Genomic DNA, 57671 nt, shown 5'->3' with positions numbered 1-57671 from the left:
ATGCTTTGCCAACCACTCGTTAACCACACTTTGGCAAATGACATCATGGGCTGATTACCGTTGTCATTCGTTTTAAGCCATGGTTTTGATGCTAATATTTCGAGAATAACGAGTTTTATCCTCGTCGATTCGGCGGCAAAAAAGAGTTTGTCCGGCGCGTGTGCGTGAAGCAATCCCGCTTGCCTTCCCTGTAAGTAGCTCAACAGCGAGGGTTGCCTACTCAGTCCCTTGTTGAAAACACTTTTCTTCGACATCAAATAGCGCAGGCTCTGCAAGTCATCTTGCCACACCCAGCGTTTTTCAAAGCTAACTAACTGACGGTGTAAAGCCTGTAGTTCAGGGCAATCCAACGCTTGTAAAAACAAGGTTACCGTCTGTTTTAGCATGCGGATACCAGAGGCCACTTCACCAAGCATCTTCACCGATTTTGTTTCGAGGAATAGATGTTCATGGTGTTGCCAATGACTTAGCGCACACTGCATGGCCTGTACGAAAGTATGTTGTGTTGTGCTATCTGCTTGCACCGGAAGGAGCTCAGGTAATGGCGAGACTTTACGCGCGGAACCATGAAGTAGCTGATAGCCTCTAGCGGCCTTAGACACATCGCTGAGGCGCATTGGAATATGACCTAGCATCAACGTCGCTAGCACAAACAACGCGTGCACTTCACCTTCTAAAAGTTCAAGTTCAATTTCTTGTATGGGGCTTGACGCTTTGTCAGTAATCGCGTCACCAACGTCGAACACGAGTTCAATTTTTGCATCATTGATTTCTACGATATAGGCAGTACGAGTGAAGTGAGTAGAAAACTGTCTGGCTAATTGACCGTTAATTTCATCGATGTTCCAACCTTCCGGCCATACTGCTTTGTCGAATAGGGCTAAATCAGGTTCATTTTGAACAAGCGGGATATTGTATTCAGCGCGTTCATGTAGCCCACCGGTCACTTTGCCATTCGTTTTAACGGTTTGTTCGTATTGGCCATTCACACCTCTCACCCTAAAGCCAATCTTATGCTTTTCAAACAAGTGTTCAGGTGTGTCGTAGTAATCGTTTTGTAAACGTTTTTCTACTGCTTCAGAGACGAGAGCGCCTTGGGCAGTCAATGCGGGCAAAATTTGACGATTGAACGCGGATACCGCGTCCGCTTTTGTAGCGAATTTGATTTCGATTTCCGACATGGGCTTCAAGGTAATTATAGGTTCCGCACAACCTTACCGTTGTCACTGTAAATTGGCAATGTATTCAATAACAACTGAGTGATTTTACAACATGTTCTAGCAATGAATAACTTTTATCCTGCTGGCATACTTTGTATTTCAACTCGTCGCCTTGCCTTTATGTGCTCGACCCCATACCATGAATCGCAGAATCGTTTTATGGAAAAACCAATTATGTTGAAACAATGGTGTTTTGCTCTGTTGGCAGGAGCAGCGCTCACACTTGGCACACAGAGTCAGGCCTTTGCTCAAGAAGAATCGAACAAGGCGTACGTAAGTGACGATCTCATCATTTATGTTCACACGGGGCCAGGTAGGCAATACCGGATTATCGGCTCTATCGAGGCTGGTTCGCCTATTACCGTGGTATCAAAAGATGACGATGCCGGGTTTACACAGATTATTGACGAAACCGAACGAGAGGGATGGATAGAATCATCCTGGGTATCACAAACCGTATCACGTAAAGTTGCATTACCAGATGCGCTGAGCAAACTCGAAATGGCAGAACGCCAACTCGCCAACATAGACACAGATAATCAAGCTCTGGCTTCAAGGCTAGCTGATTTGGAACAAACGAATAAGGCGCTGAATCAACAACTGGAAGAGCAAACCCAAACGATAGACACCATTCAGGCCAAACTGGAAAAGCAAAGCGAGGACGAAGAGCGCGCTTGGTTTACACGAGGTGGGATAGTCGTGGCAGCCAGTATTTTCCTTGGGATGCTATTGACATACTTGCCCAAAAAGCGCCGCCGTAATGATGGTTGGATGTAGCCTGATTGAGTACCCATTAAGTCATTACCAAAAGCGCCTGAGTGGCGCTTTTTTATTGTTCGAAAACAGGCTAACCACACATACAGCAACACAAAGGTAATTGACAGCAATTGATAGGCTCTCACCCACCACAGTTGGTACGATATAAAAATGCGCTTCTTGCCGGATATCAAAGCCCAACCGCAAGCAGTCTATTAGGTGTGGTATTTCTCAATTTGCCCGATGATAGACTGACGCTGTTCCCGGGAGAACGCGTAATAACTGAATTCAATATCTTCACCGTCTTTGATACTGATAATCAGTCGTTTAGGAAAGAATCGCGAAATTCGATAACCTGCAACACGGCTCCAATCGACGCTCAGAAGCTTTTCGTACTTGAAGAATTTAAAGCCCTTTTCGGTGAAATGAAGTTTCAAATACGGTCGAGGAACAAAACAGTAAAATAGGAAGCTAACAATAATACAATAGCCAACGAGGAAGACTCCCAACATTGCAATAATGTTTACTCTGAATACGCTAACCAGAGCAAAATGTACCGTTTCTGCAGCCAAAACCATTAAAAAGCTGGCCAAAACAAAACTCACCCTAGATAACACGTTTTGAGTCATCGATTGAGAAACTTCCATATCTCTACTCACTAGATTTCCTTTGAAAAAACGCTATTTCAGCCTGCAATATGACTTAACGTTTGCGCGCTTGCAACGTTTCAACTGAGTATCCATCTTTCGGCCCTGGCCAATGACTACGCGATTTACCCCATTATTGCAGGCGATGCACGTAACGTAATTCGTCGATAAAAACAGGTTAGTTCAGCGCTTTTGTTGTGCTTAGCACCATTTGTTCAACCATTATCCCTTGGATATGAGTGATTTTTGCTTCTCAAGACACTTATTTAGATACGCCAACTTTTTTGTGCAGGTTTTGCCCAATTCAATACTGAACGTATTGGCAGAGAATAAGTGTGGCCGCAGCAGATTACGTTAGCTATCAGGATACAAGATGAGTTATGTCTCGAGTACTTTTGGTTTTGAACAACCGATGTTTGCCGCTTTAAAAGCGGTAGATGCACAAGCTCGTGACATCATCGCCGACGCCCAACATTACCAACCAGAACACGCGTTTTTAATCACTCGATCTGCCAACGCCTATTTGACCTTATCCAAACGCTATCAATGTGTACTTAGGTTGGAACTAGCAAACTATCAAGACTACCTCGAAGACACCGCCATAAAATCTCAGTTTTATAGTGAAATGCAGCTACTTATTCGCGAGTACGCGACCCTTTATCGCGATGACCAAGATTTAGGCAGAGGGGTGTTAGCCCAGCTCAATAATGCCTTCTTGAACTTAGCGTTAAGTGTGTCAGAACTGGGGAGATATAAAAATGAAGGTAATAGTCTGAGTGTCGTGCCGCAGGCACCTATCGAAGATTTTGACGCTGACCGCTATGCAAATTGGCTAGCTAGCATTCCATTCTACGAAGAATTTAATGCACTCGACATCTATCTCGAGGCTGATAGCCGTCTTGAAGAAGAGTTTCTCTATGTTAGTGCAAGGCCCGCGAAGCCGAAAATAAAATTGGGATTCAAGAACCGAAAGCCATATCCACGGCCCGATCCTATGCAAATTTTCAGTCGGAAAGGTGCGTTGCTTGAACGCCAAATCGCATTCTTGGGAAACCGAACACAATTACTACTGCAAGAGACTATGCCGTTGCATCGTTATACATCGGTCAACATTAAAAATGTGGTCGCCCCCAACTTAAGTTATGAGGTAAAAAAGTAAGCGCGCTGACGCTGCCAAGACATAAAAAAGCCGGGCAGAGCCCGGCTTTTTACTGCTTTAGCTTAGGGAATTAGAACTGCGCTCTGAAAGATACGCCGTAGTAACGGTCAGCTTCACGAGGGATTTGGTAACGGAAGTTGTCACCAGAGTAAGTTGTCGCAAAGCTCTCATCAGTAAGGTTTTTACCAATCAATGTTACGCGGAAAGCGTCATCATTAAATGAGAACCCAACACTTGCATTTAATACCGCATAATCAGGTAGTAAAGAAGCAGGGTTAAAATCACCTACGTTATTTGGCAAGTCAGAGTATTGCTCGTCGGTATAGACATAAGAACCGTTGAAGTAAACGTCAAAACCACTACCCGTTTCTAACACGTATTCTGCTGCAACCGAGTACTTAAGATCTGGCGAGAAAGGTACATCTAAGCCAGAACGGTCAGTACATGAGCCCGCCGCTACTTCAGGTGGGCAATTAAATCTGTCGATTTCAGCAGTAACAGAAGCAAAACCACCCGTTAGCGTTAGGTTTTCAGTTGCCATCCACATGAAGTCAACTTCAATACCTTGAGTAGACACATCACCAGCGTTAGTCAATCTAGTGATACAAGCACCGTCTGAACAGTCGAAGTTGTTTGCTTGGAAGCCTTCAATGTCTGTGCTGAACAAAGCGACGTTCAACAATAGGTCGTTGCTCGCATACTTATAGCCAATTTCATAAGCGTCAGACTCTTCTGGGCCAATTGGGCGGTTGTGGATCGCTGGGTTGAAGTTATAGAAAACGTTGAAACCAGGCCCTTTGTAGCCTTGTGAGTATGTCGCGTAAACCATTTGTCCGTCTGCAACATCGTATTGCACACCTAAACGGCCAGATAGATTCGTCTCGTCAGTCGAGCCCTCTTCGTCCGTATTTTCTGTTGCTGGACGAACACCAACACCACGACGACCAAACTCATCGTTACTTACACGGCGGTGCGTGAAAGACACTTCATCGTCGGTATAACGCAAACCAAATAGAAGGCGAAGATCTTCAGATATATCATAAGTTGCATCACCGAACAGTGCCCAGTTGTTAAACTCTGTGCTCATGTAGGCTGTTGCAGAGACGATGTCATTGGCATTACAGGTCACGCCCAAGCTGTTAGCAAACGCATCAAGGTCTGCTAATGCAGTTGTCAGTTCATCACCGCTTAGATTCTCGTTCGCGTACCACTCTAGCGCTTGGTTTAACTGACCATTGTTATTTTGACAGCTCGCTTCACGAGTAAAGCTACGCTCTGAGTCAATATTCCAATAGAACAAACCTGCAACAAAGTTAAATGGACCGTCTAAGTATGATGTTACACGGAACTCTTGCGAGAACTGATCCCACTCTTGTGGGCCAACATCGTGCAACTGGAATGGCACACCAAATACTGGCTCATTGCTGTCACCCGCGATTGAGGTGAAATCACCTTCACGGAACTCCGTGTTATCCCAAGAACGCTGGGCAGTAATCGACGTTAGTGTGTAATCACCTAGGTCTTTGTCCAACTGGATAGAGAATGCACTGTGGTCGTCTTGTGTGCGAGACTCAAAATCGTGATCAACACGGCGTTGATCAAGGTCTAAATCTGCAACGCCGTTGACGATGCCGTTGCTGTTTGGTGCTGCTTCCGACGCTGGGTTACGGCCACTTGGTAACAATTCTAAATCGGCACAACAGTCATCATCGGCTTTGTAATACTCGGCAATGAACTTAACGCTCAAGTCGTCAGTTGGGTCGTAATGCACAACGGCACGAGCACCTTCTCTGTCATAACCGTTGATTTTGGTGTTGTTAAATACGTTGTCAATGTAACCGTCAAACTTACCTTGGAAAACGGTCAAACTCGCAGCAAGCTCGTCTGTCAAACCGCCACTAATGGTGCCCTTCATACGGTACTCATTATCTTGGAAGAATGACGTTTCAAAATTACCTGATACATCTTGTGTTGGCGCTTTGGTCGTCATATTGACCACACCAGCAGAGGCATTTTTACCAAAAAGCGTACCTTGAGGGCCACGCAATACTTCGATGCGTTCTAAGTCGTACAAATCGGCAAACGCCTGGCCCGAACGACCAAGTACGACACCATCGACTACTGTTGCGACACTTGGCTCAGCGGCAATACTGAATGAGATGGTACCAATACCACGTACCGTCAACGCAGAGTTACGAGTCGTTGTACCTTTGCGGAAGCTCACTGAAGGAACCAAAGCCTGCAAGCTCTCAATATTGTTGGCAAATGCCGAATCGATTTGATCCGATCTCAATACCGATACCGCTACCGGTACTTCACTTAGTTTCTGTGTACGCTTTTGAGAAGTAACGACGATCTGCTCAAAAGAAGTATCTTCTTCTGTTGCAGTCGCATCCGCTTCTTGTTGAGCAAAAGCGTGGCTACTTAGTGCCATACCCGCAGTCAACCCGAGGGCAACTGAGCGGCTTAGCAAGGTCTTTTTGGCTTTCATGAGGTTCTCCAGATTGTGCTATTTGCTTTTGTTATCCGATTACCTGTATACGCGGTAGGGTACAAAGGTCATCGTTGCTGATGCCCGTCCACCGTCCAGAGAGTGCTAGGGCATCGAGACTACAAATCACTCTTACCTCTTAGATAAGTAGTCTTATATAAGATACACAAAGTTAAACAATTGTTAAAACAAATGCAAACGTTATGTTAATTATTTTTAGAATTTTTCTTGGTGATAAACGTCGGACGAAACCGGTTGCCTAAATTAGGCAACCCCAATTTGCTGTAGGCCCTGTTCGTAGCGACTTTCCCACCACTTCAGACTAGCCCAACACAAGACAAAATTAGCGCCCCAAAGTATTGCGAGGCTCGGTATAAACCACGGACTAAAGCCGCCCACTATACCGATAGGAGAAAACAGAATATAAAGAGAAATTATCATACTAAACAGGGTGATAGCGCACGGGAGAGCGTATCGCCATGGTTTGAGTTCGACTTCAGGCTTGCGAGTAAAGCGCCATTCCGTCTCACGCGGCCACATATAACCAATTGCTAACATAATAGCGAGTTCAACAAAGAACAGAATGGCATAGATATGAATGAAGTTAATGTCGACTTCCCACACGAACTTCAGTAATGCGTAGGCAATAACGTGGAAGACAATAGCCACTTTCGCACCAAGTGCTGGGACACGTCGGGTAAACAAGCCGACCAACACTATGGTAATCACTGGGATGTTATAGAAACCGGTAAAAATCCGAATAATTTGCCACAACCCTTCAGGTGCAAACATCAGCAAAGGGGCAGTAATGAAGGAAAACAGTGCAATGACGATACTGGTTATTTTTGCCACACGAATCAGCTTTTCATCAGACACTTTGTCTTTTTTCATTGGTGCGTAAACATCCAAGCAAAACAGTGTGGCAGCACTGTTAAGCAAGGAATTAAACGAGCTAAACACCGCACCTAACAGCACCGCCAAAAAGAAGCCGGAAAGGTACAGTGGCAATACATTTTTCACGAGGTGGGGATAAGCTAAATCAATCGTTTGTAGGTTTTCATCTTGATACAAATGAAAGGCGATAACACCGGGAATCATCATCATGAAAGGCACAAGTACCTTAAAGTATCCCGAGAACAGCACGCCTTTTTGCCCTTCCGCAAGGTTTTTGGCTCCCAGTGTTCTTTGGATAACGTACTGATTCGTCCCCCAGTAAAACAGGTTGGCGAGAATCATCCCCGTAAATAGCGTTCCAAAGGGTACAGGGTCGGTTTCGCTGCCAATTGCATCGAGTTTTTCTGTGTGCTCTGTGCCAAGAATTTCTAGACCCGCGACAAAGCTACCGTCCCCTAAGGCGATGAGGCCAAGCACAGGTACCAATAGCCCTACGATCAAAAGACCAATACCATTGATGGTATCTGACACCGCAACGGCCCTCAAACCACCAAAAATAGCGTAGATAGCCCCTATCGTCCCCACCATAACTATGGTAACGATCAAGGCCGCTTCATAGCTCAAATTAAGCAGTGCAGGCACATCAAACAAACGCAGCACTGCAATAGAACCAGAATACAAGATTGAGGGGATGGTAATTAAACTGTAGCCCACCATAAAGAGGACGACTGTCATGCGCCTGACGTCGTCATCAAACCTGTCTTTCAGAAATTCCGGCAAGGTAGAAAAAGCGCCTGCCAAATAGCGCGGCAGGAATATTAACGCCATGATGATTGTAGATACACCAGCGGTGACCTCCCACGCCATAGCACTCAAGTTATAACCAAATGCACTGCCGTTAAGGCCAATCAATTGTTCCGCGGATAGGTTGGTTAGCAACATGGACCCGGCAATGAAGGTCCCTGTAAGGCCACGACCAGCGAGAAAATACCCGTCTTTGGTATTCACTTCTCCTTTGGTTTTTAAATAGGAGATATAACCCACAAGCGCCATGAAAAATACACATGACAGCAAGGTCACGCCGACGTTAAAACCATCCATACTGATGCCCTATTATTGTGCTTGCCACATAGTGACAGTTTGTTTTTCACATTCAGTGTGTTCAATATCACTACCAAGAGGAATAGATTCCCCTTCTCTGACAAACACCGCCATCTCTGACAACGCCAGTGTCTCACGGTGATATCCCCCAGTATAAGCTTTGTTATCTGGGAATCGACGCCAATTGCCTTGGGGCAAGTAAAACTTCACCTCACCACTAGGTACAACACAAGGTGCAACTAACAAGTTGTCACCAAACATAAACTGTTGTTCAAATGCGTGTGACAAAGGGTCGTCAGGAAACGCAATGGCCATGGCGCGTTGTAGCGGCAAACCCGTTTGATTTGCCTGTTCCATTGCCGTTTCGATGTAAGGCAACAATTGATAGCGCAAACGCAAAGCAACAAATACCGCGTCTGACGCTTCTTGCCCGTATGACCACGGTTCTCTTGCCCCTATGCCATGAAGGCGCATGTGAGCAGAAAATACCGAGGCTTGCGACCAACGCACATACAGGTCTGCGTCGCGAGTATCTTTGTAGAAACCGCCAATATCGGTAGCAAAATAAGGTCCACCAGACATTCCCCACGACAATGCACCGCGAATACTTGCCGCTAAACCTTGCCAATCTGCTTGAGGATCGCCACCCCATTGTGCCGGGTAACACTGGCTACCTGTCCAAGCCGAGCGGCTAAATAAAAACGGGCCTGTTTTGCAATATTTCGCTGCTGCCTCATACACGCAACGGTTGTAAAGCATGCTGTATACGTTGTGCAATCGCATACCCGAATCGCCGCTGTGAGAGAGCATATTGTCATCTTCAATTTGCTCGCCAAAGTCGGCCTTGATCATATCTACGCCAATATCAAACAGTGGTTTGTGAGACTCTAACCAGAAGTCATAAGCATCTGGATGGGTAAAATCTAAGATCCCTGATTTAGGCAGTGGTGTGAGTACTTCGCCAAATGGACTTAAATCCCATTCGTACTCATAGGCCTCGCCGGTGCGTTTGTCTCTTATCAGCCATCCGTTCTCAGCTGCGCGCTTAAACAATGGGTTCTTTACTGATATGAGAGGATATTCCCAAACACAAATCTTAAAATTCAGCGCCTTCAATTCATCAATAACAGGCTGTGGATCAGCATAACGGGACGGGTCCCATTCGAACGCAAAACGAGTGTCGGTGTCTTGCCAGGCGCGCCCATCTAAAGTAATGACATCACAAGGCATTTGTTTTTCACGCACTTCTCTTGCAACAGCCAGTAACTCTTCGGCATCTTTATAATAAGCTTTAGACAGAATCACCCCCGCACTCCATTTCGGTGGAATCGGCGCAAATCCGGTGAGCTGAGCATAGCGCTCGATACTCTGAGCGGGACTATCGGTATGATATAAAAATACGTCTAAACTGTTGTCTTCAACCAAACAAACATAAGAACGCTGTGACCAAGGCGCATAGCCAACTCCATGAGTGACAGGCGCTGGAGTGTGGACAAACAGGTTCCAGCCCTCAGGGCTCCATGCGTAAGGTGTATTCTTGTATGACTTCTCAGCGTTCACACCGAGCGCATCGTGATTAAACGACCTGACTAGTTGACCACGTTTATTGAGCTTGCCCCACTTCTCACCCAAACCATAAACGGCATCGTCATGTTCCAATTCTAAATTGAGCAGCCATCCCTGCTCTGTTTTTGCCAGTGGCGGTAACCGATGTTGGCGCACGAAATGGCCATCTGTCGCAGACTGTTGAACAATCTTGCCATTGCGTTTAAGCACAAAATGAAGAGGATGGTGATGCAAGGTTAACTCGTACTCGCCCGCAACGACTGAACTCACTTGATCTTGTGTAGTGATACTAAGTGCAGTGTTTTCAGGCGTTTGCTTCAACATACCAAAGTTATCATTGCTTAAAGGCAAGCTTTGCAGACGCATACCGAATTGGCTAAACGATATCGCTAGGTCGCCATACTGCGTTACCAGTGTAAGGGTGTTGTCGCTTCCCAGTTGTGGCTCAGCTTTTAGCTCAGCAGCTTCAATCGCATTCCAATCTGGTTCGTTAAGTTGGTACGGATTCACCGACATTAGATTTTATCACCATCAAGTCTTGTATAAGATAGAAGTTAATAAAATGTAACATCAGTGTCAATGGTTAAAACGGGAATATTCATAGATTACTGAGATTCGTCAGGAGGATTGATACCCCAGACAAACACAGTAATCCGGCGGCCAATGGCCGAATAAAAGCAGGATTAACCCAATTGGCAATTTTTTGACCTACAGTCGTCATCATGACGACCAAAGGTACCGAAAATAGTATCATTATCCAGAATTCACGAGCAGGCCAAGTCCCGAAAAACGCGAGGGTAATTCGAAATAAAGCGGTAACGGAAAACACCGCCAATAACGTGCTGCGTATGGTCTGAATCGACCATGGTTGACGATAGCAATTAAAAACGACAGGGGGACCGAACGTAGAGAATAGGCCACCTAGCAGGCCGCCTAGTCCACCGGCGATAAGAAAAGAAAACGGTCTACTCGCTTGGGTCTTCTGTGTTTTGGTAAACCACATCATCAAGCAACATAAAATAATACAAATACCCAGCGTAATGTTAAGTATCGTCACTAGCCCTTGAGACATATACTCGAGTAAAGCAAAGCCAATTACCATGAAGGGAAAGCCAGTCATGAGCATGAGTTTCACGCTTGGCCAATTGACCGTCGTTAAATTGCGAGACACTATGCCTACCGAATTGACGAAGCCCAAAACACTGACAAACAGTGTGGTCATCGTCAATGGCATGAGGTCGAACAAGGTAAAACTCGCAACCACGATCAAACCGAAGCCAAATCCACTAAGCGATTGCATGACCACGGCAACGCACACGCACGCAAAAATACTCAACACACTTTCAGGTGTAATGACGACCAATCGACTCTCCACATTTTATCTTTCTTAGTCTTATACATGACTGAGCACATTTTAACCAACACTAAATATGTTATCAGATGAGATAGCCTGTTGGCTGGTCGATTTATTGACGTTGTTAGCGCTGGATCAAAGAAATACGCAGGTTTCACTCTTTGTATACTGTCAATGTGGGCCGTTTTTTGTTAAATAGATGTATAAAGTAAACGCCAACCAATCTTTGGTGACGCGTCATATAAAAGATAACGATTAGGTAGCAACGGCAAAATAATAATATGGAAGACTCTAAATTCGAAAATAAGCTAAGCGGCCCCAGCCTTGCTTTCCAACCGCTTTATAAACAAGTCGCCGAATATATTAAACAACTTATCGTCGAACGGCGCTGGACACCCGGCGAAATGCTACCTAATGAATTTCGCTTAGCCGAAGAATTCAATGTTAGTCAAGGCACCGTTCGCAAAGCGCTGACCATGCTAACCGATGCGAAAATTGTCACGCGCCGGCAAGGCGTTGGTACCTTTGTCTCCGAACATACTGGGCAACATGCATTGTTTCGCTTTTTCCCACTGCAAGCCGATGGCAAAGGCGCTGAACTTCCAAAAGCCGAGTTACTTAGCCATTCAACCGCAAATGCCCCTGCTGAAGTCGCAGTGGCACTTGAGCTCTCACCAAAAGATAAAGTACATGTGATCGAACGCCGCCGTATTTTAGACAATGAGTTTTGCTTGGTTGAGACTATCTTCTTACCTCAGCATTTCTTTCCTGGTTTTGGCGACAGCGGTGAGATACCTCACACCCTTTATCATTTTTATCAAACCAATTTTAACCAGACTGTTCACAAAACCCAGGACAGTATCAAAGCCATTCTCGCCACCGATAGCGATGCTAAATTATTGGCAGTAAAACCGGGTTCACCACTATTAGAGGTGACACGTATCACTGAATCTATTGAAGGCAAAAAGATAGAGTATCGTTCCAGCCGTTGTCGCAGCGATCACTATCATTATCAAGTCGAATTAGACTAGCGAATTTCTCCACGCCCTGTTCTTCCAAACAGGGCGTTTTTGTTTTACTTTTTCTCAGTTCTGCCCTTTTTCCATCCTTCGCATCAACCCACCCCATTGGCTAAATTAATGCACCCTCATCGACTATTCGTCGACTGATAGCCCATTGCATACCTTCTAACCCCCAACATTTGTTAACAGATTGTTGACACTGAAATTATAGTAGTTTAACTTATGTCTTATACAAGACTATAGTTAACTTACTTTCCGACAGGATATTCAACATGACGTCATTAAACTCAATTCCACCGGTAGGCTTCGGTTTATGGAAAGTGTCTCAAGACACCTGTGCAGACACCGTTTATGAAGCAATCAAAGCAGGTTATCGACACCTTGATAGCGCATGCGATTATGGAAATGAGAAACAGGTAGGTGAAGGTATTGCCCGTGCAATCAGCGATGGTTTGTGTACGCGTGACGACCTGTGGATTACGTCTAAACTTTGGAACACCTATCATGCTAAAGAGCACGTAGGTGCAGCATTGCAGCGTACACTAGACGACTTACAACTCGAATACCTCGACTTGTACCTAATCCACTTTCCCATTGCTCAAAAGTTTGTGCCGTTCGAAGAACGTTATCCTCCAGAGTGGTTTGCCGATCCTGATGCCGAAGAACCAAAAATGGAGCTCGCGAAAGTCCCGCTTCACGAAACGTGGGCGGCACTAGAAGCCCAAGTTGACGCTGGTAAAACCAAACGCATTGGTGTGTGTAACTTCACTTCGGGTTTAATGCATGATCTGCTGACCTATGCCCGAATCAAACCCGCTATGTTACAAATCGAATCACATCCTTACCTCACGCAGGAACGCCTAGTGCGTATGTGTGCTGAACAATCCATAGCGGTAACGGCTTTTTCTCCGTTAGGCGCACTGTCCTATCTTGAACTTGATATGGCATCGCAACAAGAATCTGTGCTGGAGCAAAGTGTTGTTACTGCTGCGGCAGAGCGATTAGGTAAGACACCAGCGCAAATCGTACTTCGCTGGGGTGTGCAACGCGGTACAGCAATTATTCCGAAAACAACGAAACCCGAAAGAATGCGCGAAAACCTCGCCATTTTCGATTTCGAACTTTCAGACGACGAAATGGCAGGCATCTCAGCGCTAAACATCAATCGCCGTTTCAATGATCCGGGCCACTTCTGTGAAGCTGCCTTCAACACTTTCTATCCGATTTACGACTAGGGGAAAATTATGCAGAATTCGACACTCAACTTTCAGTCTGCACCGGGCCAATTGGCTTTCGGTGACAGTGTTTTCCCAGCCATTGTCGCAAACGATGGTTCCGTTAAAACGGTGGAACAAGCGATACAATTTGTGCAAGACAATCTAACGGCATTAGAAGAAAAGCTCGCTGACAGTGGAGCCTTGCTATTTCGCGGTTTCCCTATCGAAGCCGCTGAGACGTTTGATGCATTTTCAGCGGGTTTTGGCTATCCAAACTTCACGTATCAAGAGTCGCTATCGAATGCCGTCAGGATCAATTTCACTGAGCGAGTATTTACTGCCAACGAAGCACCAAAGGACGTAGAAATTTATCTGCATCACGAGATGGCACAAACTCCTATTTCACCGAGCAAACTGTTTTTCTTCTGTGTTTCTGCTGCCGACGAAGGCGGAGCTACACCACTTTGTCGTTCAGATAAATTGTTTGAAAAGCTGAGAGAAGTTAACCCAACTTTAGCTGACGATTTCGCTGAAAAAGGATTGAAGTACACCACTTATATGCCGGCCGACAATGATGCGACGTCAGGTCAAGGCAGAAGCTGGAAAAGTACATTGAGTGTTGAGACGCTGGAAGAAGCCGAAGCTAAACTAGCAGACTTGGGCTATTCATGGGAATGGTTGGAAGATGGTTCACTCAAGGCCATTACTCCCGTACTTCCAGCAGTGTTGTCATTAGACAACGGCGTTGAGGTTTTTTACAACCAACTGATTGCCGCTTACATGGGCTGGAAAGGGGTTAGAGAAAATCCATCTCGTGCTATTACTTTCGGTGATGGCTCTGCGATTCCTGCTGAAGGCCTTGAGCAAGTCGTGGCACTTGCCGATGAATTTACCTTTGATCTGGCTTGGCAAGATGGCGACGTAGCGCTTGTAGATAACTACATGGCAATGCACGGTAGACGCCCTTTCACTGGTGACCGCAAACGCCAAGTATTGGTTGCTCTGGCGGCCGCATGATGCAACTTAGTGCTGTTAAACAACACTGCAAAGAGGTGTGGCCCGGTATAGGTATTACGGCGATTACCGGGATGGCAGCACTCTTTCTGAGCAACCATTACGGTGCACCAGCCATGCTATTTGCATTATTGCTCGGTATGGCTGTGTCCTTTTTGTACCATCAAGATACACCATGCAAAGCGGGAATCGAATTTGTGGCCTGCCACGTGCTCCGTACGGGCGTTGCCTTACTGGGGTTGCGTATTGCGTTTGGTGACCTGATCACACTTGGCTGGCAAACCGCGTTGATGCTAGCAGTTGCGATTGTTTCCACTATCTTAATTGGTGTGGGATTATCCAAGGCTATGGGCATGCAAAAGCGCTTTGGTGCCCTAACTGGTGGTGCCGTTGGTATTTGTGGTGCTTCTGCCGCATTGGCGATTTCAACAGTGCTACCCGACGGTAAAAACAAAGAGCGCGATACATTACTCACAGTGATTGGTGTCACGGCACTATCAACGATTGCGATGATCGCCTATCCCATTTTAGTGAAGCACTTAGGGATGGACGACACAGCAGCGAGTATCTTTTTAGGCGGTACAATCCATGATGTCGCTCAAGTCGTTGGCGCAGGATATTCAGTGTCTGAAACCACAGGTGATCTTGCCACGCTGACCAAACTGGTTCGCGTTGCCATGCTAATGCCTGTCGTGATCTGTATTATGCTGGTGATAAAGCGCTTCCATTCCGATGGTACGAGTGAAGGCAATGTGCCCTCTTTGCCTACGTTTTTAATCGCTTTTGTCGCATTAATGACGCTGAACAGTTTGGTGGATATTCCCGTTCTTATTTCAGATACCGCTAACGAACTCTCTCGGTTCTTTTTAGTCACGGCTATTACAGCAATTGGCATGAAATCGAATTTGGGTAAATTGGTTGATGTGGGCTTTAAACCCATACTCTTGATGATCATCGAAACTCTGTGGATTGCAGGGTTAATTCTGGGCTTTGTGATATACACGTGAGGCAACATGACAGATAAACCAAACAACACGCCGAATGCTGAAGGAATACACTCCCTTTATGCACAAGATCCAGTTGCCGCTGATGAGCAAGTTTTTGGGCGCACAAGTAACCCGGTAACACGTCGCGGTTTTCTCACTGGTTTGTCGACGATGACCGCTATTATCGGTGCGGATATTGTGTTTTCTCGCTTTATGCCATCAGGGTTGATTCCCGCCGCTTTGGCCGATACACAGAGTCAGTTTTCAATTCCTGGCAAAGACCCTGGCTTAGTTGTTCTCAACGATCGCCCCGTCAATGCAGAAACCCCAGCTCACTTACTGGATGAAGATATCACGTCGGCTTCCCGCCTATTTGTGAGAAATAACGGCATCGTTCCCGACAATATTGATGTTGCAAATTGGACGCTGACCATCACAGGGGAATCGGCAGAGCAAACCAAGACATATACGTTGGCAGAGCTAAAAGCTAAATTTCAACATCACACGTTGCAACTCACGCTAGAGTGCGGAGGCAATGGCCGCTCTGAGTTTAGTCCACCAGCAAAAGGCAATCAGTGGACAACAGGCGCTGTGGGTTGCCCGCAGTGGACAGGCGTGCGCTTAAAAGACGTATTACAAGATGTGGGTATCAAGCCTGATGCCGTCTATATTGGGTACTATGGCAAAGACCTACACCTGAGCAGGACGCCCGGCAAACCCGCCATTTCTCGTGGTGTTCCAATGGCCAAAGCGATGGAAGACGAAGCCTTAATCGCATGGGCAATCAATGGTGAAGACTTGCCTGTGATGAATGGTTATCCACTGCGTCTCGTATTTGGTGGTTGGCCTGCTTCAACATCGGGTAAATGGCTCGAAAAAATTGTGGTGCGCAATCAAATACACGACGGCCCAAAGATGGGCGGCCAAGCTTATCGCGTGCCTTGTGAAACCGTCGCACCCGGTAGCAAAGTGCCTGATGAGGACATGTGCATTATTGAGTCTATGCCAGTGAAGTCACTTGTCACGTTCCCGAAATCAGGTATTCGCACACCACTAAAAGACACCCTATCAGTGCGCGGCCACGCTTGGGCTGGAGATTTGAGTGTCAGCGAGGTTTACACCTCAATTGATTTTGGCCAAACATGGCAAAAAGCAACACTCAAGGCGCCGGCAAACCGTTTGGCATGGCAACACTGGTCCAATCAAATCACTTTCCCGCAAAAAGGGTATTACGAAGTGTGGGCAAGAGCGGTTGATTCTACAGGGAAATCGCAACCTATGGTGCTTCCGGGATGGAATCCCAAAGGCTACCTGAACAATGCGTGCCATCGCATCGCCGTAGAGGTAGTGTAATATGCGCCTTTTAGTCGCCGGTCTTCTACTCGTAACTGCTATATCTGAGGCACAAGAACTCAACCCAACCACTGGCCTTGTGAATGCCAGTGGTCACGATTTAGTTGCGGCCCACTGTAGCGCTTGTCATTCGACCAAATTGATCAGCCAAAACCGCATGAGCCGAGATACCTGGCTTGCGACTATTCGATGGATGCAGAAAACACAAAACTTGTGGCCGCTAGGTGACGCAGAAGCCCCAATTTTAGATTATCTTTCGACGCATTATGCGCCTGAAGAAACGGGCAGAAGAAAGCCTTTACCCGCTCATCTTATGCCACCAACCACTAAGGGTGAATAAAAAGGGCATTTTTAATTCGCACTGTATGCCAGCGATGCTCTGTCTAAGTCGTGAATATCGTTTACGCCAGTTAACGTTAAGGCAATACTTAGCTCATTTTTATACAAGCTCAATAGTGTCTCTACGCCTTGTTGCCCTTGTGCTGCAAGGGCATAAATGTAAGAACGTCCTAACATAGTGCAGTCAGCGCCTAGTGCCAGCAACTTCGCAACATCAAGACCAGAACGTATACCGGAGTCAGCAAAAATAGTGATATCACCGGTGACAGCGTCGGCGATATCCGGCAGCGCTCGAGCACTAGACATAACAGTGTCTAGCTGTCGCCCACCATGGTTAGAAACAACAATACCATCAGCGCCAAACGTTACAGCCGCTCTGGCATCATCTGGGTCTAAAATGCCTTTGATGACGATACTCCCATCCCAAAAGTCTCGAATCCACTCAAGATCGCGCCAACATATTGAAGGGTCAAAGTTATTCCCCAGCCATCCAATATAGTCTTCCAAATGAACCCGCTTTTGACGGTATGTGGATATGTTTCCCAAGTCGTGAGGCCGTCCCATCAGCCCAACCTCAAGTGCCCACCGTGGGTGCATTACAGCCTGAAGCATTCGCTTAGGCGCAGCAAACGGTCCAGACATGCCCGAGTGCTTATCGCGATAGCGCGCACCGGGCACGGGCATATCAACGGTAAACACAAGGGTTTTTACCCCGGCTGCTTTAGCACGCTCTAGTACGTTCTTCATGAATCCACGGTCTTTCAATACGTACAACTGAAACCACATTGGGCGATCGAGGGTGGGTACGACTTCTTCAATAGCACACACCGACACTGTCGACATAGTGAAAGGAATACCACAAGCTTGCGCGGCTTTGGCGGCTTGCACTTCTCCTCTTCTGGCGTACATCCCGGTCAATCCTACTGGCCCCAGCACCACAGGGATGCCTAACGTTTCGCCTAAGATAGTTTTACTCAAGTTGAGGTTCGACACATCGTTGAGCACGCGTTGTTTCAAACACAAGTTGCCAATATCTGCTTCGTTGCGCGCTAATGTGTGTTCTTCATTAGCACCACCGTCAATATAGTGGAATAGGAATGGTGGCAACTTAGCTTGTGCCGGTTTTCGAAAATCAGAGGGACCGGAGATAATCATAGTCGAGCGCTATCCATTGTATATAAAAGCGTAGGGAACAACTTACACACCACACCGTTTTGAATGAGTGTAAGGGGCCACGGCAACATTATTCAATAAGACCATTGTCGACTCACTGAGCCAGATCAATCCCGAGAGACAAAAAAGCCAGTCTTCTTGACTGGCTTTTTGTTACTAAGATAGTTTACTCATCATCTTCAACCATGGTCATCAAAGAGGTGTTTCCTCCTGACGCTGTGGTATCAATGCTGATGGTTTTCTCTGTTACCAATCGCATAATCATGTTGTCGTTATACTCGGCAGTGATCACTGGCAAAATCGCGCCGTCTCGCTGAGCGAGCATCGTCGTGATTTGCGCCGTTCTGTCGGTATTACTGTCAACGACAACACCGGCTAATTGTGCATGGGCCAATAGCGTGTCCAAGTGAGCCAAACGTGCAATTTGGAACACCGAACCATCGGCGCCTGTCGCAACAAACTTCTGCTTAAATGCCATTGCCTCTTCATAGAAAAGGTCAGAAACAACCGCAAGTACTACGTTACCCGCTGCCAGTGCTGTTACCACTGACATTGTCCAGTACTCGAAAGTAACGCCTTTGTCGGCGAAACACACCAGCGCACCACGTGGTTCATAGTACAAACAGTTAGATTCTCCCGTTGGCCCTGGCAATACAACCGGTTTACTGAGCTTGCGCTCAATAGACGTTAGTTGCGAGCGCGCAGTCGCCAATGTGCGATTGAGATCTTCGGCAAATTCCTCAACGATATCGACCGTTGCAATTTTTGCGAGCAACTGACGTACCACTGATATGCGGTCATTCAATGGCGTATGCCGCCACGTGTTTTCCACTGCAATGGCATTGGCCATCATACTGTTGGCTTCATCTGCCGCTTTCTCATTGCCGTAGAGCGGTGCATCTTCTTCTGCGTCTTGCACTCTCACGACTGAATCAGGGGTTGCCTTCTCTTTCATCAAACGGCTCAAATAGTTCGGACCACCTGCTTTTGGCCCGGTCCCCGATAGCCCGCGCCCACCAAACGGTTGTACACCAACGATCGCGCCAATCATGTTGCGATTAATGTAGACATTACCCGCTCGACTCAAGCTGGCGAGATAATTCGCACGTTCTTCGATTCGTGAGTGAATCCCCATCGTCAAACCAAAGCCTGTGCTGTTGACCTTTTCGATGACTTTCTCGATGTCTTTACCTTTAAAACGCACAATGTGCACAACGGGGCCAAACACCTCGCGTTTGAGCACGTCAATGTCTTTGATTTCATACAAGGTAGGCGGGAAGAAGGTTCCCTTACTGCAATCATGAGGCATACGGCATTGGTACAATACCGTGGCTTTGTCCTTCATGTCTTCAGCATGTTGTTGCAAACTGCTCAAAGCTTTTTGGTCAATCACTGGGCCAATGTCTGTATCCAAGTATGCCGGATTGCCCAACTGCAATTCAGCCATTGCCCCTTTAAGCATTTTAATCACGCCATCTGCAATGTCTTCTTGCAAGAACAAAACGCGGAGAGCGGAACAACGTTGCCCAGCACTTTGAAATCCAGAGTGAACGACATCATCGACGACTTGTTCAGGCAATGCAGTCGAATCGACAATCATGCAGTTTTGGCCGCCGGTTTCGGCAATCAGCGGTACCTGTTCTTTGCCTCGGCTGGCTAAAATCTGTGAAATCAAGGTGCCGGTTTGCGTTGAGCCTGTGAACATTACCGCTTGAATTCGCTCGTCGGGCAGTAATGTACTACCTACCTCTGCCCCCGGTGCCACAATGATTTGCAGTGCATCTTCTGGCAAGCCAACAGAACGCATAATTTCAACGGCACGAACCGCAATCATGCTAGTTTGCTCTGCCGGTTTTGCGATTACGGTGTTACCCGTTGCCAATGCAGCTACAACTTGGCCTAAGAAAATAGCCAATGGGAAGTTCCAAGGGCTGATACACAACACCACTCCCCTTGAAGTCAGGCGCTCATCTTCTGCCAGAGTTTGCGCACGTGCTGCATAGTAGCGACAAAAATCGACCGCTTCACGCACTTCATCGATACTGTCTTGGCTGACTTTACCCGCTTCGCGAATACACAACGTCAGCAGTTCGGGCATATGGCGTTCTAGCGCATCAGCTGTTCGTTCTAATACAGCAGCACGCTCTTGAACAGCGGTATTTGACCAAGAGGCATAACCACGGTCTACCGTTGTCAGCGCAGCTAGCATTTGCTCTGGCGTCGCGTACTCGTGACTACCAACTATGTCATCAAGGTCTGCCGGGTTTCTCACGGGTACAGCATTGTCAGTTAACGTTGCAGAATCGACTGAAAACGTATCTGCCCAACGGTCCATCTCTAGTTTCAAGGCTTGCAGATCATTGATATCGGTTAGGTCGAAACCTGCCGAGTTCACCCGCTCTGGCGCATACAAATCTTTCGGCAAAGTGATTTGCTGATTGGAGCGCACTTTCAAGCGCTGAGTTTTTTCCACGGGATCTTCCAGTAGAGATTCTACCGGTTTACTGTCATCAACAATGGCATTAACAAACGACGAGTTTGCGCCATTCTCAAGCAAGCGTCTTACGAGATAGGCCAGCAAGTCTTCGTGTTCACCAACAGGCGCGTAAATACGACACTGAATCTGCTCACCTTCGACAACTTGGTCATAGAGCGTATCACCCATACCGTGCAGGCATTGGAACTCAAACCCTTCTTTGTCATCACCCGCGAGCTCAATGATCACAGCTGCTGTGTAGGCATTGTGGGTCGCAAACTGAGGATACATGCTGTCGCGATACTCTAACAAACGGTTAGCACAAGCGTGATAAGACACGTCAGTTGACGACTTTCGGGTAAATACCGGAAATGAGTCAACCCCAGCTTGTTGCGTCAGTTTAATCTCGGTGTCCCAATATGCGCCTTTAACTAAACGCACCATCATAGGACGACCGACATCTACGGTCAGGTCACGCAACCACTCGATCACATGCAATGCGCGTTTTTGGTATGCTTGAACCGCTAAACCAAAACCAGTCCAGCCATCTAGGTCTTTATCTCTAAAGACGGCTTCAATGATATCCAAAGACAAATCTAAGCGGTCAGCTTCTTCGGCATCAACGGTTAGGCCAATATCGTACTGTTTGGCAAGTAAGCAAAGCTTTTTAAGCCGCGGTGGAATTTCTTCCAACACGCGTTCGCGCCCCAAAAACTCATATCTAGGATGAATGGCAGAAAGCTTTACGGAGATTCCCGGAGAGCGTTTCGGTCCGCGCCCTGCAGCCGCTTTGCCGATTACGCCAATGGCTGTGACATAAGATTCATAGTAGCGATCCGCGTCGTCCATCGTACGAGCACCCTCGCCTAACATATCGTATGAATATACGTAGCCCTTTTGTTCTTTCTGTTGTGCGCGGTCGACAGCGGCTTCGATGGTTTCACCCATAACGAATTGGCGACCCATGACTTTCATGGCGATATTCATCGCTCGACGAATAACCGGCTCGCCCAATCGGCCTAATGTTTTCTTCAGCAGGCCGAATTGTTCACTTTTACGTTCATCGGCATAGTTGACCATGTTACCTGTAAACAACAATCCCCAAGCAGATGCATTGACAAATAAGGATTCGGAATTCCCCAAATGCGGTGCCCACTGGCCTCTTGATAGCTTGTCACGAATAAGTTCATCTTGGTTGGCTTTGTCTGGCACGCGAAGCAGTGCCTCAGCCAAACACATCAACACAACACCTTCCGATGTTGACAGAGAAAACTCGTTTAAAAGTGCATCAACACCACCGTGACCATCTTGGTCTCGGCGAATCTGTAATACCATTCTTCTCGCACGATCCCACGCTCGACTTCGAGCGCCCGGATTTACTTCGGCTAATGGCAAAATACTGTTAATCGCATCAGATTCATTAATGCGGTAAAAGTCACGAATGCGTTGACGCAACGGGTGGGTACTGTAACTGTCGTTTTTAATTAACATTGCTAACCTTACTATGACGAGCTGCCAAATTAAAAAACACTTTAATAACAAAGTGTTAATTGATTCTTGTATTCCTACAACACGCGCACTTAGGCGTTATTCTTATAATTTAGCGCAACCATACAGCCAAAATGCAGCCGACACCAGTCGGATCATTCAAAACCAGAACGAAAAACTGTCAACCAATCCGTGCATTTATTCCTTGAGACTGCCACACTGTTTCCCATAAAATTTGCCAAACACTGAATGGAGTGAAACATGGAAAATCGCAAAGGGTTGCAAAAGCGCTATATATTATTGGCAATCATCCTCGTGCCAGTCGTTTTATACTGGTTATTTGCCAATGCCATCATCAAGTCTTTTCTCGAAAAACAACTCAGCCAAAGCCACGGCGCTGAGGTCAATATTGGTAGCCTAGATCACGGCCTTTTTCCGGCCAAAATCATGTTGTCAGACATTCAAATGACAGATCCGGCCAAGCCAACTCACAATAAAGTGACTGTGGTAGAAGCCAAAGCCGACGTCGACGTTATGGCACTGCTATCCAACCAGGTTCTCGTTGACGAACTGTCTATCGTTGATATTGCCTTTGATCAGGTTCGTCAATCTGAAGGATTTGTATTAGCGCAACCTGAAAGTAACTTTAATTTTAATCAGTGGTTAGAGCAGCAATCGGAATCAGCACCGAGTGTGGATGATGTATTGGCAAAATCGCCGCTGAAAACGACGGCAGCTATCGCTGACGCCAAAGCCACCTACGATAAATATGGCTCTGGATTGAAAGACGACTACGACGCTCTGCCCAACAAGGACAAGATGGCGTATTACAAGCAAGAGGTCGAGTCGTTAAAAAACACCGATTATAAAAATCCTCAGGCGCTGTTAGAGGCGAAGGAAAAACTATCTAAGCTCAAAGAGGAAATGCTGGCAGATAAGGAAAACATTGCTGCCTTCTCTGAAAAAGCGAAGTCAGCCAGTGCAGAACTTTCACAAAGCGTTGAAGCCCTGAAAACTGCTCCTGCCCAAGATTACGATTTACTCAAAGGGCTAGTCGCGGGGGATCAGCAAGCGATTGAAACCGTCACTTTATCTGTGTTCGGTGAACAAGCGGCGGCTTACACTCAATACATTACTGCTGCAGTGCAAATGGTAGGCCCAATGCTTGGCGGTGAATCGGTAGAAAGCGCGCCAGACGATAGTGCTAAAGATCCAATGCAATTGTTGATCAGAAAAGCCAATGTGTCGCTTAACTGGCAGGGCGAGCGCGTCGAGAGCAAATGGGAAAATATCACCAATGCCCATACGATTTTTGGTAACCCAACGACCTTTATGTTCAAAGGTGCTGGCGAAAAGCTCGCTAATTTCACATCCAATGGCCAGTTGTGGATTGACGAGAGCGGACTGGATGCAGAACAAACTTGGGAATTGCTTGGTGCTGGGTTAGAGAACCTTGCACTCTCAGATACCGACAGATTCAGTGCTACCATTTCCAGCGCATTGCTCAACACTCTTGGCAATGTCAAAGTGGTTGATAACCAATTGTCAGGTTCCAGTGAAATCGATCTGACGTCTCTTGCGATGCAAGCGGCAGGCAACGACAAACTTACGTCGATTATCGCTGATACCTTGTCAGGCTTAAGTGAGCTGGACATGGTGGTCGACTTAGACGGCACGATAACGGCACCGGGCTTTAAGTTGTCGTCCGATTTGGATAGCAAAATAGCACAAGCGGCTGTTGGTCAATTAGGGCAAGAACAGCAAGCAAGACTCAACGAACTTCAGCAAAAGCTCAACGGTATGGCATCGGAGCAATTAGGCGCAAATGGCAGCCAACTTGCCGATATTAACGGCCTAATCGGTGCAGCGAATAGTGACAGTGGGCAATTGGATGAGCTGCTCAACGCGCAGTTAACTAACCTTGTTGAGCAACAAAAAGACAAATTGCTGAAAAAACTGTTTAACTAGTTGAGCAAAAAACTCGTTTGAGCGCTGATATTTAACTCGCTTGCAACGGGATTATTACTGACGCCGCTAGGCAAAATAGATGCTTAGCGGCATAATAACATGTCTGATAAGAATGACGGGTAGTGGCCAGTGTGGCGAGATAATTGGGTAACTTTAGTATTGTTGATGTTGCTTGCGATGCTCCAGTATCGTTTGTGGTTCGGCAAAAACAGTATTCCCGATTACATGTCGCGCCAGCAAGAAGTGCATAAACAAGCACAACAAAATGCCAATTTGGCCCAACGTAATGCCCTGCTCAAAGCCGATATCAATGATCTTACTATTGGCCTAGAAGCCATAGAGGAACGCGCGCGAAACGAACTGGGCTTGATCAAGAAAGGCGAAACCTTTTACCGCATATTACCTGCTGACCAACAATAATGACTAATTCAACCAAAATCGTAGCGGTAGTACCTGCCGCAGGCGTAGGAAGTCGCATGGGAGCAGATCGCCCCAAGCAATACCTAACACTGCATGGTAAAACCGTACTCGAACACACTCTCACCTGCTTATCCACTCATCCACAAATTGACAGTGTGATCGTCGCGATTAGTCCAGGTGATGAATATTTTGCTTCGCTGTCTATCGCCGACGCTAACTGGTTAGTTCGAGTCGACGGCGGAAAAGAGCGAGCTGACTCGGTCCTAAACGCATTGCAGGTAGTTGAAGATGACGCTTGGGCCATGGTTCATGATGCGGCTCGGCCTTGTTTGTCTCACTCTGATATCGATAACCTGATCAATCAAGCCATGTCTGACCAATGGGCCGGCGGTATTTTGGCATCGCCTGTCAGAGATACGATGAAGCGCGCCTTGCCAAGCGAAGACGCCGTCGACGTCATCAGCCATACTGAATCCAGAGACGCGTTGTGGCATGCACTAACACCACAACTGTTTCCAGCTAAACTTTTGCGCAATGCGTTAGAAGACGGACTGGCAAAACAATTAATGATTACCGATGAAGCCTCCGCTATCGAAGCGATGGGACATCGGGTAAAACTCGTAGCCGGCAACCCAGCGAATATTAAAATAACCCATCCCGATGATATGCCTTTGGCATCGTTTTATTTACACAACATACAGGATTCTCAATGCGAATAGGTCATGGTTTTGATGTACACAAATTTGGTGGCGAAGGCCCGATTACCATTGGCGGCGTCAAAATAGAACACGACCAAGGGTTGATTGCCCATTCAGATGGGGATGTGGCTTTGCACGCCCTTTGCGATGCGATTTTAGGTGCGTGTGCAATGGGTGATATAGGCAAACACTTCCCTGATACCGACGATGCTTACGCCAATGCCGATAGTCGCAATCTATTGCGACATGTCATTGGCTTGATGCAAAATCAAAATTTAAAAGTGGGCAATGCCGACATTACTATCATTGCTCAAGCACCGAAAATGGCACCACACATCGACGCTATGCGGGCGGCGATTGCTGAAGACTGTCAGACCGAAATAGGCAACATTAACGTCAAAGCCACCACCACAGAAAAACTAGGTTACGTGGGCCGTAAAGAAGGTATTGCTGTGCATGCTGTCACCTTGCTTGTCGCGGATAAATCATGACGGCGCTTTCCACTGATCACTGGGCATATCTCACCATCCCACCCAAAGGACGCGGCCAGTTTAAGGCCGAGCCCGAAGACTTCATCGTCATCGAAGACTTAGGGTATGAGTTAACAGGTGATGGCGAGCACATTTTCGTCTTCATTGAAAAGCGGAACTTAAACACTGCATTTGTCGCCGAACAATTGGCCAGCTTCACAGGTTTGCCATTGCGCAATATCACATATGCAGGTCGCAAAGATAAATATGGCGTGTGTAGGCAATGGTTTGGCATTCACGCGCCCGGAGTCAAATCCTTTCCGTGGGAAGCGTGCACCATTGAGGGTGTAAACATTATCAAAGTGGCTAGGCACAACAAAAAATTGCGTACCGGCCAGCTAAAGGGCAACACGTTTATCATTCGCCTCCGCGATGTTGAAAACATCGAAGATGTCACAGCGAAACTCGATATTGCGGGGCAACAAGGCGTACCCAACTATTTTGGCGAACAACGCTTTGGCGTTCAGCGCTTGGGAGACGATGGCGAATTGAGAAAAGGTGGTAACCTGGCATTAGCCGAGCGCATGATCAATGGCGAAACCATCAAAAACCGTAACAAACGCTCGATGGCGCTCTCGGCTCTTCGAAGTTGGTTATTTAATGAAGTGATATCACAGCGTATTACCAGCAGTCATTTTGACAACATCATGTTGGGCGATGCCATTGGCTTAACGGGTTCAAATAGCTTCTTTAGCAATGATGGCAGTGATACTGATTTAGCCACTCGTTACCAGCAGGGCGATGTGTGCCCGACAGCACCACTGTGGGGCAAAGGTAAAGCCGCAACCACTAGTGATGCCCATGCATTCGAGGACAGTGTGACATCGCAATACTCCGACGTTTTGACGTGCCTCGAAAATGCTGGATTAAAACAGGAACGACGACAAATTCGCTTGTGGCCCAAAGGCCTAGCTTACCAAGTTCAAGAACAAGACTTAGTTGTTTCGTTTAATCTCCCTTCAGGTTGCTTTGCCACTTCGGTGTTGCGTGAGTGCGTTATAACCTACGAAAAGAGTTCATCAGGAGATACCAATGAAACTTCTGCTTAGCAACGATGATGGCGTGTTTGCCAAAGGTATCAGTGTGCTCTTCGAGCACCTCTCACGTTTTCACGATGTCACCTGTATTGCCCCCGATCGCAATTGCAGCGGCGCGAGTAACTCTCTGTCTTTGCATCAACCACTACGTGTACAGGAAATGGAAAATGGCTTCTATTCTGTCAATGGTACGCCCTCGGATTGTGTGCACTTAGGTCTCAATTGCCTATTAGACGAAGAACCGCAGCTTGTTGTTTCGGGCATCAATCACGGTGCCAACTTAGGTGATGACGTCATATACTCCGGAACGGTAGCAGCAGCGTCTGAGGGTCGCTTTATGGGCCTGCCCGCCATTGCGGTTTCATTGACATCGAAAAAGGGCGAAAACTTTGAGACTGCGGCCAAAGTGGTATTGGATATTATTTCACAACTCGCTCAGCATCCTTTACCATCTAATCAGATCCTAAATGTCAATGTCCCAGATGTACCTTATGACGAGTTAAAAGGAATACGAGTGACTCGCCAGGGTAGTCGCCACCGTGCTGATACCATGGTAAAGGACAAGGATGCATTTGGCCGTGAGATTTATTGGTATGGGCCGGTGGGAGAGGAACAAGACGCGGGTCCCGGTACTGACTTTCACGCTGTCGCCAATGGCTACTGTTCGGTTACGCCATTGAGTGTAGATATGACCGCACACCACTCACTCGACGAGATGGAGTCGTGGCTAGCGAACAACAATAAAAAACGAGATTGATAGGAAGTAGTAGACCCAAATGAGAGTTTCACGAAAAGGCGATGCTTTAGCTCAATTGATTTATGAAGAGGGTGTTCGCGATCAAAAAGTCCTCAATGCGATCGCTAACACGCCAAGAGAAGGCTTTTTGCCGGATGCACTGAAACACAAAGCATACCAAAATACCGCTTTGCCCATTGGTCAAGGGCAGACCATTTCACAGCCATACATAGTGGCAAAGATGACGGAATTGCTGCTAAAAGCGAAGAACCCACCGAAAAATGTGTTAGAAATTGGCACGGGCTCTGGATATCAAACCGCGATATTGGCGCAGCTCTTTCAGCGCGTTTTCTCAGTAGAAAGAATCAAAACGCTGCAGTTCCAAGCAAAACGCCGCATGAATCAATTGGATTTGCATAATATTTCGATGAAACATGGTGATGGATGGCAAGGTTGGCCGAGCAAAGCACCATTTGATGCGATTATTGTTACGGCTGCCGCCGCGAGTATGCCAGAAGCCTTGTGTGAACAACTCAATGAAGGTGGTAGGCTAATTATCCCAGTTGGAGACGAACAACAAAGTCTGCAATGTATCGATAAAATCGACGGCGAACTCGTCACCGAAACGGTAGAAGCCGTGCGTTTTGTACCGCTTGTCGCTGGGGATCTACTTTGAAAATTTTTCAGCCGTTATACGACCTAGCGTTACAATGGGCTAAACATCGACATGCGAGTAAGTATCTTGGCGGGTTGAGTTTTGCTGAATCGGTATTCTTCCCGATTCCCCCTGACGTGATGCTTGCTCCCATGTCATTGTCACAACCCAACAAGGCCTGGACCTTTGCTTTGATCACGACATTGGCATCCATAATCGGTGGTATTGCAGGTTACTTTTTAGGGTATTTTGCATTTGACGCTTGGCTCGCACCTCTGATCGAATCCTATGGCTACACGGAAAAACTCAACACGGCGATGGGTTGGTTCGAGCAATATGGTATATGGGTAATTTTCATCGCGGGTTTCTCCCCAATTCCGTACAAAATCTTCACGATTAGCGCAGGTGTGCTGCAGATGGCATTTTTGCCGTTTCTGTTGGCGTCGGCGGTCGGTCGCGGCGCTCGCTTTTACATGGTGGCAGGCTTGATGCGGTTTGGTGGGGCCAAAATGGAAGCCAAACTGAGGCAATACATTGAAGTCCTCGGATGGGCAGTTGTTGCTCTCGCTGTAATAGCGTATTTGCTATTGCGACACTAAAAGGAGTTTACCAATGCGATTCAAGGATGGCGCCATCGCATGTTGTATCATTCTGACCACAGCCTTTGTCAATGGCTGCAGCAGCCGCTCGGTACCCGCCCCTGTCACATTGCTCAATAGCGAAAAGCCGTCACAACAGGATCCCTTTTCCCAATCGACCTACACCGTGCAACCCGGTGACACGCTTTTTGCCGTTGCTTGGTACAGCGGCAACGATTACCGCGATCTCGCCCGTTATAACAATTTATATGCGCCCTACACCATATATCCCGGGCAATCCCTGAAATTACAGGCGCCTGCACCACCAAAGCGCAAAGTTACAACAAAATCGGTTAAGTCAAGGGATACTGGTCTTACCACGAAAAATAATCGTTCAAATCCTGTTGACCAACAAAAACAGCAGGCGTATGGTGAAAGTGAAAAAGATGTTAACAACCAGCCGGTTAAGACGTCGAGTAACTCGTCTAAAAAACGCTTTCCAGCCCGCGTATCACAATGGGTCTGGCCTGCCGAGGGGAAGCTGGTTGCAAGGTTCAGCAAGGCTGAATCGGGGAATAAAGGCATAGATATTCAAGCCGCGAGGGGTACACCAGTTGTTGCCGCTGCGGACGGAAAAGTGGTTTATTCTGGCAATGCACTGAGAGGATATGGCAACTTAGTCATCATTAAACATAGTGATAACTTTCTCAGTGCCTATGCATACAACGACACAGTTAAAGTCACAGAGCAACAATGGGTCAAAGCTGGCCAACAGATTGCCACTATGGGTGACTCGGGCACAGATTCGGTAAAGCTTCACTTTGAAGTCAGGTATAAGGGTAAATCTCTTGATCCACTCAGATACCTGCCACAGTAATAATCGATAATAATAACAATAAATAATAATAAGAAACGTACAGGAGCGAACATCATAAAGTAACCATAAAAAGCAGGAGATGCAGTTATGGGTGATCAAAAAAGTACTGTAATCGAAGCAACACCTCGTGATGATGTCGATGAGCTTGATGTAGCCGTTGATGTGAAAGACGAAGATATAAGTGATTCTGATGTCGAAAATGAAAAATTCGACGACTTGATCGCAAGCCAGGAAGACCTTCCCAAAAATCTCGACGCAACCCAACTTTACTTGGGTGAAATAGGATTTTCGCCACTACTTACCGCAGAAGAAGAAGTTTACTTTGCTCGACGAGCTTTGAAAGGCTGTGAAGCTTCACGCAAGCGCATGATTGTCAGTAATCTACGCCTTGTGGTTAAAATTGCTCGCCGCTACAACAACCGAGGTCTAGCGTTGCTCGACCTGATTGAAGAAGGCAACTTAGGCCTGATCCGCGCGGTTGAAAAGTTCGATCCAGAACGAGGCTTCAGATTCTCGACCTACGCCACATGGTGGATTCGCCAGACAATCGAACGCGCAATCATGAACCAGACTCGCACGATTCGCTTGCCTATCCATGTTGTGAAGGAACTCAATGTTTACCTTCGTGCAGCCAGAGAGTTGTCACAAAAGCTAGATCATGAGCCAACAGCCGAAGAAATTGCTGAGGCGCTTGAAAAGCCAGTATCAGAAGTCAGCAAAATGCTGCGTTTAAACGAACGTATCACGTCAGTTGACACGCCAATTGGCGGTGAAAACGACAAAGCATTACTCGATATTTTGGCCGATGAGTCTGAGTATGGCCCAGAAGAAAACTTGCAAGACAACGACATCAAAGACAACATTGTCGGTTGGCTGCAAGATTTAAACCCCAAGCAAAGAGAAGTGCTAGCTCGCCGCTTTGGCCTCATGGGGTATGAGCCGTCGACACTGGAAGACGTTGGCGCTGAGATCGGTTTGACTCGGGAACGTGTCAGACAGATCCAAGTTGAAGCTTTACGACGCCTACGCGACATGTTGAGTCATCAAGGCCTCAACCTCGAAAGCCTGTTCAATAAGCTCAGTTAAAGAAAACCGTTCACCCATTTGGCACAGGTTTCACCTGTGCCAATGGTGAAACCACCATTGAGTATCCATTTTTTGCGGGCCCGATTACGTGTCGAGTCGTAGCACTATTATGGTACGTCTTCTGCGTGATCATCCAACCACACCTCACAAAACGTAAATCCCAGTCCAATTTCTGAATTTTTACCTGCTTTTTGAATATTGTTTGCACATTTGTCGCGCACACTAACCATGAGCCGATATTGGAGAAGCATGATGAGCAGAAATTACGCCCTATTCCCCCATCAAATTCGCTATCTAGCACTAGCCGTAAGTTTAGCCACGTTAACCGCCTGTGGTGGCGGGTCTAGCGAATCCAATGATCCAGTAGAAGTGGAAGTCCCACCAGCAGATCCGGGGCCTACCCCAACCGATCCCAATGATCAAAACGATCCAAACGAACCCACCGCTTTGGATAACGCATTGAGAGAACGCCTAGCCGAGCTGAGCTTGTTTGCTATTGATGCTGCCAATCTAGACTTACCAAGTATCAATGACCCGATTCCACAATTGGGTAAAGCACTGTTTTTCGCAAAAAACTTAGGGGGCGAACAAAGCGTCGCTTGTGTCAGTTGTCACCATCCAATGTTAGGTGGGGGTGACAACTTGTCTCTTCCTGTTGGGGTTCACGCCGTCGATGCGCTTGGAAACGATGCCCATGCATTACTAGGAATCGGTAGAATGAGTGGCGTAGAAGGTGACCCTCGTCCACCTGTACCCCGAAACTCCCCCAGTGTTTTAAATTTGGGCTTGCAAGATACCAATATGTTTTGGGATGGCAGAATCTCAAGAACGCCGAATGGCAATATCGTCACTCCAGATTCACCTACCAACAACAATGGCAACCGCATCGCGGACCCTAACCTTCCAGCAGATGCCACATTGGCCGCAGCGCAGGCAAGATTCCCAGTTACTTCACAAGAAGAGATGCGAGGTAACTTTGCAGACGGTGCCGATAACACCGACTTACGACTTCAGCTCACAACTCGTTTTGACAACAGTGACGGTAGTTTTACCTCAACTTGGCCACAAGCCTTTGAAGTGGCCTTTGGCGATCCAGACGTCACATTTGATCGCATTGCTCAAGCTATCGGTGAATACCAGCGCAGTATGGTGTTTGTTGACAGTCCTTGGAATGCTTATCTCGACGGCGACAATACCGCTTTGACGGAGCAGCAAAAAGAAGGGGCTCAACTGTTCTATACGGCCCGCAACCAGGGTGGAGCAGGCTGCGTTCAGTGCCACAACTCAAATAGGTTTACGGACGATCGCTTTCATTTAACGGCTTTCCCACAGATTGGCCCTGGTAAAGGTGACGACAGTGGCAACGGCGCTACTCATGACTTTGGCCGCGAACAAGTCACCGGTGATCCCGAAGATCGCTACCATTTTAGAACCCCAAGTTTGCTCAATGTCAGTGTTACCGCACCATATGGCCATGCTGGAACTTATGATTCACTGGCGCAAGTTGTGGGTCACTATGTTAACCCAGGCAACCAAGTTCAACAGTTGTTCGGCAACAATGGTGACTTGTGCGACCTGCCCCAATTTGAACAACTACTCGCACAATCTGACCTTACCTGCCAAGCCTTGTACCCAGACGCACAGGCGAATTCGTCAGACGTTATCGACCGTCTCAATAGCGCAAATGATAACGAAGTCGAAGTCACATCTGCATTAATGCCAGTAGGCTTAAATCAAAATGAAAGAGCAGCCATTGTTGCATTCTTAGAATCGCTGACTGATCCATGCGTGGAAGACAGAATATGCCTAAGTCCATGGATTGTAGATGCCCAAGATGAAGCAAGCTTTCCAGATAACAACCCTCTTATCGCAGAGGACGAAAACGGCAACGATATTTAACAGTCGGGACGTGGGATGACAAGGATGTCATCTTTTTATGAAATGACTTCGCACAAAAACCTGTCATACTCAAAACTATTGGTTACATTTGAATTGAGCTTATGACGTCTTCACAACGCCTCTGGTTATCAGCCATTGTTTCTTTTCTGTTTTATGCAGGTTGGAGCTTTTTCGCAAACCGCCTAGTCACTGATGATATGTCAGTCTTAGTGCGCAGCGCGCTGGTGCAAGGGATTTACAGTGGTGGTGTCACGCTAGGTTTTACATGGTTGCTCGAGCGGTTTTACAAAAGCATCGGAACCCGTTGGATGAGCTTTGCATTCATGGTACCCGTACTTTGCTATGCTCACAGCCAAACCACTCAGGCCAAAGCCATTCGAGCCAGTGCAGACGATCTTATCGAACGTTCGGCGTCTTGGTTAAAAGGCACTTGTCTTCCAGGTGTGATCGTGTCGCCGCTGATTCCGCTCACAGTACAATCATTGCTAGTGATTGGCGTTAACCTAGTGAATCAAACGCCTAACCTCTGGTTGACGGTGGCTCCCTCTATGGTTTTCAGTGGCGCCTATGGTTACCTGTATACCCTGTCTTTGTACAAGCAAAAGCGCAAGGCGCAGTCGGCCACAGCGAATTAGCCACTAGGCCTTGATATTACGGTTCTCTACACAAGGTAACAAAGCGGTATGGATGGGGATTTTTCTCATCGGCTTGATGAGACTCGCTCTCGCTCTCCTGCCAGCTACCCACGCTCTCATAGTCAGGGAATTGCGTATCGCCCTCTACCGTTAAATCAATAAAGGTTAAGTACAAGGTATTAGCTTGCGCTAAAAAACGCTGATAAATCGTGCCACCACCGATGATCATCACTTCGTCAGTTGACGTCTCGGCTGCACATGCCATCGCTGCCTCGGGTGTTTTCACTACAGTCGCATCCTGTAAGGTGTAGCCGTCACGCCCAGAGATGACAATGTTCAAACGGCCCGGAAGTGCTCGGCCTATGGATTCGTATGTCTTTCTGCCCATTACGACTGGTTTGCCCATCGTCACAGATTTAAAATGCTTGAGATCTGCCGGTAAGTGCCAAGGCATCGCATTATCTGCACCAATAATTCGGTTGTTAGCCATGGCGGCAATCATAGATATTTTCATTGTGTCGACTCTTTGCAAAACCAGCGCGTAACCTACTATTTATTGACAGATCTGGCAACACATTGCCAAACCTTATAAGAGTGCTCATTGATGATCGCACACACTTGTATTGATTTTTATAAATGCAAATTTTGATACATATCAGTGAACCATGCCTCAAATCGAAATAGTCGTAGACTAAACGGGTTTTTACTTCTATTGTGACTAGTAGGTCTTGTTTTTCGTGAGTTAACCACCGAGTAATGCTGCCATCAGGAATTCCCTCTAATCTCTCTCCAATCGAGGACAAACTCGACTATTGGAAGCGCTACTCTGAGTTAGAGCAAGGCCGCAATCAAGTGCTGAAAATGGCTGCAACTGGCCACCCGTTACAAGATACTTTGCAACGTTTGTGCTCAGAATCACGTTTATACAACCCCGATATGTTTTGCTCTGTTCTTCGTTTGGACGAGGAAAATGCCACGTTACACCCCATCGCAGATGATGGTTTGCCGCAATTTTATTGTGATGCGCTTGAAGGCGTAAAAATTGGTCAAGGGGTGGGTTCCTGTGGTTCCGCTGCATTTGCCAAGAAACGCGTCATTGTTGAAGACATCGGTAGCCACCCTTATTGGGTTCAATATAAAGATCTCGCTCAATCTGCCGGATTGGAAGCTTGCTGGTCAGAACCAATCTTAGGCGAAAATGGTCGCTGCTTTGGTACTTTTGCTATGTATTATGCAACGCCAAAAGCCCCCAGCGATGAAGACATCAAGTTTATTGAAATGTCGGCGAACCTCGCCGCTGTCGTATTTGAAAATCACGAGAATAGACAGCGCCTCGAATCTGCTAACCGCGAACTCATGCAAACCTTAGATGAAAGGTCACAGAAGCTCGCCGTGACCATCAAAGAGCTAGAAATGGCGCTGAAGGAGCAAGGCTACGCTCATTCACAACAAGTGAATCAAGAGAAAAACGATACGACACGCAGCTTGGTCGTGGGGTTAGCTCATGAATTCAACACGCCAGTCGGCATTGCAGTCACGTCGATGACCTCAGCTCGGGATTTGGTAGATAAGTTGGTCAAATCAATGGCAGGAAAGGAGCCACTAAGCCGAAAAGCGGTTATTGATTCACTCAATAACGTAAGTGCAATGCTAACACTAGGTGAGAATAATCTCGGCCGTACTACCGAGCTGATTAGCCGCTTCAAAGCAATTAATGTGGAAGAGTTCGATAAATCCCAATCCACCTTCAATATTATGGCGTATTTCAACGAGCTAAAGTCCATGTTGAAAGGCTTACTCAAGTGCCATCAACTCAACATCGATGTTGAATCCCACGAAGTGTGCTTAGCAAAACATGGCTTAACCCAAATATTACTGCAGTTGATTGATAACAGTATTACTCACGGCTTCGAAGCCATGGAGCAAGGCGTGATCACGATTCACGTACGAGTGGTAAACGACGAGCTAGTTATTAACTATCAAGACAATGGCTGCGGGATTCCGGAGTCGATGAAAGACAAAATTTTCGACCCATTCTTTGTTGGCAAGAAAGGCCAACAGAGCATTGGCCTTGGCTTGAATGTCGCGAGCAATATCGTATCTAGCTTGTACCATGGTAAATTCTGCGCCCAGAGAGCCCCCGTGGGTGCACGCTTTGAAATCATGATTCCGCTAACTGTGTTTTAACCGGTGTGGTTGCATACCGCGTCGCACGACCTTTTCTTTGATAGCAGCCTTCCATTCCCCGACACGTTACAAGGTACACTGATAAAATCTCGTATATAGTCAATTTAGCGCGCTAAATATCGGCATTGGAATGCTAGAGCGAATGCAAGTTTGCTAGGAAGCTGTTCACCTTCACCCCAATTCAACACCATGATATTGCTAGGATTCTATTTTCGCTCTGAAAGAATGGGTAAGAGAAAGTACTCTCTACAGCCGTTTGTTAGTTTTCATTTCCCCCATTATCCGTGTAGAAGCTATAACCTTTCCCCGGATACTTACGAAAATATGTGAGCCAATTAGTTTTAAATATATCGACAAGGTAAATCTTTGGACAGTGCTCATCATTATCAATCATCATATTGAGCAGGTAATTGTCATTTTTTATTAGTTCCACTGCTTTCAGTTCCGCCTGTTCCTCATCAGGGGCTTTGACCCAGCGTGTTGTAAAAAAGCCAAACACCTCGTTCTTACCTTCATTTTTTACGGGAAAATCTTTTCCTTCCAGCATTACTTGAAAATACGGCATATCTATCCTTGAAAATTATCTTATCCACAGAAAGCGAATTTCTATGTTAAGCGCAAGTCGTTTCGGCCTCATATACGATAAATTGTTTCAACGAGCTATGTGAATGTGTTGACGACATAATCGTTTTTTAGGTGCCGTCTGAAATAAACTCATCGATGTTGGGTAATACTCTGTCGTTAATATTTTGACTATCCAAGGTTAAAGGATGTTCTATAAGTTCCTGTTTTACGTTTGCAAAGAAAAGTCTGTTAGACTCATTTTTTTCTATTGATTTCAATATTGTGTGAATCGAAAAGAAAATTTTGCTATCCAATTCATTTTGAGTTTTGAATGCCTGTTCTAGTATGACAGACTTTCTAAGCGACATATAAAACTCCAAATTTGACATTAATCGCTGAAGCAATAGTTCGCTAACTTGCGTATTGATTGTGACGCGGAAGGAGTTATCGACGAATTCTTCTTTAGGAAAAACAATCTTAAATTCAGCTTCCGAGTCAGCCAGCACATTTCCACAAAAGAGAATAAACACTAAGAGATAAAATTTCATTTAGTCCTCTATAGTGCCTAATACGCGTTCACGGGTTACAAACGCTTGGGCGGTTATGCGAAGCTCCCCATGGGTTGAGTCCCGCCGTGCGTTACTATACGTTTCAAAACGTTTGTTAAACTCACCCTTTAATGATGTAGCTATACACATTTCCTGAAATCCTTTTAAATTCTGGGTCACTGCCGGGTTTAGTGTTTACTTCCGCTGTGGGGTTTGGGACGAAAAAGCCACTTTCTGCTACAAAAGAACGAGTCAATACAATGTATAAACCCTCGCTTGAAATTCTAATGTCATTTGGATTCAGTTTGTCTATTGCAGTGGGCAAGTCATCCATATTGACGAAACCATGGTCTAGAATACTTTCAGCGTCAAGCTCTACTGACTTTAAATCATAAGAACTCGCAGAATGATGGTCGACACAACCACCAAAAAGTACTAAAAGGAGTAAAAAGGTGATGAGTTTCATAAAGAGTTCGCTGTGAAAGTAATATTGAGACACAAGGTGTGCAAAGCAGAGCTTTTTGCTTGAAGCCCAACCACGTAGTGAAGAGGAAAAGTTGACCATATCATTATGACTAGTCTGTAAACTCGAAGTGCTGTAGTGGCGGCCATATAACTGTCGACGCTATGCTTAAAACGTTCTCTGTTACCTCTTTAAACGATTTATCTATAGCTGTAGGAGACCAATACCAACCGTTCCTCTCTAGTTGCCTTTGAGACTATTCTTTAGGCCATCAAGAAATTTTAGCTTTTCTTTTTTTACCAATTCCAACCGCCATTCCTCATACGAATTATTTTGAACCAACAACGTTAATGCCTCTATCGATAAGTCATAGCTCTTTTCGGCTAATCTAGTTTCACTTAGTAGTTCATATAATTTCGCTTGGTTGAATCCAACAATGCCTCTGGTTCGAAGATAATATTTGTGGTTGGGTGATTTTTCATTTAATTCCAAAGCCTCTTGAGACAGCTTTAATGATTCTCTATATTCGCCCAATTCAGAGTGAACCAACGCTAGGTTATCTAAGTCTATTGCAATTAATGTCGGTGCAAGGTTCTCTTCTTTACTTATTTCGAGCGCCCCGGTTAGATGCGTTAAAGCATTATCATACTTTTCTTGATTGAGATAAAAATTACCAAGCGTATTATGGGCATTGCGAAGATGTGTTTTTCTGTTCTGCGAAACTTTTTTAGACGTTTCTAGCGCTTTTATCAGGAAGCTCTCGGCTTGCTCAAGTAGTTTGTCATCTTGCGCCATAATACCCAGTGCAAGGTATCCTCTTGTTACTCTGTGATCGGTAGGAGATGACTTTTCTAGTTCAGGGACACTCTTCAGTAACGGGGGAATAGCGTGATTAAAAAGTCCCATTTCGTAATGGTTCAAGCCGTAATTGACATTACTTTCTGTGCTTGCGCACCCAGCTACTAGCATTAGTAATGTACATAGGAAAATATAACTTTTATGCACCATTCGCTCCCTGAAAATTAAACACGTCGCTCTCACGCCCCCCTTATTAAACCACATTAAATTCAAATATATAGACACGTACAGTGGAAATTAAAATGAGTTATTTCGATTAAACCCTATTAGTATGGCATTTCGCCGCACTAACACTAAAGCTTGAAGACTAGGCAATTGGCCCTTGCGTAACAAGGCGATATTGGCCATGAATATCAGCGGATTCTTAAACAAGTCAATACAAGTATATCTATATTCACTACACGTTAACTTGCGTGCCCCTTTCAGAGCTTTACTGAGCGCTACTTTAATTTTGTCGAAGCGCTAATAGCTCAACAATAGTATTGTAGAGTATGTCTTTTAGCTCCGAATTTGAAATAGTTGTGCACAACACATCTGAACTTTCATAAAACATAAAGGGGATATGGACCATGCTTTTCACTCTGAATATTTGAACAGAGACATCATCGGTAGTTGGTCCCCAATCCATAAAGCGCTGTTGAAAATAGCGAGTATTGTCATGTTCCGCTTCTTTGTGTAATGCCAAAAAATTCTCGATAGGAGTTAACTTTGGAAATGGAAATTGGTCCATTGCCGGATCAAATTCAGACAAAATCCGGTTTAAATCTGAATCCATCGCGGCCACAAATTGCGGGATATATACCGTTTTATCTATTGGATGAAGAGATTGATTAGAGGCAAAAACGTCTACATGACATAAGTCGCGCGAGCCTTCTGACAGGTTGCCGATTTCAATAGCATATTTTGAACGATCGCCAAACAACTTCATAAATTGAGTGCCCTCCCGGCACTTCTTGCCTCCGCGAGCGCAGAGATTGTGTGGATTGGTTCGTTATACGGCATTACCGCGCAATGCCTCTAATACCGCTGTTGATTTACCAAAGGCTCTATTGAACCACTGACTTGGAAGATATAGCAGATTATTTTCTTTTGAAATGATGTAAATACCCTGATTTATGACCACATGAAATCCAGTCTTATCTACGATTAATTCGCCTTTCTCGATATTAGGCAACTCATCACGTGTAAAGACAATACAAGCGCCGACTTCTTTTAATAGCCAGAGAGCTCAAGACCTTTTGCATACTAATGTACGGTCATTTTGAATCTGTATAGTTATTGGTAAAGTAGCGTCAAATCTTTGAACGTGCATTACATAACGAGCCGGTAAATCAACCTTTTGCAAGGTAAAACCACTATCACCATCATCTTTCAATATCTCAGGATAAAGTCCTGGATGAAAAGTTCTTTTTAAGCGTTTTGCTAAATCCATCGATGCTAATCTGCGAGTAAAAGCCCCTATCAGAGGCATATAACTGTTGGCGAAAATGTGAAGCGAAGCAGAACTCCGCCAACAGTCAAAAGTCCCAGCCTGCTTTGGCTTTTTATGAATACCTACAAAAGAGATTCAACAATACCGTTTCCATCATCGAGTATTACAACTTCCTTTGTCACCCATTCTAGATTGTGTTGCTTAGTTAGCTTAACACTATGAACCAAACCATTTCCGATATCACTTTGAATCACCAACATCTCTGAGCCGTCAGAATGTGTTGTATGTTGATGTAAAACACCATTTTCGCTAAATTTTTGTACAATTATCTCACCAAATATATTGGCTTTAACTCTTCGAATTAAATCATTATTTGGCTCGACATAATCTCTAATTTCTAAGTGTTTTGGAATGCCATCCCTTTCATAGGTTTCTCCTTCGCCTACTGGTTCAAAGTAATCTTCAACTGAAACTTCGACTTTAAAGATTTGAGAACTTCCTTTTACCTCATACTCTACAAATATCATCTCACTTTCCAGCATTAATAATACTAAGCTAAAGGGTACGACTATGACCCAATAACGGCGAAACCCAGCCGCGTTTGCGTCCCAGCCCCGAAAGGAGTATTTTTGATCGCCTTATTATGTTTGCTGCACAAAATAACATTGTTTGTGCCCTCTATCCGTAAATACTTGCATCACGTGATCCGCGACACACTCTTTTAAAAACCTGTCTACTTCCACCTCATTTCCATCTTCACCTTGCCGCATAAGCACCCATTTAGGAGGTGATAAATCTTTCTCGCGATGCTTCAATGAACTTTCTAGTAAATTAAGAAATAATAGTAATTGTTCTAACAAGTGTTCTGGATTCCTTGAATTACAAGGTATGTATGCGCAAACGCATATTCTTTTTTGGGTCTTGTCGCTAAATCCTCGGAACATATACAACGAGTTATTAATTGAGATTACGGCATAGAAAACTTCACCTAATCCGTCTTCCAAGAAAACTTCAAAATTAATAGAGTATTTTTCTTCGAATTCGCCAACAGAGAATGGAAACTCGCAGATGTAAAACGAGTCGTACATTTTTTCCCAGTTGTCCAAATCAACCTGATTCACTTGGAATTCCTCGAAGAAGCATAACAATTTAATAGTGCGCAAAATACGCGTTTATCTACCGGACACCTTATGCTACCTACTCGTCACGCTTTAAAAAGCTTTCTGTGATTCGCATAGATTTCCTTCGGTGAGGCTATTCTCTGGGTGCCCAAAAAACTTTCATATGCCAATTTCATTTGTAGTGCACACGTTTCTGGCGACATCCCACCAATACCAGTGCCTAAACCAGAACAAACCAAAGTATCGACTCTCTTCTTCGGGTTCGTTGCATTGAACTTACTTATGGCTAGCAATATCGCTCTAAACGCTGAATAGGCATTACATGTTGTCGAAACATCTTCTGGTACTCTCATCGTTGGAGCAACGGCAAGATAAGGCCATTTCTCTGAACCCGTATCAACGAGTAGCGCCGAGCCAACAGGGATTTCCCCATAAAACTCTTTCACTATTGCCGATTGAACAATGCCTTCTATTTCATCACCCAACTCATAGCTGATAATTCGATCCAGGCCACCATCCATATAACCAAAACTATTAGCAGGGCTCACCATGCAATCGGCAGGAATATCAAAATAGTCGCACGAGAGCGCCTCAACAGTATCCTTGTATTGACGAAACTGTGTTCGCCAAGCATCCACTAGAGAAACATCTAGATCGATGAGATATATCTTTTTTGGGATATACAAAGCACCTCCTAACATACCTAGCATGGAACGACTGAAAACACAGAGCCAACCATACTGGCGAGAGTGTTAATAATTGCGCTCGTAACCCTACCCTTGTTAAAAATTACATCGCTTAAAAAACCGAATATCACAGCAAGATAAACAAGATACCCTAAGCCCATGTAATCGTTGTATAAAATCGTATAGAACCAATCTTGACCATAGAGGTAAATGCCTGTCGATATTATGGTTGCGACAACCAACAACACGCTGGGAAGAAACAAATGCGCTACCGCTTTCGGCTTTAAAAACGATACGACGAGTAGAAGAAGGAACATCGACAAGTTTGAACCGAGGAATATTCTAAGATCGAGCTGAAGATTACCCACAATTTCGAGGTATTTGCCTTTAACAACATCATTAAGGGTGGCTTCTGCTACTTGGATGTTCTTGATTCTATCCATATAGCTCGAGGCTAAAGACTCTGACACCGCTCTCTTTTTCTCACAATCATACCCACACATAGCGGCGATGATACTTGCAATTTTATCCGGCAGTTTGGCATCCAAATCAGCCTGTATTTTTTCCTTTTCTAATCCCAACTTAGCAGCAACTTTTAACGCGGCGTCCGTCACTGAGGCATTACTCATGGCGAGTCGCTTACCACGAACTTCCTTTTCAATTTGAGTTTTCACGAAACCTTTTGCGGAGTTTTCAACTATCTCAGGTGACACTAACGTCAGAGAAAAGAGACCGCCGAACAACAATACCCCCATTATGCCTAGTAGCTTTAAAATTGTACTCATACTTCCCTAGTAATATCCCTCGGTCGAGGTCCAGCGTTGTGTTTACGACTGCACAGCGCCGCCGTGTCCTTCACCCTACTGAACGTCAAACGCTACCATAATTCAATAGCTCCTTAGCCAGCTGATTTAAGCTAGACCATTGATATTAAGATGGTCAAATGTTTTTGTACGGATATCAAAGTCTATCGAAAAGAAGCAATTCCCACCATCTCGAACCACTATAAACTCGTCCGTTAGCTCGTCGGTATCGAATTCGTCGATACAAAGCCCATGAATTTTCACTTTTGTTTCTTGCAAGACTTTGTATTGAAAAATGTATTTGTCGAGTGGTAGCAATAACCCAGCAGGTTTAGTACTCAGGAATCGTTCTAACTCCCTCTCTAACGTACTTGTTGTGATGTCTGAAACAGAGTTACCTACCAAAAACCACCTTTTGTCACTATTTAGGCAAGCATGAGCAAATGAGATTTGAAAACACAAAAGGAGTGTAAAAATTTTGACCGTCATCATTTTCCTTATGTATCGCAGCCTTTGAGCTAACACGCTATCACCTTTGCTATCACAGCGCCAATGATTGCTGTGCAGCTGCCGTTCCATTGAGCTTATGACGGCGTTGTTTTGGTCTTGTTTGCCAAAAACAAAAAAGGCCAACAGTGTTGGCCTTTATCATTTTTACTTTTTGTAGACGACTTCTACGTCGTAATCATCTTCGTCCCAATCGTCATCGTCGTCATCCCAGTCTTCTTCCGCTTCTGCGATTGCTTTACTGTGATATGCATCCCAATTGAACTCGACTTCTTCTTCGTTCTTATCGGTTTCCAATTCTGCAGGCAAGGTTTCGATATAGTCCATGATATCGCGGCTTAGCTCCGTCACGCCTAGCTTTTGGAATGCCGAAATGTGGTACGTAGGACCTTCCCAACTCAACTTATCAACAATTGACTGACAAAGCTCTTCCACTTCTTCTTCAAGCATCAAATCAACTTTGTTGAACACTAGCCAGCGTGGCTTAGCAGCAAGTTCCGGGCTGTACTTTTCAAGTTCTTCGATAATGGCACGGGCATTTTCTGCCGGATCTGACTGATCCGCAGGCATAAGATCGACCAAGTGCAACAATACACGGCAACGTTCAAGGTGCTTCAAGAAACGAATACCTAGACCTGCGCCGTCTGCTGCACCTTCTATCAATCCTGGAATATCTGCAATCACAAAGCTGCGTTGCGCATCTTGGCGTACGACGCCCAGATTCGGTACGAGGGTTGTAAATGGGTAATCGGCCACTTTTGGCTTAGCGGCTGACACTGAGCGGATAAAGGTAGATTTTCCGGCATTTGGCAAACCCAACAAACCCACATCGGCAAGCAACATTAGCTCTAGCTTTAAGTTGCGAATTTCACCCGGTGTACCATTGGTTTTTTGGCGAGGCACTCGGTTAACACTGCTTTTAAATCTAGCGTTACCCAAGCCGTGATAGCCCCCTTGAGCCACTTTCATTTTCTGCCCATGACGGGTTAGATCACCCAGCAATTCTTGGGTATCGACGTCTGTTGCGCGGGTACCAACCGGCACGCTCAACGTCAGGTCTTCACCACCACGCCCGGTGCAATTGCCGCCGCTACCATTAGAGCCACGTTGAGCGCGATGGAAGCGCTCAAAACGGTAGTCGATAAGGGTGTTTAAGTTCTCGTCGGCCATGAGGTATACACTACCGCCATCTCCGCCGTCACCACCATCCGGGCCGCCGCGTGGCACGTACTTTTCGCGCCTAAAACCAACGACACCGTTACCGCCGTCACCCGCTTCTACGCGAATTTCAGCCTCATCTACAAACTTCATTGTTTACTCCGCTCTGTGCGTCTAAAGCCAACCTATCACTATCGTATTATAGTGCATTCGGACCTTATCTCACTCATAATTCTTAAGAGGTAATACTTTTTTACACTGACCGTTCAATGCACAAAAATATTACGTCTTCGACACATACAAAAAACCCCGCCGAAGCGGGGTTTTGAAGCCATTCAGCTACGTAGCTATTGCTTATTCAGCAACGATGCTCACGTATTTACGGTTCTTAGGACCTTTAACTTCGAATTGGACTTTACCGTCTTTCAATGCGAAAAGTGTGTGGTCTTTACCGATGCCCATGTTGTCGCCAGCGTGGAAACGAGTACCACGTTGTCTAACGATGATGTTGCCCGCTAAAACAGACTCACCACCGAAGCGCTTAACACCAAGGCGTTTACTTTCTGAATCGCGACCGTTTTTGGTACTACCACCAGCTTTTTTATGTGCCATGTGTTCGTGCTCCTATTATGCGCTAATACCAGTGATTTTCACTTCTGTGAACCACTGACGATGACCTTGTTGTTTACGTGAATGCTTACGACGACGGAACTTGACGATTTTAATCTTTTCGCCACGACCGTGCGTTACAACTTCAGCAGTCACTTTACCACCAGCAACATAAGGTGTGCCGATTTTGATGTCGTCACCATTGCTAACCATCAAGATGTTATCGAACTCTACGCTCTCACCTGGCGCAACTTCGATTTTCTCTAGACGAACGGTTTGACCTTCGGCCACACGGTGTTGTTTACCACCACTTTGGAAAACCGCGTACATATTCTACTCCGCTCTGCGTCCTTTGACGCTATAACTCAAAAACAGGGCGCGAATTGTACGTGAAACATCCCTAGATCACAACCCCGACTTTCACAAAAATCGTCTATTTTTCGCACATACTGTCAAATAGCAGTAAAAAGTGCTGATTTAGTGCCTATTAGAGCTGAATTTGCAGGCATTTTTCTGACTAAAATTTATTTTCAATCAACAAAAATGCACCAAGTTCGATGAATAAATCAGCATATCGAGAGTTTGTGTGATGACTAAATAGCCTGATGTGTGTCGCTATTCTCTGTGTTTTTTGTCGCAAAAACCATCACCTCGTGAGTGCAGCTTGCGCATAGATTGATACTATTTTTTAGCATTCTTGTCGCTTTTTATCAGCAATGGGTGGATACATCAGAATATTCAGGTAAAATCGCCGCAATTCAGTTATCCGCTCAAGGTCGTGAAACCATCTATGAACGTAGAGCAAATTAGAGCCCTAGCCGACGCCGACATGCAGGCCGTAAATAAGCTAATTCAAGAGCAAGTCAATTCTGACGTCGCCTTGATCAATCAACTCGGGTTCTACATCGTTAACAGTGGCGGCAAACGCCTTCGTCCTTTATTGACCGTTTTGGCTGCACGTGCCATGCAGATATCAAGTGACGAACATCACACCCTAGCGGCAATTATCGAATTCATTCACACTGCGACTTTGCTTCACGATGACGTAGTAGACGAGTCGACAATGCGACGTGGCCGCGAAACGGCGAACGCTTTGTTTGGTAATCAGGCGAGTGTCTTGGTAGGTGATTTCCTTTACTCTCGTTCGTTCCAAATGATGGTGAGCTTGCGAGAAATGCGAGTCATGGAAGTTTTGTCGGACGCCACAAATCAGATTGCCCAAGGTGAGGTCTTGCAGTTAATGAATTGTAACGACCCAGACACCACTGAGGCGCGTTATTTTGACGTTATCTACGGCAAAACTGCCCGATTGTTTGAAGCCGCCACACAACTTGCTGCGGTGCTGGCAAACCAGCCTGAAGCCGTTGAAGTGGCGATGCAAGATTACGGCAAGCACTTAGGCACCGCTTTTCAGTTAGCCGATGACATTCTCGATTACGAGGCAGACGCCGAAGAGATGGGTAAAAACGCGGGTGACGACTTAGCGGAAGGTAAACCCACGCTGCCTTTACTTTACGCGATGTGGCATGCGGGATCTGAAGATGCCGAGCTGATCCGCGATGCGATCGAAAATGCCAATGGCTTACCACACTTGGACAAAATCTTGTCCATAATGAATGAAACCGGCGCTTTGGATTACACCAAAAAATGTGCATTGGCTGAATCACAAAAAGCCATAGACGCACTGGCGATCGTACCGCCAAGCGAATACAAAGACGCGCTGATCGCACTGGCTCACATTGCGGTTGAGCGCACTAGCTAATTCATTAAAAACGGCAGGTCACCCTGCCGTTTTTTAAACTTACAACACCCTCATAGCAAGCTAGTAATGGCTTAAACCCCAGTCATCATTAACCCTATAATACCAATTAGAAACCCTAGCAAGCAAAGCAATGGTAAGCAGTGTCAACAGTTCCATGTTAGGTCGGGTGCAATGGGCCTAGCTTTAGCCCAGGCCGTTTTCTCGTGTCATGTTTTCGTTTCTATCGCGATGCACAATAATATTGTCTTCGATACGAATACCACCGAATGGCTTAAACTCGTCAACCCGCCCCCAATTGATGTATTTAGACGCATCAGATGTGCGTAAATCGGCGAGCAAACTATCAATAAAATATAAGCCAGGCTCGATAGTAAAGACTTGTCGCGCCTCTACGGTACGCGTACAGCGCAAGAAAGGGTGAGCCTCAGGTGCAGGTGCCGGTGTACCTCTGTCATCTTTCACAAGGCCACCAACATCATGTACTTGTAATCCCAAGAAGTGCCCTATCCCATGCGGGAAGAAAGTCGACGTTATTCCCTGCTCTACTATGCCTTCGGCATCCAGATTCACAATGCCTGCTGCATTTAGAATTCGGGCGATGCCCATGTGTGCTGAAAATTGCAGCTCACTGTAATTGATGCCTGGTTTTAACTGTTCAGCAAGTTGCAATGTAAGCTGGTCAACCGCCGCTACCAAATCGCCAAACTCGTGTTGTTTACCAACATAGGTTCGAGTGATATCCGACGCATATCCGTGAAAACTCGCACCGGCATCAATCAAAAACGAACGTGACTCACTCGGCGCTTGTTTTTCGTAAACCATGTAGTGCAAGATAGCCGCATTCTGATTGAGCGCCACGATTCCCGTATAGGGTACTTCGTTGTCGCCTTGTACTGCGGCGCGATTGTATTCGAGATTGATGTCGAATTCGCTTTTGCCTGCTCTAAAGGCCTGTTCTGCGGCTTTATGTGCGCCAATCGCAATCTTATTGGCTTGACGCATACACGCCATTTCATAATCCGTTTTAAACGCCCGTTGATAATGCAAATAATGCATTACTCTATCTGGGTTAACTTGTTCAAAACCCAACGCTTTTGCGACTTCAATGTACTCACCGATGTAGGCGTAGTTGTGTTTGTCATAAGGCAAGAACTTCTCGACTGCTTCGGCTTGCTTCAAGTATTTGATATCAAAAAACTCAGTCCAAAATGCCGTTTGCTCAGGTGGTACCTTGTGCCAAAAATCAACAGGTCGATAAAAAATTAATACGGGCTTGTCTACACCGTTTACCACCAACCAACTGTTGGGGTTATCTACCACAGGTAGCCACGCTTTGAATTGAGGGTTCACTTTAAACGGATAATGATTGTCGTCTAAAAATAGGCGTTTATTTTGACCTGAGTGAATCACTAGGCCATCCAATCCTTCTCGCTGTAAAGCTTCTCGAGTGCGGGCTTGTAGCGTCTCTATGTGGGTTTTATAGGATGTAAAATCTTGCAAGGTAAACCTCGTCTTTTCATTGACCTGTCGTTTGAGCCGAAGAGTATCACGGATAGTTCGTCTGCAACACGATTGTGCGATAAATTGAAAGCTCGTCGTATCAGTCTATACGTGAGAATAGGCGAATCGGTGTCATATCGGCAGCGTTGCTATCTACACCTTTTGTCACATTGTATAACCTATTGAATGGGCTATAGTTGTATGCAAAGCCCTCGTCGGTGAATGAAGCTTGGACACATTGCCAAAAAGGAAGGAGTAAGCCTGTGAAGATTCAGTCTGCGTTTGCACAACACAAGAATACTGAGGCGTTAATCGAAAACGTATTTTCACAACTTGATGCCAGTGCTATCTCACCTAGTATCCTATTCGCGTTTTTCAATACTGAGCACGACGTCAATACCATACAACAAGCACTGCATAACAAATACCAATGTCCAGCTCTCCTTGCCAGCTCCTGTCTAGGGGCATTGGGAAACAATGCCGAACAGTTTCACGCACTCAATGATTTGGTGATCTTTGCGCTAGAAGATGCTGATGGTCACTACGGTGTCGGTAGCGCATCCACTAACAATCAATCCCCTCGGGAAGCGGCAAACCAAGCGATGATGGCCGCCTTGGAAAACAGCGATGTGCCATACGAAAGCCCAGCGCTCGTATGGTGTGCTATGCCTCCTGGCAATGAAGAAGAGATGTTGGCAGGTTTTGCCGATGTCATTGGCCCCAACATTCCGGTATTTGGTGGGAGTGCCGCCGATAACGACGTCAGTGGGCAATGGCAACAGGGCTGTCACAACGATACAGGTGAAGACCGCGTCGTAGTCGCGGTGCTCTACAATAGTACGCCCATGGGCATGAGTTATAGTTCGGGCTATAAACCAACCAATAAGGTGTGCGTTGCCACTGATGTGGATGGCCGAGTACTGCATCAACTCGACAACGACACTGCTGCCAATGTCTATGACGCTCTCACTGACCACAGTATTGCAGCCAGTTTAAAAGGGGGGAACGTGTTAGGTGACACCACCTTGTATCCACTGGGCCAAGAAATTGAATCGACACTGGGCATCCCCGAGTACCTGCTCTCTCACCCCGACTCCGTCACCGAAGATGGCGCGTTGACGCTGTTTTCCGAGATCGATACCAATACCCAACTGATAGTCATGGAAGGGAGTGTTGAAGGCCTAGTCGCACGGGCCGAAAAAGTCGTCAACAATGCGATTGGTCTGTTACCTGAAGGCTCGTCTCCCCAAGGGGTTTTGATGATCTATTGTGCAGGTTGTATGTTGACGGTAGACGATAATATCTCGACTATGTTGGAAAAGGTGCGAGCGAGAGTTGGCGATATTCCTGTCGCCGCAGCTTATACCTTTGGTGAACAGGGGCGTTTTCTCGACGGAGTGAATCGCCATGGTAATTTGATGATTTCAGCCGTTGTTTTTGGATCATGAATCAAGACTACGAAGACTTATTAGAACAACTTAACTTGGTATACCGCCTGAAAGAACAGGCGGAGCAATCTCAGCATCGCAGCGACTTGTTTCTCAGTGGCATGCGCGCCGTACTTGAGGCAGATTCAGCGCAAGACCTCTACCAAAAAATGTATGACATGTTTGCTGGTATCGTCCCCTACGACGTGGCATTCGTTCTTGAACAAGACAGTCCTGGTTTTATGCGCTGCACATCGAGCACACAAGACATTCTCATAGACACCGCATGGCCAGTGAACGAGATTCTCAAGAAAGTGATTTCAGGCTCTCCCACCGCAGTGTTTAACGTCAGGCTTCAAACTGGCGCGCCTGAGCTATTGGAGCAAGTTGAACCGGTAATCAACTCTTTGATTTACTGCCCATTAAAAGCGTCGGGAAAAGACGCCGTGATTGCTTTTGGTCACAAACAGTTAGGTTACTACACCCAAGAGCATGTTGGTGTGGTAAAAGGATTTAGAGATTACACCGACCAAACCTTGCTGAGCGTACAAGCAAAACTATTGGCAATGGAATCGGAACAACTTCGCCGAGATAAAGAAAGAGCAGAACAGTCTTTGTTACGGTCTGAGAAGATGGCCTCTATTGGCCTGCTGGCCGCGGGAGTTGCACATGAAATAAATAACCCCATCGGGTTTGTGAACAGCAATATCAATTTTCTCAAAGACCAACTTCCTATGTTGCAAGCCTTCTCAAAACTCATCGAAACCATGGCGGAAAAACCTGACGACACTGAGCGAGTCAGGCAAGTCTGTGAATGGTATGAAGATAACGAAATTGGTGGGTTGATTGGTGAGTTCGACGATATCTGTGAAGAATCGGAAGATGGTCTGGAACGGATCAGCGATATTATCGCCAGCCTCAAAAGTTTTACTCATGAAGATGGCACCATATCTGCCGCGCCCTTTGACGTGGTCAGCGCCATCAAAGATACCCTGATTTTGGTTGCCCCTGAACTCAAACACAAAGCGGAAGTCGAACTGCAACTCGATAACGTGCCCGAAGTACTGGGCAACAGCCGTAAACTGGGCCAGGTCATCATTAATCTGTTAGTGAATGCTGGACAAGCGGTTACCAACAACGGAAAAATCACGCTGTCTACACGAACAGACTCACAACATCGCCGTGTAGTTATCAGTGTAAAAGACAATGGCTGCGGTATCAGTGAAAACGCCCTAGAGCATATCTTTGACCCGTTTTACACCACCAAAAAAGTCGGCGAAGGCACAGGGCTGGGCTTGTACATTTCGTATTCCATCATTGAGGCAATGGGTGGCGAGCTCGCAGTGTCTAGCCAGATAAACGTAGGCACCGAATTTACGATTACCTTACCGGTAGCCAGTCCAGATTAACGTGAGTTAATCTGGTGCTAGCTGTCCACCACCCAAAGCTGGTGTCCCCAAAGTATTAGCCGGCTTTATCGAGCGCTGGGCCAAGTCACTGAACAAATTGGATGGCGAACCTAGTTGTTGTTCATAGATATAACGATAAGCCAATACCGCTTTGACATAACTTCTGGTCTCTCGATAGGGAATGTTTTCTATCCAAATATCGGTTGGTAAAGGTTCGGTTTCAGGTAACCAGTTGATCACCTTTTGCCAGCCTGCGTTGTAACTGGCAGAGACCAAGACTGGGTTGTCGCCCATTTTTTCCGACAAGTACTTGAGGTACTTCACCCCAAATTCCACGTTTTGTTCAGGCGTAAACAAGGTAGAGTTTTTTACGCGGGCCTGATTGATATAACGCGCCGTTCCCGGCATTAATTGCATTAAACCTCTCGCTCCCGCGGGCGAAACGGCATCAACCATAAAAGAGCTTTCCCGCCGCGCAATGGCCATAGCAAATGCAGTGTCCACGCCGTGTACGTCTCCTTGACGAGAAAACTCTGGGGCAAATGCCAAAGGAAAACGCCTGTCTACATCGTCCAAATAACCACTTTTTGCAAACCCAATAATGGCTTGGTCATACCATCCCCATTCACTCGCCAACATCGCCGCCTCACGCAACTCATCTTTGGAGAGATTCGCGACCAGCTTCCGCCATTCTCGGCGAGCTTCCACCCAACGTCCAAGCTGGTATAACTCACGTGCGCGAAGGGCACCGGGCTGGTTGGCTAACTGCGCTCGAACTGTATCGTCTGACGGTGCAGGCATGTGCCTTAATGTCGGCGTTTTTGCTAATCTCGCACTGGCTAAAAATCCATAGTAGCTACGTTCTTTGGCCAGCGGCTCGTACAGGGTATTGCCAGCTTGTGCCGCGTTCAGTTCATCGAGGCTTCGGGCCTTCCAATAACGAAAATTATCAGCGTTTTGCCTAACTGCCGGCGCCTCATTGATTAGGCTGAGTGCGTTACCCCAATCTTGCTGCTCAAGCAAATGAGCTAGATGCCAACGTTTAACATCATCTTGCGCCCCGTTTACGTCTGCTCGCTGCAACCACTCTTGGGCCAAAGGGTCTTTATCTAGTGTGAGGCTCAGCGCAATCGCCCGCAAGATATCCTGCTGCTGGCTTGCCGTGAAATTCGCCTTACTGGCCCACTTCGAATAGCCTTGTATGGCTTTTTTAGGTTGTTGCCACGCCAAACGTTTCAAACCATAAGTGAGAACCTTGCGCTCTTCTTCTGGGAAGCGCAGTGGGAAATTCGCGGTGCGGCTAACATAACTGGCACTGCGACGAGTTTGCCGCCACAAATCCGCTAAATATTGCTGTTCTTTGGGTAATCGACGGCGAAGATACGACATCAGTTTGGTATTACCGCCTTTCGCAACCAGAGCAATGCGCCCTAATACTAATTCAGGCGACAATAACCCTGCGTCCTTCCACTGTTTAAATACGGGGTCACATTCTTTTGGTTGAGACTGCGCACTTAACCACAATGGTGCGATTTGGTTACTCCAACTACTGACTCGCTGGCTATTGGCCAACTGATAGTTGAGGTAATAGCAGGTAATTTTTGTGCCATTACCCGGTTTGTAACTGGCGAGGAAGGCAGACTGATGGTTGTATTTTGCCAAATAACGCAGCCAGCTCTTGCGTAACACATCGGCTACGGGCTGGCCATCATACTTAAACAAAAACTGCTCTATTCGATTGCGTTGGCGAATATGCATTACCCGACGCAAGTAGGCCATTTCTAAGTACGGGTAGAGCGAATAACTTGCGAGATCATCTGCGCCAGCAAGGACAGACGCTGCGCGATTGGTGGGCGCGTTGTTGATGGCCTTTTCGACCTCTACAAATGCAGACTGTTGGGGAGTGAGTTCCGCCCGATTTTGCGCAACTCCCCAAGGGGCGACAAGCAACATCAATGCCCCGAAAACACCATTTTGGAGTAGCGTTGGCATGCTACCCTCCTTTGATACGAAACGCGTATTCCAATTACGCTAGAAACTCGAAAAGACATTGACTACAAAAAGAAGAATGCCGAAGACTGACGCATGCTCAATTTCGCTACCCAAACAATATTGAATAACAACCAAGCACACCCCGTTTGTCAAACATTAGAAAAAGAACGGGTCTTCGTCTAGTCCAACCATACGTTACTCGTCACATATATCCGCAATGTGGCGCAAAAATGGATTTGCGCGGGCAACTTTGAAAATAGCGACTATTATACCTTTACGACGCACTAAGTGGTCGGTTCAGCCAGTGGACAACACACGTATTTAACTCAGGACCCAATTCATCGGAAAAATCTTCCCAATTCATTGCAACGATGGACAGGTGTACGCTGAACGTCCCGTTTTGCCCCGCTATGCTAGGGAGGGCAACGAATCAAGAAGATTGAGTTTCCACTGTGCGCTGACTTGATTTTACTCGAATCATCGCCATGTAAAGGAAAATTGAAACACTCGTTTGAATTTTTAATTGCTTTTTTGCGTGGCATTGACAAGAATCTAGCCACCCTAACACGCTGGTAAAAATGTAAGTGGCACCTGGTCCACAATTTTAATCACCAGCACCCTGGCCATAGCCAAAGGAGACGAGAATGATCTACACAGGCAAGAGTCTAGCTGTCAATCTGTTAGACGATGGTTTTGCCGAACTGGTGTTTGACGCCCAAGGTTCGGTAAATAAATTCGACCGTCAGACGGTCACTGAGCTTGACGAAGCAACAGCTGCACTTGTAGCAAGGGACGACGTTAAAGGTTTAGTCGTTCGCAGCGCCAAATCGACCTTTATTGTTGGCGCCGATATTACAGAATTCACTGGGTTGTTCGCGCAACCAGAAGAAGAAGTTCTTGGCTGGGTAGCCAAAACTTCACAAGTTTTCGACCGTTTCGAAGACCTTCCTTTCCCAACGATTGCGGCTATTAACGGTTTTGCCCTAGGTGGCGGCTGTGAAATGGCATTAGCATGTGACATGCGTATCGCTGACACCACAGCGTCAATTGGTTTACCTGAAGTCAAACTTGGCCTGATGCCGGGCTTCGGTGGTACCGTTCGCCTTCCGCGTTTGATTGGTTCTGACAACGCACTTGAGTGGATGACAACAGGCCGCGATCGCAAGGGCCCTAAAGCCATGGCTGAAGGCGCTGTTGACGCGGTAACTGCACCAGAAAAGTTAGTGACAGGCGCATTAAGCATGTTGGCCGACGCTGCAGCAGGTAAATTCGATTGGGAAGCTCGCCGCGCGGTGAAAAAAGCACCATTACAGTTGAACAAGAACGAAGCCATGATGAGCTTCTCTACTGCTCAAGCGATGGTATTTGCGCAAGCGGGTAAGCACTACCCTGCTCCACACAAAATGGTCGAGACAGTACAGAAAGCCGCAGGCCTTGATCGCGAAGGTGCACTGAAACTCGAAAACGAAGGATTTGTTGCACTGGCAAAAACCGACGCGGCAAAAGCACAAATCGGTATCTTCCTTGCCGACCAACTGGTTAAGAGCAAAGGTAAGAAGCAAGCGAAAGCAGCGACAAAACAATCTTCACTTAACGCCGTACTGGGCGCAGGCATTATGGGCGGCGGTATCGCCTACCAAAGTGCAGTGAAAGGCACGCCGGTTGTAATGAAAGACATCAACCAGGGTGCATTGGACCTTGGACTGAGCGAAGCAGCGAAAATCCTTGGCAAAGGTATGAAGCGCGGTAAAGTTGACGCCGCTAAAATGGCCAGCACGCTGAACGCCATCACACCAACACTTGAGTACTCAACACTAAAAGACGCTGATCTTGTGATCGAAGCCGTCGTTGAGAACCCGAAAGTGAAAGGTATCGTACTGAAAGAAACTGAACAGCATGTAGCTGACGATGCGATCATTTGCTCGAACACATCGACAATTTCTATCAACCAGCTGGCAGAGAGCCTAGATAAACCTGAGCGCTTCTGTGGTATGCATTTCTTCAACCCAGTGCACCGCATGCCGCTAGTAGAAATCATCCGCGGTGAAAAAACGTCAGAAGAAACGATTAATGCTGTTGTGGCTGCAACATTGAAAATGGGCAAAACGCCTATCGTAGTGAATGACTGCCCGGGTTTCTTAGTTAACCGCGTATTGTTCCCTTACTTCGCTGGTTTCAGCCAGTTGCTAATCGATGGCGCAGATTTTGTTGCCGTGGATAAAGTAATGGAGAAAGTCTTTGGCTGGCCGATGGGCCCTGCCTACCTGATGGACGTTGTTGGCATCGACACTGGCGATCACGCAGCAGATGTAATGGCTGCGGGTATTCCTGAGCGTATGGCTCGTTTAGATAACGACCCAGTAACCTTATTCTATAAAGCTGAGCGCCTTGGCCAGAAGAACGGTAAAGGTTTCTATAACTATGGTGTAGATAAGCGTGGTAAGCCAAGCAAGACTGCTGCAGAAGAAGCCTATGCGTTGATGGCTCCACATGTTGCCGACAAGCAAGACTTCGACGCTGAAGACATTATCGCTCGCCTTATGATTCCTATGGCAAACGAAGCTATCCGCTGCTTGGAAGAAGGTATTGTTGATAGTGCAGCTGAAGCAGATATGGCACTACTTTACGGCTTGGGCTTCCCTCCATTCCGCGGCGGTGTATTCCGTTGGATTGAGACAATGGGCTTGGCAAACTTTGTTGCATTGGCAGACAAGTACGCTGACCTTGGTCCAATTTATCAGATTTCAGATGGCGTGCGCGAAATGGCTGCCTCTGGCAAATCATACTTCGCTTAAGACCCGTAGGAGATTCAAATGAAAGAAGTCGTCGTAATAGATTGCGTACGTACCCCGATGGGTCGTTCTAAAAATGGTGTATTCAGAAACGTTCGCGCAGAAGACCTGTCTGCGAGCCTAATGACTGCGTTACTTGAACGTAACCCAGGCGTTGACCCAGCCGAGATTGAAGACATTATCTGGGGCTGTGTACAACAAACTAAAGAACAAGGTTTTAACGTTGCGCGTAACGCTCAATTGTTAACTCGTATTCCACGCACCACTGGCGCCGTAACGGTTAACCGTTTGTGTGGTTCATCGATGCAGGCTCTGCACGATGCAGCGAGCGGCATTATGTCTGGCCGTGGAGATATCTACATGATCGGTGGTGTTGAGCACATGGGCCACGTGCCAATGAACTACAACATCGATTTCCACCCAGGCCTTGCAAAATACACGGCAAAAGCGTCAGGCATGATGGGCATGACTGCCGAGCTACTTGGCCGTCAAAACGGTATCTCTCGTGAGATGCAAGACGCCTTTGGGGCACGCTCACACCAATTGGCTCACAAAGCACAGCTTGAAGGCCGTTGGGCCAACGAAATCGTGCCGGTAGAAGGTCATGATGCAGATGGCGTATTAAAACTCATTGATTTTGATGAAGTAGTTCGCCCTGAAAGCACCGCTGAAAGCATGGCTGCGCTTCGCCCAGTATTCGACCCAGTAAACGGTACTGTTACCGCGGGTACATCATCAGCCTTGTCTGACGGTGCATCAGCAATGTTACTGATGTCTGCTGACCGTGCAAAAGCCCTTGGTTTAACACCTCGCGCTAAGATTCGTTCAATGGCAGTAGCAGGCTGTGATGCGGCGATTATGGGTTACGGCCCAGTCCCTGCAACGCAAAAAGCGTTAAAACGCGCTGGCCTAACGATGGACGATATCGAGCTTGCAGAATTCAATGAAGCCTTCGCGGCGCAAGCACTTTCGTGCATCAAGCAGCTAAACTGGCTTGATAACATCGACGATAAGGTCAACCTTAACGGCGGTGCAATCGCATTGGGTCACCCACTAGGTTGTTCAGGTTCACGTATCTCTGGTACGCTCCTTAACCTAATGGAAGCGAAAGACGTTAACATTGGTCTAGCGACCATGTGTATCGGTCTTGGCCAAGGTATTGCTACCGTATTTGAGCGTGTATAAGCGCTTGAACTAGCGTTTAATAGCTAAGTTTTTAAAAGGGCCTTAGGGCCCTTTTTTGTTGGCTTCGAGTTGTTTTCAACATATCTTTTAATGCTTAATGGCGAGTGTTACTTCAATACTCGGGATAACGGACTCGCCACACCTTGTGCACCTTGCTGGAGTACATGGGTATATATTTGGGTAGTCTTCACGTCTGAATGCCCCAATTGAGTTTGCACTGTTCTAATATCAGCCCCCGCTTGGAGCAAATGCGTTGCAAAAGAATGGCGTAATGTATGAGGCGTAACTTTCTTTTTAATGTCACACTCTTTAGCTGTGTTTCGTATGGCTTTTTGTATGCTCGACTCATCAATATGATGCCGTCTCACACTTTTGTCTTCAGGATCAACAGAAAGTCGAGGAGAAGGAAACAAATAGTGCCAGCCTAACTCTCTAGACGCATTTGGGTATTTTTCGCGCAGTCTATAAGGTAAATAAACACCGGCGTATTTCCGGTTTTCTAAGTCAGCTGCCAAGTAATTTTCAACTAGCGCTATTTGGCGAGTAAGACCCGGCTTGAGCTCTGCAGCCAAAGTAACAATGCGATTTTTTCCTCCTTTTCCATCCCATATCCGAATGGCGTTAAAGTCAAAATCGATGTCTTTAAGGCGTAGCCTTACTGCCTACATCAATCGCAGCCCACTGCCATACAATAAAGAAATCGGTAGTTTCAATTGTGCTGGTAATTGCTCAAAGAGCGAGACCACTTCGTCTTCGGTAAGGACGACGGGTAACTTGGCTTGCCGTCGACTAGAAACAAAATTGAGCTCAAGCGAAAGTGGGCGCTCTATAACGTCGCGATAAAGAAAAGCTAGCGCGTTTAAAGCGCTAGCTTGCGTTGCTGGCGCTACGTTTTTTTCGTTGACTAAGTAGGAAAGAAAAAACGCTACTTCATTATCGCCCATCTCTGCGGGGTGCTTATTTTTATGAAAGCGGATGTAGCTAACAATCCACCCGCTGTAGAGCTCAATAGTACGCTTTGCATAGCGTCGATTCCTCATTTGCTGCACTACCATTTCCATAAACATCGATTTCATTTTCCCACACCAACACAACTGTATATATAGACAGAATTACAATTTTTTGATGCCTCGTAAAATAAAAAAGAAAGATTCCGTCCTTAAGTTCAGTGTATTCAGATACAAAGTACAGAATATTGATATGCGGGAAGTTACGTGAGAAAGTGAAACAATTATTTGAGTGATATATGGAAGTAATCCGCGTTGCATAAAGGATTTTTTCCGTACACTAAAT

The 57671-nt window shown here is 46.3% G+C and carries 51 protein-coding genes and 1 pseudogene (1 of these 52 running past the window's edge); 26 read left to right on the top strand and 26 right to left on the bottom strand.

The features are described 5' to 3' along the window. On the bottom strand, positions 1 to 1181 hold the 5' portion of the coding sequence (locus tag AC27G9_RS06220) for a CYTH domain-containing protein (RefSeq protein WP_487072176.1). It extends 325 nt beyond the left edge of the window; the window shows 1181 of its 1506 coding nt (coding positions 1–1181); its start codon is at positions 1179 to 1181; its stop codon lies beyond the left edge, outside the window. 198 nt (positions 1182 to 1379) lie between these two features. On the opposite strand from AC27G9_RS06220, the gene AC27G9_RS06215 reads away from it, so the two are divergent. Further along, the gene (locus AC27G9_RS06215; RefSeq protein WP_487072174.1) at positions 1380 to 1997 is read left to right on the top strand and encodes a TIGR04211 family SH3 domain-containing protein; all 618 of its coding nucleotides are present in this window, start codon (positions 1380 to 1382) and stop codon (positions 1995 to 1997) included. Positions 1998 to 2191: 194 nt separating this feature from the next. Here AC27G9_RS06215 and AC27G9_RS06210 read toward each other — a convergent pair whose 3' ends face one another. After that, on the bottom strand, positions 2192 to 2635 hold the full coding sequence (locus tag AC27G9_RS06210) for a hypothetical protein (protein WP_487072172.1): 444 nt from the start codon (positions 2633 to 2635) through the stop codon (positions 2192 to 2194). Between the two features lie 361 nt (positions 2636 to 2996). On the opposite strand from AC27G9_RS06210, the gene AC27G9_RS06205 reads away from it, so the two are divergent. Next, the gene (locus AC27G9_RS06205) at positions 2997 to 3782 is read left to right on the top strand and encodes a hypothetical protein (protein WP_487072170.1); all 786 of its coding nucleotides are present in this window, start codon (positions 2997 to 2999) and stop codon (positions 3780 to 3782) included. Positions 3783 to 3852: 70 nt separating this feature from the next. Here AC27G9_RS06205 and AC27G9_RS06200 read toward each other — a convergent pair whose 3' ends face one another. The 4 genes from AC27G9_RS06200 to AC27G9_RS06185 form a co-directional block, all read right to left on the bottom strand. Next, positions 3853 to 6273 (bottom strand): TonB-dependent receptor, encoded by a 2421-nt coding sequence (locus AC27G9_RS06200; protein WP_487072168.1) that lies wholly within the window; start codon positions 6271 to 6273, stop codon positions 3853 to 3855. A 264-nt stretch (positions 6274 to 6537) separates the two neighbouring features. Further along, on the bottom strand, positions 6538 to 8268 hold the full coding sequence (locus AC27G9_RS06195; protein WP_487072166.1) for a solute:sodium symporter family transporter: 1731 nt from the start codon (positions 8266 to 8268) through the stop codon (positions 6538 to 6540). A gap of 12 nt (positions 8269 to 8280) precedes the next feature. Beyond that, the gene (locus AC27G9_RS06190; RefSeq protein WP_487072164.1) at positions 8281 to 10350 is read right to left on the bottom strand and encodes a glycoside hydrolase family 31 protein; all 2070 of its coding nucleotides are present in this window, start codon (positions 10348 to 10350) and stop codon (positions 8281 to 8283) included. Between the two features lie 82 nt (positions 10351 to 10432). Then, positions 10433 to 11209 (bottom strand): TSUP family transporter, encoded by a 777-nt coding sequence (locus AC27G9_RS06185; RefSeq protein ID WP_487072162.1) that lies wholly within the window; start codon positions 11207 to 11209, stop codon positions 10433 to 10435. Between the two features lie 260 nt (positions 11210 to 11469). On the opposite strand from AC27G9_RS06185, the gene AC27G9_RS06180 reads away from it, so the two are divergent. The 6 genes from AC27G9_RS06180 to AC27G9_RS06155 all read left to right on the top strand — a co-directional run bounded on the left by AC27G9_RS06180 (position 11470) and on the right by AC27G9_RS06155 (position 17120). After that, a complete protein-coding gene (locus AC27G9_RS06180) occupies positions 11470 to 12219 on the top strand; it encodes a GntR family transcriptional regulator (protein ID WP_487072160.1) in 750 nt (249 codons plus the stop codon). 263 nt (positions 12220 to 12482) lie between these two features. Then, positions 12483 to 13445, top strand: coding sequence for an aldo/keto reductase (locus tag AC27G9_RS06175; protein WP_487072158.1), 963 nt, complete (start codon positions 12483 to 12485; stop codon positions 13443 to 13445). A 9-nt stretch (positions 13446 to 13454) separates the two neighbouring features. Then, a complete protein-coding gene (locus tag AC27G9_RS06170) occupies positions 13455 to 14444 on the top strand; it encodes a TauD/TfdA family dioxygenase (protein WP_487072156.1) in 990 nt (329 codons plus the stop codon). Next, a complete protein-coding gene (locus tag AC27G9_RS06165) occupies positions 14444 to 15448 on the top strand; it encodes a YeiH family protein (RefSeq protein WP_487073625.1) in 1005 nt (334 codons plus the stop codon). The genes AC27G9_RS06170 and AC27G9_RS06165 overlap by 1 nt, the downstream gene beginning before the upstream one ends. Before the next feature lie 6 nt (positions 15449 to 15454). Beyond that, positions 15455 to 16780 carry a sulfite oxidase gene (locus AC27G9_RS06160; RefSeq protein WP_487072155.1) on the top strand — a complete coding sequence of 442 codons (1326 nt, stop codon included), beginning with the start codon at positions 15455 to 15457 and terminating at the stop codon, positions 16778 to 16780. 1 nt (position 16781) lies between these two features. Beyond that, positions 16782 to 17120, top strand: coding sequence for a hypothetical protein (locus tag AC27G9_RS06155; protein ID WP_487072153.1), 339 nt, complete (start codon positions 16782 to 16784; stop codon positions 17118 to 17120). Positions 17121 to 17131: 11 nt separating this feature from the next. On the opposite strand, the gene lldD is transcribed toward AC27G9_RS06155, so the two are convergent. Together lldD and putA are read right to left on the bottom strand one after the other, a co-directional pair. Continuing rightward, entirely contained in the window at positions 17132 to 18274 is a 1143-nt protein-coding gene (lldD, locus tag AC27G9_RS06150) for an FMN-dependent L-lactate dehydrogenase LldD (RefSeq protein ID WP_487072151.1), read from the bottom strand. A 184-nt stretch (positions 18275 to 18458) separates the two neighbouring features. Beyond that, positions 18459 to 22259, bottom strand: coding sequence for a bifunctional proline dehydrogenase/L-glutamate gamma-semialdehyde dehydrogenase PutA (gene putA, locus AC27G9_RS06145; protein ID WP_487072149.1), 3801 nt, complete (start codon positions 22257 to 22259; stop codon positions 18459 to 18461). 258 nt (positions 22260 to 22517) lie between these two features. On the opposite strand from putA, the gene AC27G9_RS06140 reads away from it, so the two are divergent. The 12 genes from AC27G9_RS06140 (at position 22518) to AC27G9_RS06085 (ending at position 33375) form a co-directional block, all read left to right on the top strand. Then, entirely contained in the window at positions 22518 to 24224 is a 1707-nt protein-coding gene (locus tag AC27G9_RS06140) for a TIGR03545 family protein (RefSeq protein ID WP_487072147.1), read from the top strand. Between the two features lie 129 nt (positions 24225 to 24353). After that, the gene (ftsB, locus tag AC27G9_RS06135; RefSeq protein ID WP_487072145.1) at positions 24354 to 24644 is read left to right on the top strand and encodes a cell division protein FtsB; all 291 of its coding nucleotides are present in this window, start codon (positions 24354 to 24356) and stop codon (positions 24642 to 24644) included. After that, positions 24644 to 25363: a 2-C-methyl-D-erythritol 4-phosphate cytidylyltransferase gene (gene ispD / locus AC27G9_RS06130; RefSeq protein ID WP_487072143.1), complete on the top strand. Its 720-nt coding sequence runs from the start codon at positions 24644 to 24646 to the stop codon at positions 25361 to 25363. Before ftsB ends, ispD begins: the two co-directional genes overlap by 1 nt. Next, a complete protein-coding gene (ispF, locus tag AC27G9_RS06125; protein WP_487072141.1) occupies positions 25354 to 25833 on the top strand; it encodes a 2-C-methyl-D-erythritol 2,4-cyclodiphosphate synthase in 480 nt (159 codons plus the stop codon). Before ispD ends, ispF begins: the two co-directional genes overlap by 10 nt. Further along, the gene (truD, locus tag AC27G9_RS06120) at positions 25830 to 26921 is read left to right on the top strand and encodes a tRNA pseudouridine(13) synthase TruD (protein WP_487072139.1); all 1092 of its coding nucleotides are present in this window, start codon (positions 25830 to 25832) and stop codon (positions 26919 to 26921) included. The genes ispF and truD overlap by 4 nt, the downstream gene beginning before the upstream one ends. Next, positions 26905 to 27666 carry a 5'/3'-nucleotidase SurE gene (gene surE, locus AC27G9_RS06115; protein WP_487072137.1) on the top strand — a complete coding sequence of 254 codons (762 nt, stop codon included), beginning with the start codon at positions 26905 to 26907 and terminating at the stop codon, positions 27664 to 27666. Before truD ends, surE begins: the two co-directional genes overlap by 17 nt. A gap of 19 nt (positions 27667 to 27685) precedes the next feature. After that, on the top strand, positions 27686 to 28321 hold the full coding sequence (locus tag AC27G9_RS06110; RefSeq protein ID WP_487072135.1) for a protein-L-isoaspartate(D-aspartate) O-methyltransferase: 636 nt from the start codon (positions 27686 to 27688) through the stop codon (positions 28319 to 28321). Then, complete coding sequence (locus AC27G9_RS06105) at positions 28318 to 28899, top strand: YqaA family protein (RefSeq protein WP_487072133.1); 582 nt, start codon at positions 28318 to 28320, stop codon at positions 28897 to 28899. Before AC27G9_RS06110 ends, AC27G9_RS06105 begins: the two co-directional genes overlap by 4 nt. 13 nt (positions 28900 to 28912) lie before the next feature. Next, positions 28913 to 29755: a peptidoglycan DD-metalloendopeptidase family protein gene (locus tag AC27G9_RS06100; protein ID WP_487072131.1), complete on the top strand. Its 843-nt coding sequence runs from the start codon at positions 28913 to 28915 to the stop codon at positions 29753 to 29755. A gap of 87 nt (positions 29756 to 29842) precedes the next feature. Then, entirely contained in the window at positions 29843 to 30841 is a 999-nt protein-coding gene (gene rpoS, locus AC27G9_RS06095; protein WP_487072129.1) for an RNA polymerase sigma factor RpoS, read from the top strand. Positions 30842 to 31090: 249 nt separating this feature from the next. After that, positions 31091 to 32740, top strand: coding sequence for a cytochrome-c peroxidase (locus AC27G9_RS06090; RefSeq protein ID WP_487072127.1), 1650 nt, complete (start codon positions 31091 to 31093; stop codon positions 32738 to 32740). A 101-nt stretch (positions 32741 to 32841) separates the two neighbouring features. Beyond that, complete coding sequence (locus AC27G9_RS06085) at positions 32842 to 33375, top strand: hypothetical protein (protein ID WP_487072125.1); 534 nt, start codon at positions 32842 to 32844, stop codon at positions 33373 to 33375. A gap of 16 nt (positions 33376 to 33391) precedes the next feature. Here AC27G9_RS06085 and folA read toward each other — a convergent pair whose 3' ends face one another. Further along, positions 33392 to 33877 (bottom strand): type 3 dihydrofolate reductase, encoded by a 486-nt coding sequence (folA, locus tag AC27G9_RS06080; protein WP_487073623.1) that lies wholly within the window; start codon positions 33875 to 33877, stop codon positions 33392 to 33394. Positions 33878 to 34131: 254 nt separating this feature from the next. Here folA and AC27G9_RS06075 point away from each other — a divergent pair, with 254 nt between their 5' ends. Continuing rightward, entirely contained in the window at positions 34132 to 35562 is a 1431-nt protein-coding gene (locus AC27G9_RS06075) for a GAF domain-containing sensor histidine kinase (RefSeq protein ID WP_487072123.1), read from the top strand. Between the two features lie 259 nt (positions 35563 to 35821). Here the strand turns inward: AC27G9_RS06075 and AC27G9_RS06070 are convergent, their stop codons facing one another. From AC27G9_RS06070 to rplU, 14 genes are all read right to left on the bottom strand, one after another. Beyond that, positions 35822 to 36127, bottom strand: a complete 306-nt coding sequence (locus AC27G9_RS06070; protein ID WP_487072121.1) for a hypothetical protein — start codon at positions 36125 to 36127, stop codon at positions 35822 to 35824. A gap of 127 nt (positions 36128 to 36254) precedes the next feature. After that, complete coding sequence (locus AC27G9_RS06065; protein WP_487072119.1) at positions 36255 to 36674, bottom strand: hypothetical protein; 420 nt, start codon at positions 36672 to 36674, stop codon at positions 36255 to 36257. 121 nt (positions 36675 to 36795) lie between these two features. After that, positions 36796 to 37140 (bottom strand): hypothetical protein, encoded by a 345-nt coding sequence (locus tag AC27G9_RS06060; protein ID WP_487072117.1) that lies wholly within the window; start codon positions 37138 to 37140, stop codon positions 36796 to 36798. A gap of 237 nt (positions 37141 to 37377) precedes the next feature. Continuing rightward, on the bottom strand, positions 37378 to 38145 hold the full coding sequence (locus AC27G9_RS06055; RefSeq protein WP_487072115.1) for a tetratricopeptide repeat protein: 768 nt from the start codon (positions 38143 to 38145) through the stop codon (positions 37378 to 37380). A gap of 295 nt (positions 38146 to 38440) precedes the next feature. Further along, the gene (locus AC27G9_RS06050) at positions 38441 to 38923 is read right to left on the bottom strand and encodes a hypothetical protein (RefSeq protein WP_487072113.1); all 483 of its coding nucleotides are present in this window, start codon (positions 38921 to 38923) and stop codon (positions 38441 to 38443) included. Between the two features lie 300 nt (positions 38924 to 39223). Next, positions 39224 to 39427: a hypothetical protein gene (locus AC27G9_RS06045; RefSeq protein ID WP_487072111.1), complete on the bottom strand. Its 204-nt coding sequence runs from the start codon at positions 39425 to 39427 to the stop codon at positions 39224 to 39226. A 122-nt stretch (positions 39428 to 39549) separates the two neighbouring features. Next, a complete protein-coding gene (locus AC27G9_RS06040; RefSeq protein WP_487072109.1) occupies positions 39550 to 39954 on the bottom strand; it encodes a hypothetical protein in 405 nt (134 codons plus the stop codon). 114 nt (positions 39955 to 40068) lie between these two features. Further along, positions 40069 to 40548, bottom strand: coding sequence for a hypothetical protein (locus AC27G9_RS06035; RefSeq protein WP_487072107.1), 480 nt, complete (start codon positions 40546 to 40548; stop codon positions 40069 to 40071). Positions 40549 to 40631: 83 nt separating this feature from the next. Further along, positions 40632 to 41234, bottom strand: a complete 603-nt coding sequence (locus AC27G9_RS06030) for a macro domain-containing protein (RefSeq protein ID WP_487072105.1) — start codon at positions 41232 to 41234, stop codon at positions 40632 to 40634. 17 nt (positions 41235 to 41251) lie between these two features. After that, the gene (locus AC27G9_RS06025) at positions 41252 to 42019 is read right to left on the bottom strand and encodes a hypothetical protein (RefSeq protein ID WP_487072103.1); all 768 of its coding nucleotides are present in this window, start codon (positions 42017 to 42019) and stop codon (positions 41252 to 41254) included. Positions 42020 to 42145: 126 nt separating this feature from the next. Then, positions 42146 to 42442, bottom strand: a complete 297-nt coding sequence (locus AC27G9_RS06020) for a hypothetical protein (protein WP_487072101.1) — start codon at positions 42440 to 42442, stop codon at positions 42146 to 42148. 249 nt (positions 42443 to 42691) lie between these two features. Beyond that, positions 42692 to 43855 carry an Obg family GTPase CgtA gene (gene cgtA, locus AC27G9_RS06015; protein ID WP_487072099.1) on the bottom strand — a complete coding sequence of 388 codons (1164 nt, stop codon included), beginning with the start codon at positions 43853 to 43855 and terminating at the stop codon, positions 42692 to 42694. A 201-nt stretch (positions 43856 to 44056) separates the two neighbouring features. Further along, positions 44057 to 44314 carry a 50S ribosomal protein L27 gene (rpmA, locus tag AC27G9_RS06010; RefSeq protein ID WP_487072097.1) on the bottom strand — a complete coding sequence of 86 codons (258 nt, stop codon included), beginning with the start codon at positions 44312 to 44314 and terminating at the stop codon, positions 44057 to 44059. Positions 44315 to 44329: 15 nt separating this feature from the next. Continuing rightward, positions 44330 to 44641, bottom strand: coding sequence for a 50S ribosomal protein L21 (gene rplU, locus AC27G9_RS06005; protein ID WP_487072095.1), 312 nt, complete (start codon positions 44639 to 44641; stop codon positions 44330 to 44332). 460 nt (positions 44642 to 45101) lie between these two features. On the opposite strand from rplU, the gene ispB reads away from it, so the two are divergent. Next, on the top strand, positions 45102 to 46073 hold the full coding sequence (gene ispB / locus AC27G9_RS06000) for an octaprenyl diphosphate synthase (protein WP_487072093.1): 972 nt from the start codon (positions 45102 to 45104) through the stop codon (positions 46071 to 46073). A gap of 183 nt (positions 46074 to 46256) precedes the next feature. On the opposite strand, the gene pepQ is transcribed toward ispB, so the two are convergent. Then, complete coding sequence (gene pepQ, locus AC27G9_RS05995) at positions 46257 to 47573, bottom strand: Xaa-Pro dipeptidase (protein WP_487072091.1); 1317 nt, start codon at positions 47571 to 47573, stop codon at positions 46257 to 46259. Between the two features lie 263 nt (positions 47574 to 47836). Here pepQ and AC27G9_RS05990 point away from each other — a divergent pair, with 263 nt between their 5' ends. Both AC27G9_RS05990 and AC27G9_RS05985 read left to right on the top strand, forming a co-directional pair. Continuing rightward, entirely contained in the window at positions 47837 to 49021 is a 1185-nt protein-coding gene (locus tag AC27G9_RS05990; protein WP_487072089.1) for an FIST signal transduction protein, read from the top strand. Beyond that, a complete protein-coding gene (locus tag AC27G9_RS05985; RefSeq protein WP_487072087.1) occupies positions 49018 to 50409 on the top strand; it encodes a sensor histidine kinase in 1392 nt (463 codons plus the stop codon). Before AC27G9_RS05990 ends, AC27G9_RS05985 begins: the two co-directional genes overlap by 4 nt. 6 nt (positions 50410 to 50415) lie before the next feature. On the opposite strand, the gene AC27G9_RS05980 is transcribed toward AC27G9_RS05985, so the two are convergent. Continuing rightward, positions 50416 to 52401, bottom strand: coding sequence for a transglycosylase SLT domain-containing protein (locus tag AC27G9_RS05980; protein ID WP_487072085.1), 1986 nt, complete (start codon positions 52399 to 52401; stop codon positions 50416 to 50418). Positions 52402 to 53045: 644 nt separating this feature from the next. On the opposite strand from AC27G9_RS05980, the gene fadB reads away from it, so the two are divergent. Continuing rightward, positions 53046 to 55196 (top strand): fatty acid oxidation complex subunit alpha FadB, encoded by a 2151-nt coding sequence (gene fadB, locus AC27G9_RS05975; protein ID WP_487072083.1) that lies wholly within the window; start codon positions 53046 to 53048, stop codon positions 55194 to 55196. An 18-nt stretch (positions 55197 to 55214) separates the two neighbouring features. Continuing rightward, positions 55215 to 56378 (top strand): acetyl-CoA C-acyltransferase FadA, encoded by a 1164-nt coding sequence (gene fadA / locus AC27G9_RS05970; RefSeq protein WP_487072081.1) that lies wholly within the window; start codon positions 55215 to 55217, stop codon positions 56376 to 56378. A 107-nt stretch (positions 56379 to 56485) separates the two neighbouring features. On the opposite strand, the pseudogene AC27G9_RS05965 reads toward fadA, so the two are convergent. Beyond that, positions 56486 to 57454, bottom strand: a pseudogene (locus AC27G9_RS05965) (integron integrase). Between the last annotated feature and the right edge of the window lie 217 nt (positions 57455 to 57671).

This window comes from Alteromonas sp. 5NS40-0096, from assembly GCF_057544385.1.
This window is presented reverse-complemented; position numbering and strand designations above follow the sequence as displayed.

Bases quoted from the DNA above. Each gene is read 5' to 3' on its own strand.
- AC27G9_RS06140 (WP_487072147.1), top strand. From the start codon at position 22,518: ATGGAAAATCGCAAAGGGTTGCAAAAGCGCTATATATTATTGGCAATC.
- fadB (WP_487072083.1), top strand. From the start codon at position 53,046: ATGATCTACACAGGCAAGAGTCTAGCTGTCAATCTGTTAGACGATGGT.
- putA (WP_487072149.1), bottom strand. From the start codon at position 22,259: ATGTTAATTAAAAACGACAGTTACAGTACCCACCCGTTGCGTCAACGC.
- AC27G9_RS05980 (WP_487072085.1), bottom strand. From the start codon at position 52,401: ATGCCAACGCTACTCCAAAATGGTGTTTTCGGGGCATTGATGTTGCTT.
- AC27G9_RS06165 (WP_487073625.1), top strand. From the start codon at position 14,444: ATGCAACTTAGTGCTGTTAAACAACACTGCAAAGAGGTGTGGCCCGGT.
- AC27G9_RS06025 (WP_487072103.1), bottom strand. From the start codon at position 42,019: ATGAGTACAATTTTAAAGCTACTAGGCATAATGGGGGTATTGTTGTTC.
- AC27G9_RS06175 (WP_487072158.1), top strand. From the start codon at position 12,483: ATGACGTCATTAAACTCAATTCCACCGGTAGGCTTCGGTTTATGGAAA.
- cgtA (WP_487072099.1), bottom strand. From the start codon at position 43,855: ATGAAGTTTGTAGATGAGGCTGAAATTCGCGTAGAAGCGGGTGACGGC.
- lldD (WP_487072151.1), bottom strand. From the start codon at position 18,274: ATGATTATCTCCGGTCCCTCTGATTTTCGAAAACCGGCACAAGCTAAG.
- AC27G9_RS06050 (WP_487072113.1), bottom strand. From the start codon at position 38,923: ATGAAGTTGTTTGGCGATCGTTCAAAATATGCTATTGAAATCGGCAAC.
- AC27G9_RS06155 (WP_487072153.1), top strand. From the start codon at position 16,782: ATGCGCCTTTTAGTCGCCGGTCTTCTACTCGTAACTGCTATATCTGAG.
- AC27G9_RS06055 (WP_487072115.1), bottom strand. From the start codon at position 38,145: ATGGTGCATAAAAGTTATATTTTCCTATGTACATTACTAATGCTAGTA.
- AC27G9_RS06180 (WP_487072160.1), top strand. From the start codon at position 11,470: ATGGAAGACTCTAAATTCGAAAATAAGCTAAGCGGCCCCAGCCTTGCT.
- AC27G9_RS06170 (WP_487072156.1), top strand. From the start codon at position 13,455: ATGCAGAATTCGACACTCAACTTTCAGTCTGCACCGGGCCAATTGGCT.
- AC27G9_RS06075 (WP_487072123.1), top strand. From the start codon at position 34,132: ATGCTGCCATCAGGAATTCCCTCTAATCTCTCTCCAATCGAGGACAAA.
- AC27G9_RS06205 (WP_487072170.1), top strand. From the start codon at position 2,997: ATGAGTTATGTCTCGAGTACTTTTGGTTTTGAACAACCGATGTTTGCC.
- rpmA (WP_487072097.1), bottom strand. From the start codon at position 44,314: ATGGCACATAAAAAAGCTGGTGGTAGTACCAAAAACGGTCGCGATTCA.
- AC27G9_RS06190 (WP_487072164.1), bottom strand. From the start codon at position 10,350: ATGTCGGTGAATCCGTACCAACTTAACGAACCAGATTGGAATGCGATT.
- AC27G9_RS06040 (WP_487072109.1), bottom strand. From the start codon at position 39,954: ATGATATTTGTAGAGTATGAGGTAAAAGGAAGTTCTCAAATCTTTAAA.
- AC27G9_RS06060 (WP_487072117.1), bottom strand. From the start codon at position 37,140: ATGAAACTCATCACCTTTTTACTCCTTTTAGTACTTTTTGGTGGTTGT.
- rplU (WP_487072095.1), bottom strand. From the start codon at position 44,641: ATGTACGCGGTTTTCCAAAGTGGTGGTAAACAACACCGTGTGGCCGAA.
- AC27G9_RS06215 (WP_487072174.1), top strand. From the start codon at position 1,380: ATGGAAAAACCAATTATGTTGAAACAATGGTGTTTTGCTCTGTTGGCA.
- rpoS (WP_487072129.1), top strand. From the start codon at position 29,843: ATGGGTGATCAAAAAAGTACTGTAATCGAAGCAACACCTCGTGATGAT.
- AC27G9_RS06085 (WP_487072125.1), top strand. From the start codon at position 32,842: ATGACGTCTTCACAACGCCTCTGGTTATCAGCCATTGTTTCTTTTCTG.
- AC27G9_RS06090 (WP_487072127.1), top strand. From the start codon at position 31,091: ATGATGAGCAGAAATTACGCCCTATTCCCCCATCAAATTCGCTATCTA.
- AC27G9_RS06195 (WP_487072166.1), bottom strand. From the start codon at position 8,268: ATGGATGGTTTTAACGTCGGCGTGACCTTGCTGTCATGTGTATTTTTC.
- AC27G9_RS06070 (WP_487072121.1), bottom strand. From the start codon at position 36,127: ATGCCGTATTTTCAAGTAATGCTGGAAGGAAAAGATTTTCCCGTAAAA.
- AC27G9_RS06065 (WP_487072119.1), bottom strand. From the start codon at position 36,674: ATGAAATTTTATCTCTTAGTGTTTATTCTCTTTTGTGGAAATGTGCTG.
- ispD (WP_487072143.1), top strand. From the start codon at position 24,644: ATGACTAATTCAACCAAAATCGTAGCGGTAGTACCTGCCGCAGGCGTA.
- AC27G9_RS06160 (WP_487072155.1), top strand. From the start codon at position 15,455: ATGACAGATAAACCAAACAACACGCCGAATGCTGAAGGAATACACTCC.
- AC27G9_RS06110 (WP_487072135.1), top strand. From the start codon at position 27,686: ATGAGAGTTTCACGAAAAGGCGATGCTTTAGCTCAATTGATTTATGAA.
- folA (WP_487073623.1), bottom strand. From the start codon at position 33,877: ATGATTGCCGCCATGGCTAACAACCGAATTATTGGTGCAGATAATGCG.
- surE (WP_487072137.1), top strand. From the start codon at position 26,905: ATGAAACTTCTGCTTAGCAACGATGATGGCGTGTTTGCCAAAGGTATC.
- ispF (WP_487072141.1), top strand. From the start codon at position 25,354: ATGCGAATAGGTCATGGTTTTGATGTACACAAATTTGGTGGCGAAGGC.
- AC27G9_RS05985 (WP_487072087.1), top strand. From the start codon at position 49,018: ATGAATCAAGACTACGAAGACTTATTAGAACAACTTAACTTGGTATAC.
- ispB (WP_487072093.1), top strand. From the start codon at position 45,102: ATGAACGTAGAGCAAATTAGAGCCCTAGCCGACGCCGACATGCAGGCC.
- AC27G9_RS06045 (WP_487072111.1), bottom strand. From the start codon at position 39,427: ATGGATTTAGCAAAACGCTTAAAAAGAACTTTTCATCCAGGACTTTAT.
- fadA (WP_487072081.1), top strand. From the start codon at position 55,215: ATGAAAGAAGTCGTCGTAATAGATTGCGTACGTACCCCGATGGGTCGT.
- AC27G9_RS06100 (WP_487072131.1), top strand. From the start codon at position 28,913: ATGCGATTCAAGGATGGCGCCATCGCATGTTGTATCATTCTGACCACA.
- AC27G9_RS06200 (WP_487072168.1), bottom strand. From the start codon at position 6,273: ATGAAAGCCAAAAAGACCTTGCTAAGCCGCTCAGTTGCCCTCGGGTTG.
- truD (WP_487072139.1), top strand. From the start codon at position 25,830: ATGACGGCGCTTTCCACTGATCACTGGGCATATCTCACCATCCCACCC.